At 61.0% G+C, this 42386-nt stretch carries 39 protein-coding genes and 1 pseudogene (1 of these 40 cut by a window edge); 19 read left to right on the top strand and 21 right to left on the bottom strand.

What is annotated here, in order from left to right; genetic code table 11:
* Window positions 1-63: 63 nt before the first annotated feature.
* The gene (locus B1722_RS18590; RefSeq protein ID WP_041064853.1) at window positions 64-945 is read right to left on the bottom strand and encodes a LysR family transcriptional regulator; all 882 of its coding nucleotides are present in this window, start codon (window positions 943-945) and stop codon (window positions 64-66) included.
* 109 nt (window positions 946-1054) lie between these two features.
* Between B1722_RS18590 and B1722_RS18585 the strand changes: the two genes are divergently transcribed.
* Both B1722_RS18585 and B1722_RS18580 read left to right on the top strand, forming a co-directional pair.
* Window positions 1055-2425 (top strand): MFS transporter, encoded by a 1371-nt coding sequence (locus B1722_RS18585; protein WP_041064856.1) that lies wholly within the window; start codon window positions 1055-1057, stop codon window positions 2423-2425.
* Window positions 2422-2820: a DUF4440 domain-containing protein gene (locus tag B1722_RS18580; RefSeq protein ID WP_041064859.1), complete on the top strand. Its 399-nt coding sequence runs from the start codon at window positions 2422-2424 to the stop codon at window positions 2818-2820. Before B1722_RS18585 ends, B1722_RS18580 begins: the two co-directional genes overlap by 4 nt.
* A gap of 147 nt (window positions 2821-2967) precedes the next feature.
* Here the strand turns inward: B1722_RS18580 and B1722_RS18575 are convergent, their stop codons facing one another.
* The 4 genes from B1722_RS18575 to B1722_RS18560 all read right to left on the bottom strand — a co-directional run bounded on the left by B1722_RS18575 (window position 2968) and on the right by B1722_RS18560 (window position 7895).
* Complete coding sequence (locus tag B1722_RS18575) at window positions 2968-3831, bottom strand: HlyD family secretion protein (protein ID WP_086793846.1); 864 nt, start codon at window positions 3829-3831, stop codon at window positions 2968-2970.
* 10 nt (window positions 3832-3841) lie between these two features.
* Window positions 3842-4042: a DUF1656 domain-containing protein gene (locus B1722_RS18570; RefSeq protein WP_003221811.1), complete on the bottom strand. Its 201-nt coding sequence runs from the start codon at window positions 4040-4042 to the stop codon at window positions 3842-3844.
* Complete coding sequence (locus tag B1722_RS18565; protein ID WP_086793844.1) at window positions 4032-6224, bottom strand: FUSC family protein; 2193 nt, start codon at window positions 6222-6224, stop codon at window positions 4032-4034. Before B1722_RS18565 ends, B1722_RS18570 begins: the two co-directional genes overlap by 11 nt.
* Window positions 6225-6395: 171 nt before the next feature.
* Complete coding sequence (locus B1722_RS18560; RefSeq protein WP_041064871.1) at window positions 6396-7895, bottom strand: efflux transporter outer membrane subunit; 1500 nt, start codon at window positions 7893-7895, stop codon at window positions 6396-6398.
* 281 nt (window positions 7896-8176) lie between these two features.
* On the opposite strand from B1722_RS18560, the gene B1722_RS18555 reads away from it, so the two are divergent.
* The 4 genes from B1722_RS18555 (at window position 8177) to B1722_RS18540 (ending at window position 12237) form a co-directional block, all read left to right on the top strand.
* Entirely contained in the window at window positions 8177-9145 is a 969-nt protein-coding gene (locus B1722_RS18555; protein WP_041064874.1) for a LysR family transcriptional regulator, read from the top strand.
* A gap of 406 nt (window positions 9146-9551) precedes the next feature.
* Window positions 9552-9926 (top strand): DUF6124 family protein, encoded by a 375-nt coding sequence (locus tag B1722_RS18550; RefSeq protein ID WP_041064877.1) that lies wholly within the window; start codon window positions 9552-9554, stop codon window positions 9924-9926.
* 678 nt (window positions 9927-10604) lie between these two features.
* Window positions 10605-11579: a D-glycerate dehydrogenase gene (locus B1722_RS18545; RefSeq protein WP_086793842.1), complete on the top strand. Its 975-nt coding sequence runs from the start codon at window positions 10605-10607 to the stop codon at window positions 11577-11579.
* Window positions 11580-11727: 148 nt separating this feature from the next.
* Entirely contained in the window at window positions 11728-12237 is a 510-nt protein-coding gene (locus B1722_RS18540) for a DUF2165 family protein (protein WP_086793840.1), read from the top strand.
* 26 nt (window positions 12238-12263) lie between these two features.
* On the opposite strand, the gene B1722_RS18535 is transcribed toward B1722_RS18540, so the two are convergent.
* Window positions 12264-13166 carry a DMT family transporter gene (locus B1722_RS18535; protein ID WP_086793838.1) on the bottom strand — a complete coding sequence of 301 codons (903 nt, stop codon included), beginning with the start codon at window positions 13164-13166 and terminating at the stop codon, window positions 12264-12266.
* A gap of 254 nt (window positions 13167-13420) precedes the next feature.
* Here B1722_RS18535 and B1722_RS18530 point away from each other — a divergent pair, with 254 nt between their 5' ends.
* Window positions 13421-14296 (top strand): AraC family transcriptional regulator, encoded by an 876-nt coding sequence (locus B1722_RS18530; protein WP_086793836.1) that lies wholly within the window; start codon window positions 13421-13423, stop codon window positions 14294-14296.
* Window positions 14297-14439: 143 nt separating this feature from the next.
* Here the strand turns inward: B1722_RS18530 and B1722_RS18525 are convergent, their stop codons facing one another.
* The 6 genes from B1722_RS18525 to B1722_RS18500 form a co-directional block, all read right to left on the bottom strand.
* Window positions 14440-16869 (bottom strand): TonB-dependent receptor, encoded by a 2430-nt coding sequence (locus B1722_RS18525; protein ID WP_041073985.1) that lies wholly within the window; start codon window positions 16867-16869, stop codon window positions 14440-14442.
* 212 nt (window positions 16870-17081) lie between these two features.
* The gene (locus B1722_RS18520; RefSeq protein WP_086793834.1) at window positions 17082-18071 is read right to left on the bottom strand and encodes a FecR family protein; all 990 of its coding nucleotides are present in this window, start codon (window positions 18069-18071) and stop codon (window positions 17082-17084) included.
* Window positions 18068-18634, bottom strand: coding sequence for an RNA polymerase sigma factor (locus B1722_RS18515; protein WP_086793832.1), 567 nt, complete (start codon window positions 18632-18634; stop codon window positions 18068-18070). The genes B1722_RS18520 and B1722_RS18515 overlap by 4 nt, the downstream gene beginning before the upstream one ends.
* 1 nt (window position 18635) lies before the next feature.
* Window positions 18636-18962, bottom strand: a complete 327-nt coding sequence (locus B1722_RS18510) for a DUF3325 domain-containing protein (protein ID WP_041073982.1) — start codon at window positions 18960-18962, stop codon at window positions 18636-18638.
* Window positions 18962-20548, bottom strand: a complete 1587-nt coding sequence (locus B1722_RS18505) for a PepSY domain-containing protein (protein ID WP_086793829.1) — start codon at window positions 20546-20548, stop codon at window positions 18962-18964. The genes B1722_RS18510 and B1722_RS18505 overlap by 1 nt, the downstream gene beginning before the upstream one ends.
* Window positions 20545-20850, bottom strand: a complete 306-nt coding sequence (locus B1722_RS18500; protein WP_086793827.1) for a DUF3649 domain-containing protein — start codon at window positions 20848-20850, stop codon at window positions 20545-20547. Before B1722_RS18500 ends, B1722_RS18505 begins: the two co-directional genes overlap by 4 nt.
* A gap of 179 nt (window positions 20851-21029) precedes the next feature.
* Between B1722_RS18500 and B1722_RS18495 the strand changes: the two genes are divergently transcribed.
* From B1722_RS18495 to fecA, 3 genes are all read left to right on the top strand, one after another.
* A complete protein-coding gene (locus B1722_RS18495) occupies window positions 21030-21518 on the top strand; it encodes a sigma-70 family RNA polymerase sigma factor (protein WP_086793825.1) in 489 nt (162 codons plus the stop codon).
* Window positions 21515-22447, top strand: coding sequence for a FecR domain-containing protein (locus tag B1722_RS18490; RefSeq protein WP_086793823.1), 933 nt, complete (start codon window positions 21515-21517; stop codon window positions 22445-22447). The genes B1722_RS18495 and B1722_RS18490 overlap by 4 nt, the downstream gene beginning before the upstream one ends.
* Window positions 22448-22655: 208 nt before the next feature.
* The gene (gene fecA, locus B1722_RS18485; protein ID WP_086793821.1) at window positions 22656-24989 is read left to right on the top strand and encodes a TonB-dependent Fe(3+) dicitrate receptor FecA; all 2334 of its coding nucleotides are present in this window, start codon (window positions 22656-22658) and stop codon (window positions 24987-24989) included.
* A 214-nt stretch (window positions 24990-25203) separates the two neighbouring features.
* On the opposite strand, the gene B1722_RS18480 is transcribed toward fecA, so the two are convergent.
* Together B1722_RS18480 and B1722_RS18475 are read right to left on the bottom strand one after the other, a co-directional pair.
* Complete coding sequence (locus tag B1722_RS18480) at window positions 25204-25608, bottom strand: HPF/RaiA family ribosome-associated protein (RefSeq protein WP_007968091.1); 405 nt, start codon at window positions 25606-25608, stop codon at window positions 25204-25206.
* 206 nt (window positions 25609-25814) lie between these two features.
* Window positions 25815-26756, bottom strand: a complete 942-nt coding sequence (locus B1722_RS18475; RefSeq protein WP_041073976.1) for a LysR substrate-binding domain-containing protein — start codon at window positions 26754-26756, stop codon at window positions 25815-25817.
* A 135-nt stretch (window positions 26757-26891) separates the two neighbouring features.
* Between B1722_RS18475 and B1722_RS18470 the strand changes: the two genes are divergently transcribed.
* From B1722_RS18470 to B1722_RS18460, 3 genes are all read left to right on the top strand, one after another.
* Window positions 26892-28268 (top strand): L-serine ammonia-lyase, encoded by a 1377-nt coding sequence (locus B1722_RS18470; RefSeq protein ID WP_086793819.1) that lies wholly within the window; start codon window positions 26892-26894, stop codon window positions 28266-28268.
* Window positions 28269-28354: 86 nt separating this feature from the next.
* Window positions 28355-29656: an HAAAP family serine/threonine permease gene (locus B1722_RS18465; protein ID WP_086793817.1), complete on the top strand. Its 1302-nt coding sequence runs from the start codon at window positions 28355-28357 to the stop codon at window positions 29654-29656.
* Window positions 29657-29951: 295 nt separating this feature from the next.
* The gene (locus tag B1722_RS18460; protein WP_041073973.1) at window positions 29952-30269 is read left to right on the top strand and encodes a DUF3509 domain-containing protein; all 318 of its coding nucleotides are present in this window, start codon (window positions 29952-29954) and stop codon (window positions 30267-30269) included.
* Here the strand turns inward: B1722_RS18460 and B1722_RS18455 are convergent.
* Window positions 30266-30766, bottom strand: coding sequence for a phosphate-starvation-inducible protein PsiE (locus B1722_RS18455; protein ID WP_003221775.1), 501 nt, complete (start codon window positions 30764-30766; stop codon window positions 30266-30268). The genes B1722_RS18460 and B1722_RS18455 overlap by 4 nt on opposite strands.
* 323 nt (window positions 30767-31089) lie before the next feature.
* Window positions 31090-31809, bottom strand: a complete 720-nt coding sequence (locus tag B1722_RS18450) for an autoinducer binding domain-containing protein (RefSeq protein ID WP_086793815.1) — start codon at window positions 31807-31809, stop codon at window positions 31090-31092.
* Window positions 31810-31964: 155 nt separating this feature from the next.
* Here B1722_RS18450 and B1722_RS18445 point away from each other — a divergent pair, with 155 nt between their 5' ends.
* From B1722_RS18445 to B1722_RS18425, 5 genes and pseudogenes are all read left to right on the top strand, one after another.
* Window positions 31965-32519, top strand: a complete 555-nt coding sequence (locus B1722_RS18445) for an acyl-homoserine-lactone synthase (RefSeq protein ID WP_086793813.1) — start codon at window positions 31965-31967, stop codon at window positions 32517-32519.
* A gap of 148 nt (window positions 32520-32667) precedes the next feature.
* On the top strand, window positions 32668-33903 hold the full coding sequence (locus B1722_RS18440) for an AfsA-related hotdog domain-containing protein (RefSeq protein ID WP_254616383.1): 1236 nt from the start codon (window positions 32668-32670) through the stop codon (window positions 33901-33903).
* A complete protein-coding gene (locus tag B1722_RS18435; protein WP_041073969.1) occupies window positions 33900-35048 on the top strand; it encodes an NADH:flavin oxidoreductase in 1149 nt (382 codons plus the stop codon). The genes B1722_RS18440 and B1722_RS18435 overlap by 4 nt, the downstream gene beginning before the upstream one ends.
* 13 nt (window positions 35049-35061) lie before the next feature.
* Complete coding sequence (locus tag B1722_RS18430; protein WP_041073968.1) at window positions 35062-35832, top strand: SDR family NAD(P)-dependent oxidoreductase; 771 nt, start codon at window positions 35062-35064, stop codon at window positions 35830-35832.
* Between the two features lie 188 nt (window positions 35833-36020).
* Window positions 36021-36275 (top strand): annotated as a pseudogene (locus B1722_RS18425) (YebG family protein); the annotation flags it as partial.
* Window positions 36276-36450: 175 nt separating this feature from the next.
* Here the strand turns inward: B1722_RS18425 and B1722_RS18420 are convergent.
* Window positions 36451-37470 (bottom strand): Glu/Leu/Phe/Val dehydrogenase dimerization domain-containing protein, encoded by a 1020-nt coding sequence (locus B1722_RS18420; protein WP_047291790.1) that lies wholly within the window; start codon window positions 37468-37470, stop codon window positions 36451-36453.
* A gap of 172 nt (window positions 37471-37642) precedes the next feature.
* Here B1722_RS18420 and B1722_RS18415 point away from each other — a divergent pair, with 172 nt between their 5' ends.
* Window positions 37643-38446, top strand: coding sequence for a SirB1 family protein (locus B1722_RS18415; protein ID WP_086793811.1), 804 nt, complete (start codon window positions 37643-37645; stop codon window positions 38444-38446).
* A 51-nt stretch (window positions 38447-38497) separates the two neighbouring features.
* On the opposite strand, the gene B1722_RS18410 is transcribed toward B1722_RS18415, so the two are convergent.
* The 4 genes from B1722_RS18410 to hmgA form a co-directional block, all read right to left on the bottom strand.
* Window positions 38498-39868, bottom strand: a complete 1371-nt coding sequence (locus B1722_RS18410) for an aromatic acid/H+ symport family MFS transporter (protein WP_086793809.1) — start codon at window positions 39866-39868, stop codon at window positions 38498-38500.
* A 146-nt stretch (window positions 39869-40014) separates the two neighbouring features.
* A complete protein-coding gene (gene maiA / locus B1722_RS18405) occupies window positions 40015-40650 on the bottom strand; it encodes a maleylacetoacetate isomerase (protein WP_041073963.1) in 636 nt (211 codons plus the stop codon).
* Between the two features lie 12 nt (window positions 40651-40662).
* Entirely contained in the window at window positions 40663-41967 is a 1305-nt protein-coding gene (gene fahA, locus B1722_RS18400) for a fumarylacetoacetase (protein WP_041073962.1), read from the bottom strand.
* A 3-nt stretch (window positions 41968-41970) separates the two neighbouring features.
* Window positions 41971-42386, bottom strand: the 3' portion of a protein-coding gene (hmgA, locus tag B1722_RS18395) for a homogentisate 1,2-dioxygenase (RefSeq protein ID WP_041073961.1). It continues 889 nt past the right edge of the window; the window shows 416 of its 1305 coding nt (coding positions 890-1305); its start codon lies beyond the right edge, outside the window; the stop codon is at window positions 41971-41973.

The raw sequence follows: 42386 nt of genomic DNA, 5'->3' as shown, positions 1-42386 counted from the left end.
CCACCCCTTCAAGTCTAAACATACAAGCGAGCCTGCTCGCGAAGGGGCCAGATCAGCCAACACTCAGCCCCAGCCCTTCATGAAATCAATGAACGCCCGCACCTTCAGCGGCAAATGCCGGGTATCCGGGTACAGCGCATACACCCCCTGCTGAGCAAAACGGTAATCGGCCAACAACCGCACCAATCGCCCCGCCTGCAGATCATCCTGAATCAGCCACTGCGGCAGAATCGCCACGCCTTGCCCGGTCAACGCAAACGCTCGCAGCGTCGCCGAGTTGTCAGCGACGATGGCGGTAGTCCCCGGTTTGGGCTGGTAAACATGCTCGGTACCCGCCGGGTCGGTGACGGTCATTTCCGGGACCCGGCCATGGCCCAGCGTCGGCATCGACTCCAGCGTCGCCAGCGTGGCGACCGGCGCGAAGCGCTGGACCAGTTGCGGCGCCGCCACTGCAAACACTTCGAACGTCGACAACTGCACCGCGCGCAGACTGGAGTCGTGCATCCGGCCCAGGCGAATCGCCAGGTCAAAGCGTTCGGAGATCAGATCGGCGTGGGTCGAGGACGTCGACAAATGAATGTTCAGTTGCGGCTGTTGCTGACGAAACACCTCCAGCGCCGGCACCACCTGAGCCAAGGCGAATTCCACGGTGGTGGTGATGCGCAACGTGCCCTTGAGTTGCGCATGCTCGGAGCGCGCCTCCTCGATCGCCAATCGTGCTTCGTCGAGGGTGCGCAGACAGCGGCGATAAAAGCGCTCGCCGGCATCGGTCAGGGCCAGTTGCCGGGTGTTGCGCGTGAGCAGCGTGACGCCCAATTCCTCTTCCAGGCGCTTGAGGTTGAAGCTCACCACGGCGCGGGTCTGGCCCAAGGTATCGGCGGCGGCCGTCAGTGACCCGGCCTCGACCACGGCTTTGAAGGTGTCAAAACGGTCCAGGCTGACCATCTCCGGCGCACTCCCTGTCAAAATAATTTTGACAAACTAGCAGGCAAACCCGCGTTTTCCTAACGTCCGAACCGCCCTACCCTGCACGCCTCATCACAGGGAAGCTGCCATGGCCTATCGCTCGAAAGTCGCGCTGGTGTATTTGTCCGGGTTCGCCCTCGACCTGCTGAACATGTTCGCCGCGAGCATTGCCTATCCGGACATCGCCCGGGAATTACAGGCATCGGTGACGCAATTGGCGTGGATCACCAACGCCTACATGCTCGGGCTGACGCTGATCATTCCGCTGAGCGTGTGGCTGGCGGCGCGGGTTGGCGAGCGCCGGCTGATTCTCGGTTCGCTGCTGCTGTTCGGCATCGCCTCGGGCCTGGTGGCCCAGGCCGGATCGATTGAAAGCCTGATCGGCTGGCGACTGCTGCAAGGGCTCGGCGGCGGATTGTTGCTGCCGATCGGGCAGGCCCTGGCGTATCGGCAATTCCCGGCGGCGCAGCGGGCACACCTCACTGGTGTGGTGTTGCTGGTCGCGCTGTTGGTGCCAGCCCTCTCGCCGGCGGCGGGCGGCCTGATCGTCGAGGCCTTGTCATGGCGCTGGATTTTCTACCTGAACATGCCGCTGGCGCTGCTCGTGTTCGCATTGGGTCTGTTGTGGTTGCAAGCGGATCAACCCACCACCGAGCGTCCGACGCTGGACGTACGCGGCCTGCTGCTGGCGGTGGCAACCCTGAGTCTGTTGTTGATGGCCGTGAGTCTGGCGAGCGCGCCCACGACCCGACATCTTGCGGGCGGCGTGCTGTTGATCGGCGCCATCACCTTATGGCTATACCTGCGTGATGGCTGGCACAAACCCGACGCGGTGCTCGACCTGCAACTACTCAAGAGTCCGTCGTTGCGCTTGGCAATGCTGATTTATCTGTTTGTGCCCGGGGTGTTTACCGGCACCAACATGATTGCCGTGTTGTACCTGCATGACCTCGGCTTCGGCGCCGCGCAAACCGGTGCGCTGATGCTGTCCTGGGCTGCTGCCTCGGGCGTGGCGATCATGCTCGGCAAACGCAGTTTCAACCGCATCGGCCCCAAACCGTTGCTGATCGCCGGAATGCTTTTGCAATGTCTGGGCATTGTCTTGTTGATGCGCATCGAGCAGCCCACCGCCGCGCCGTTGATCATCGCCTATGCCTTGATGGGACTGGGCGGCAGCCTGTGCAGCGTAACCGCGCAGACCCTGGCATTTGTCGGCATCGCGCCGGAAAAAATGGCCCACTCCAGCGCGCTGTGGAACATCAATCGCCAGCTCGGTTTCTGTCTTGGCGCCGCGCTGCTCAGTTCGCTGTTGGGCGCATTGGGCGGCGACGGTTTCCGCTACTGCTTTCTCGCCGCCGCTGTGCTGACGCTGTTGCCAATGGTCCCGGTGCTGCGTTTCGATGCGAGCAAAGTGCTCGCCCTTCTGAGCCCACCTTCCCTTCAGGAAAAATCCACATGATTGACTACAACGAATATTTTGATGAAGTGATCCAGGCCCACCTGGTCATCGAACGCTGGTTTGCCGTGGAGCAGGATTCGGCGGAACTGGCGCGTTTGCTGAGCCGGTTCTCCACGGATTTTTCCATGGTCACGCCGCTGGGCCGGGTGCTGGATCTCGAAGCCTTGCGCGGGCTGTTTCAGCCAGCAGGCGGGAAGAAGCCCGGGTTCCGGATCGAGCTCAGTGAGCTGCGCGGGATTGCCCTGCATGCGCATGGCGCGACGTTGAGTTATCGCGAGAAGCAGAGCGATGCGAGCGGGTTGCACACCGATCGCCGGTCTACGGTGGTGTTTGAAAAGAGCGAAGACGGGCGGGTGTTGTGGCGGCATTTGCAGGAGACGTCTTGCCAAGGCTGATGGAATCCCATTGTGGCGAGGGAGCTTGCTCCCGCTCGGCTGCGTAGCAGTCGCCAAACCTGCCTACGCGGTGTGCCTGACCTCACTGGCGAGCAGGTTTTGGGGCTACTTCGCAGCCCAGCGGGAGCAAGCTCCCTCGCCACAGGGTTACTCGACAGCGTCCTGCTTCACCACCACCGTACAAGTAATCCCCGCCGCCAGCAACACTCCCTCCGGCACGTCATCGATGTGAATGCGCACCGGTACCCGCTGCGCCAGGCGCACCCAGTTGAACGTCGGGTTCACGTCGGCGATCAGCTCGCGGCTTTCCGGGTTGTCGCGGTCGTAGATGCCGCGGGAAATGCTCTCCACGTGGCCCTTCAACACTTCGCCGCTCATCAGTTGCATGTCAGCCTTGTCGCCTACGCGCACGTGCGGCAGTTTGGTCTCTTCAAAGAAGCCGTAGACCCAGAACGAGTTCATGTCGACCACGGCCATTTTCGCTTCGCCAATGCGCGCGTAGTCGCCGCGATGCACGTTGAGGTTGGTCACGTAACCGTCCACCGCCGCGCGCACTTCGGTGCGTTTGAGGTTGAGTTCGGCGGCTTCCAGTTGCGCTTGCGCGTGTTGGTAATCGGCCAGCGCGGCGTCGGCGATGTTGCTGGCGTCGTCGCGGTTTTCCTTGGAGATCACCAGGTTGTCGAGGTCGGCGCGGCGATGCGCGTTGACCTTGCGCATCTCCCATGTCGACTTGCGCGAAGCGACCAGCGACTGCGCCTGCTTGACCGCGATGCGGTAGTGCTCCGGGTCGATCTGCATCAGCAGGTCGCCCTTCTTCACCAACTGGTTGTCGCGCACCGGCACATCGATGACTTCACCGGTGACGTCAGCCGCGACGTTGATGATGTCCGCCCGCACCCGGCCGTCGCGGGTCCACGGGGTGTTCATGTAGTGCTCCCACAGGGTCCGGCCAATCCACAGTGCCAGGGCCAGCACCAGCAGGGTCGCGAGCAGGCTGAAAAACTTTTTCATCAGAACGTTCTCAACGGTAGACAGTCAGCGCCATGGCGCCGAACAGACAGGTAAACAGACTCAGGCGCAGCAGCGCCGGGTGCCAGAAAAAGCGGTACAGGTCGAACCCCGAAAGGAACCGGTCCAGCGCCCAGGCCAGCGCCGCGGCGACAAAAAACATCAGGGTCATGGTCGGCATGTACACGCCGTGGAAAGCAATTTCACGAGGCATGGGCAAGTCCTTCGGGCTTGGCGACGGCGTAGGCAGCGAGTGGTGATTGCGGGTCGAGCAACGAGGTGCGGATGAAGTGCAGATAGCTCTTCACCCGACGCAGCGCGGACGTGTCGAAGTGCGGCGCGAACGGCTCGTCGGTCGCGGCGACCCGGCTGATCGCGTGATCGACCGCGACCAGTGCGCGCTCCAGATTGCTCGGGTTCGGTTGCAGAAACAGCCGCACCAGCGCCCGGCCCATCACGCGAATGGCCTGGCGCCACGGCTGCGATTCGGCATACGCCGGGTGCACCGGGAGGATTGCCTGTTCCTTGCGCAACTCGATGATCGCGTGGCCGACTTCAAGCACCACAAACATCCAGCGCAGCAGGTTTTTTTGTACCTTCGGCTGGCCGGCAGCGAGGCCGTATGCCTGATGCAACAGATCGCGGGTACGACTCTCGAAACTCGACGCCAGCCCCTTGAGTTTGCCGCTGATGGCGTAGACCACCTGACCGCGCAAATCCTGCTCCAGGCGCTTCCACAACCAGCGGCTGTTCGGCGGCAGAATGATTGCCCCCGCCGCCGCGCACACCAGCATGCCCATGACCATGGCGATGTAGTCGTTGATGAAGGTGTAGGGGTTGTAGACGGTCAGGTTGTCCGGCACCGAACCTGTGCTGAAGAAGATCAGCAGCCCCAGGCCGACCCCGGCATATTGCGGCCGCGACGTGAGGAACGAACCGAGCACGATCACCGGCGCGAGCATCACGCACAACAGCGGAAAACCGTCGATCCACGGAAAGATGAAAAACATCTCGACGAAGCCGATCAGCGCCCCGAGGAACGTCCCGCAGGCCATTTGAAAAGCCATGCGTTTCGGGTTCGGTGTGGCGGCGGACAAACCCACGGTGGCGGCGGCGATCAAGGTCATGGTCGCGCCGCTCGGCCACGCGGTGGCCACCCAATAGCTGCCCAGCACAATCAGGATGAACGAGGCGCGGATCCCCGAAGCCGCCGCGGCCCACCAGTTGGTTTGCGGGGTGAACGGCTCGTCCCAGCGCTCACGCTCGTGGCGGTGATCGGCCAGCGAGGCGTGGGTCTGTGCATAACTGTGCAAGTCATCGACGAAGCGATAGAGCAATTCGTAGGCGGTGTGGAAGTCCAGTTGCTCGGCTTCACTCGGAGCGGTTTCCTGGAAAATGCCGCGCAAGGTTCGCACGCGTGTCGACAGGCCTTCCTTGTAAGTCGCCAACGCCGTCGCCAGACGTGCCGCGTCGGGGCTGGTCAAGGCACGGCCACTGAAGCCGTCGAGCACTTCGGCCAGGTCCTGCAGGCCCGGTTTGATCGCGGCCACTACATGTTCTTCGCCGTTGCCGCGCAGGCGCTCGAGCAACTGATGCAGGGCGTTGAAGCGTGTGGTGATGCCCATGAACTCGCTGTTCAGACGACTGAGGCGACCGTTGCGCCGACGCATGTGCGGGTCTTCGAACACGGTCACGCTGCGCAGCCCTTCCAGGCCTACGGCTTCGGCGATGAAGCGCACGTTGCTCGCTTCGAACGACTCGGCCTTGCTGCGCCCGCGCAGGCCATCGGTGACGAACAGCGCGAACACACCGAAGCGCTGATACAGCGCGTTGCGCATGGCTGCGCTGGCGGTTTGCGGCAGGATCGCGGCGCTGATCACGGTCGAGCAGAGAATCCCCAACGAGATCTCCAGCACCCGCCACACGGCGGCCATGAACGCACCGTCCGGATGCGCCAGCGCCGGCAGCCCGACCATCGCCGCGGTGTAGCCCGCCAGGACAAAACCGTAGGCGCGAAAGTTACGGCAGCGCGCCGCCCCCGCCGAACAGATGCCAACCCAGATCGCCAGCGAGCCCAGGAACAATTCGGTGTTCTGCGCGAACAGCGCGATCAGCGTGACCATCATCGCCGACCCGGCCAGAGTGCCGAGAAAGCGATAGAAACTCTTGGCGAACACCTGCCCGCTCTGCGGCTGCATGACGATAAACACGGTGATCATCGCCGTGCGCGGCTGCGGCAGCTCCAGACGCATGGCCAGCCATAGCGTGAGGAACGCGGCGAGCAATACCTTGAAGATGTAGACCCAGGTCACGCCATCACTGCGCGCCCAGTCAAAGAAGCCACGGCGCCATTCCAGGGAGGAGAGCCAGCGTAGAGGTGCGGGCAAGGGAGTCATTTGGAATTGCTCGATAAATGAAGAAAAAGTCTGTGGATCACGCAATTTCTGTGGCGAGCGAGCTTGCTCCCGCTTGAGTGCGCAGCGCTCACAAGATTTTTGGGGCTGCTGCCCAGCCCAACGGGAGCAAGCTCCCTCGCCACAGGTTTGCGCATGCCGTCTGGATTGTGTTCACCGCAGCAGGGTCGGGGTTTTCGGGGCTGCTGTTTGCTCGGCAGTCGGCACGTCATTGCCCGCCCCGAGGCCGCCGCCCAGCGCCGTCACCAGCTCGGCATGCGCACTCAAGCGCGCCGCCTGCACCTGCTGCTGCACCTGCTGTTGCTTGAACAGCAAGGTCTGCGCATTGAGCACGTTGAGGTAATCCGTGAGGCCACGCTGATAAGCGATCATCGCGATGTCGTAGGTCTTCTGCGCAGTGGCCACGGATTCGGCGGCGAAGGCTTGCTGCTTGTCCATCGACTCGCGGCGAATCAACTGGTCGGAGATGTTCTTCAGCGCATTGACCAGCGTCTGGTTGTAATGCGCCACGGCGATGTCATACCCGGCGGACGCTTCGCCCAGCTCACTGCGCAAACGTCCACCGTCGAAGATCGGCAAGGAGATCGCCGGGCCGACGTTGTAGTTGAGCTTCTTGCCAGTCAAAAACTCCAGCGCCCCGCCGCCGGTGGCCATGTAGCCGAGGCTGCCAACCAGATCGACGTTGGGATAGAAACCGGCATGCGCAACATCAATACCGCGCGCCTGCGCCGCGACCTGCCAGCGACTGGCGACCACGTCCGGGCGTTGACCGAGCAACTCGGCGGGCAATGCCGACGGCAGTTTCAACGCAGCCCCCAGCGCCAACGTCGGCCGCTGCAACTGCGCCCCGTCGCCCGGACCTTTGCCCGCCAACGCGGCGATCTGGTTACGGCTCAGGGCAATTTCTTCGTCGAGCGCATCCAGTTGCCGATGGGTTTCAGGCAACGGTGTTTCGGCCTGACTGACTTCGAAGTGCGTGCCGATCCCGCCATCCAGACGCTTCTGCGCCAGATCCAGAATCTGCTGTTGCTGCTTGAGCGTCGCGGCGACGATATCGCGCTGGGCATAGTGCAGCGACAGCTCGATGTAGGCGCGCACGAGGTTGTTCTGCAATTCCAGCTGCGCCAGCCGTTCTTCGGCGGCGCTCATGTGCGCCAGATCCACCGCGCGTTCGCTGGCATTGCTTTCGCGGCCCCAGAGGTCGAGGGCGTAGCTGAAACCCAGCGCGGCGTTGTTGTCCCAGGTGGTGGTGTTGGCCAGCTCGCCCGGGCCGTAGAACTGGTCGGTCGGCCAGTTGTGGCGCTTGAGCGTCGACTCGCCATTGATCTGTAACGACTCGGCGGCCTCGGCGACACCGGCCAGCGCCTTGGCCTGACGCACCCGCGCCGCGGCCATGGCCATGCTCGGACTGCCCTGCACGGCGAGGTCGATCCAGTGATTGAGTTGCGGGTCACCGTAGGCTTGCCACCATTGTGCGGTGGGCCAATTGGCGTCTTTGGCGGCGTGGGCAATCGCATCGTCGGTGGCCAGGGTATTGGCCTCCAGTGCCTTGCCCTGCGGGGCAATTCCTCCGGTACCGATGCAGCCGCCAAGACCCAAAGTAAAAGCCAGAACACTGAGCGGCAAAAGCGCTCTGTTGATGCGACGCGGCACAGCTGCGAATTCCTGAAAGAGGATAAGGCGGGACGTGTTCCCTTCTGCAGGAGCTGGCGAAGGCTGCGATCTTTGATCCTGATTCCCTTAAAACAGAATCAAAAGATCGCAGCCTTCGGCAGCTCCTACAGGGAACGGCGCAATTCTAGGTGGGCGCCTTGGTGGCGATAAGCTGGGATTCCTGTGAATCTTTGTTACCGTTAACGAGATAATCCCTTGGTCGGGGGTCTCAGCCCCTGAAACTTCGTGTCACAATTTGCCATCTCCCTTGAGAGCACCCCATGGACACATTGCAAAACATGCGCGCCTTCAGTTGTGTGGCCGAAGCCGGCAGCTTCACCGCCGCCGCCGTGCAACTCGACACCACCACGGCCAACGTCTCGCGCGCGGTCTCCAACCTGGAAGCCCACCTGCAAACCCGCCTGCTCAATCGCACGACCCGGCGCATCGCCCTGACCGAGGCCGGCAAGCGCTACCTGCTGCGCTGCGAACAGATCCTGGCCTATGTCGAAGAAGCCGAAGCCGAGGCCAGCGAAGCCCACGCGCGCCCCGCCGGCCAACTGAAAGTGCACACCATGACCGGCATCGGTCAGCACTTCGTGATCGACGCCATCGCCCGCTACCGCAAGACCCACCCGGACGTAACCTTCGACCTGACCATGGCCAACCGCGTGCCGGACCTGCTCGACGAAGGCTATGACGTGTCCATCGTGCTGGCCAGCGAACTGCCGGACTCGGGCTTCGTCTCGCAACGCCTGGGCATCACCTACAGCATCGTCTGCGCTTCCCCGGCCTACGTGAAAGCCAACGGCTGCGCGCAAAAACCCAGCGACCTGCTGAACCACGCCTGCCTGCGCCTCGTCAGCCCGGTGATCCCCCTGGAAAAATGGGCCTTCAACGGTCCCGAAGGCCAGGAAATGGTCACCATCAACAGCTCGCCGTTCCTGGTGAACTCCGCCGACGCCATGAAAGCCGCGATCATCAGCGGCATGGGCGTCGGCGTCCTGCCGGTCTACGCCGCCATCGAAGGCCTGCGCAACGGCACGCTGGTGCGGATGATGCCCAACTACCGCTCGCAGGAACTCAACCTGTACGCGATCTACCCGTCGCGGCAATACCTGGACGCGAAGATCAAGACCTGGGTCGAGTATTTGCGCGGGTCACTGCCGGAGATATTGGCGGCGCACCAAGCGGAACTGGCGGCTTATGAGTTGAGTGGCAGCCTCGCAGGAGCCCGTGTCGCCAACTGATTTTCAACACGTCGCTAAACCTGTAGGGGCTGCCGCAGGCTGCGATCTTTGCCTTTGATGTTTAAAAATCAAAAGATCGCAGCCTACGGCAGCTCCTACAGAAGCGGTGATTTGACGGGAGTTTTCCGACAGGTTTTGACGGTTGTGGCTCGGAAGTGGGGTGGATAGGCTGGTTCGGTCGCTGACACATCAGCGACCGGGTCTGGAAAACCCGAAGGATCAAAGCACATGACATAATGCCGCGCTTTTTCAGCGCCGGTGTTTCAGTTATGGCGGCTGTACGTGGGAGACCCTCGGGTCTGCCGGGTTTGATCCTTTGCCGGTTTTTCCAGCCTGCGTACAGCTGCCACCCACTTCGCCTGGAAACGAAAAGTGGCAGTTCCATTTCGTTAAAAGGATCTTTGCCATGATTAAGCCTTCACCCAATCCGCCCCCAGCGGAAAGCACCTCCCCCTACGAATCCCTCGATTCAAAAAAGCTCCACGACGCCGCCGAGCGCGCCCTCGACCATTACCTGAAACCTTCCGCCGCTGCTGTGAGATTCCACAAACCCAGCAGCATGTTCCAGGTCGCCCCCGACATGGACAACGAAAGCCTGCTGGTCCACGCCTGCGAATCACTGGCCTCGGCAAGCATCATGACCAGCGATATCGCTGCGTATGTGGACAGCCCGCAGCGGCAGACGATACTGGCAATTCAGCAGATCATCATGCTGGCTGAGCTGGCGGTTAATCGGGTGCTGGATAATGTGGAAGTGAGCCAATCTGCAGCACACAGCTGAGCCATTGTGGGAGCGGGCGAGTCGGTTAGAGACTGGTCGGCTGTCAGGCCGCCATCGCTGGCAAGCCAGCTCCCACAAGGATTGACTGGATTCAGTTAGATCCAGGTCGGCTGTCAGGCCGCCTTCGCTGGCAAGCCAGCTCCCACAAGGACTGAGTGGATTCAGTTAGATCCAGGTCGGCTGCCAGGCCGCCTTCGCGAGCAAGCTCACTCCTACAGAAAAGCAAAGCAGTTCAGGCAGACCGCATGCTTTTCACCACTCAACAGGATGAGCGTTAGCTCGGCTGCAGCTCTTGATCTTGCCGTGCCGGCCCCATCGGCAGGCTGAGTGGAGGGGTTTATCCGGGGGTGGGAGCGCAGCGACCGTTTGGCGAAGCCAAAGGCATCGAGAGGAGGTGCAGCGAAGCAAACCGGAGGCGATGCCGCCGGATGAACCCCGCAACGAAGGAACCCGAGCCTAAGCGAGGGCCGTACGCCGGGGCCCAGCGTTTTGGTTACTTTTGGGCGTCTGCAAAAGTGACTCGCCGTAAGGGCGAACCCGCCAGCCGCAACACCCGAAGCAACGGATAAACACCCAAAACCCCAGGAGCATGGTCGGCCCAGAGGCCGCCAAGACAAGCCAAACCCCACAAAGAAATGTTAGCGTGCTTGGTAATAAAGACAGCCGAGCCCAAGCCCAATGAAAAAAACAGTCCTGGCCTTCAGCCGCATCACCCCGCCCATGATCGAACGCCTCCAGCAAGAGTTCGACGTCATCGTCCCCAACCCGAAGAACGGTGACATCAACGCCCAATTCAACGAAGCCCTGCCCCACGCCCACGGCCTGATCGGCGTCGGCCGCAAACTCGGCAAAGCCCAACTCGAAACCGCCACAAAACTCGAAGTGGTCTCCAGCGTCTCCGTCGGCTACGACAACTACGACCTCGACTACTTCAATGAACGCGGGATCATGCTCACCAACACCCCGGACGTGCTCACCGAAAGCACCGCCGACCTCGCCTTCGCCCTGATCATGAGCAGCGCCCGCCGCGTCGCCGAACTCGATGCCTGGACCAAGGCCGGGCAGTGGCAAGCCAGCGTCGGCGCGCCATTGTTCGGCTGCGACGTCCACGGCAAGACCCTGGGCATCGTCGGCATGGGCAACATCGGCGCCGCCGTCGCCCGCCGTGGCCACTTCGGCTTCAACATGCCGATTATCTACAGCGGCAACAGCCGCAAGCCCGAACTGGAACAACAACTCGGCGCACACTTTCGCAGCCTCGACCAGTTGCTCGCCGAAGCCGATTTCGTCTGCCTGGTGGTGCCGCTCAGCGACAAGACCCGCCACCTGATCAGCCATCGCGAACTGGGCCTGATGAAGCCGGGCGCGATCCTGGTCAACATCTCCCGTGGCCCGGTGGTCGACGAGCCGGCGCTGATCGAAGCGCTGCAGAACAATCGCATCCGTGGCGCCGGTCTGGACGTCTACGAAAAAGAACCGCTGGCCGAGTCCCCGCTGTTCCAGTTGAAAAATGCTGTGACATTGCCGCACATCGGCTCGGCCACCGGAGAAACCCGCGAAGCCATGGCCAATCGCGCGCTGGCCAACCTGCGCAGCGCCTTGATGGGCGAGCGTCCACAGGATCTGGTAAACCCGCAGGTCTGGCGCGGTTAAACAAAATCGGGCAAGTGCCAAAAGACACTTGCCCGACACCTTATGCACGCACACATACTTTGCAATTCAACCCGACACCAAAACAATAGACCCCGCTATAAACTCTCCCGACATATCGAACCCTCGACAAATGTTATGGAGAACACACTTGAACGCTCTGACCATGGATAAAATTATCCGCTACAGCAAAGTCATACTGATGAGTTACTTCAGTTTTTTTGGCTTGCTGATGATGTTCAGCAATTTCACCGACTACGGTTCAAACTACGAATATGTCGCGCACGTCCTGAGCATGGACACGACCGAACACAACGCCAACCTGCGCTACCGCGCCATCACCTCGCCAATGCTGCACCACCGTATCTATTGGCTGATCATTACCCTGGAAGTCACTTTCAGCGCATTTTGCATGTTGGGTGTCTATCAATTACTCAAGAACATCAACAGCTCCAGCGAGGAATTCCATGAAGCCAAGAAGTTTTCGATCATTGGTCTTTTAATCGCTGTTTTCATCTACTACTTATGTTTTCAAGTTGTCGGTGTCGAATGGTTCGACATGGACACTTCAAACATCTGGAACGCCAAGGATTGGGCCCGACATATTGTCGACTTTATCTTGCCGCTGCTGATTTACATCGTGATAAAAGTCGAGCGCTGAACATCAGCGCCCGCACAGTGACAGGCTCAAGCCAACTTGCTCTGACGGGGCAATGCCACGGCACGGGGTTTGCGAAACACCAAGACGTTCCCAAGCATGACCAACACCAGGCCGACCAGCGCCGGAGCAGTCCACTGGTAGCCTTCGGCAAACGCCGAAACGTTCAGCGCCACCACCGGGAACAGCACCGTGCAATAGGCCGCGCGCTCCGGGCCCATGCGCCCGACCAGCGTCAGGTAGGCAGTGAAGCCAATCACTGAACCCGGGATCACCAGATACAACAGCGCGCCGACGTAACGTGGCGACCAGTCCATGTCGAACGCAATACCTTTGACCAGGCACCACACCGACAACATCGCCGCCCCGTAGGCCATGCCCCAGGCATTGGTGGTCAACGGTTTCAGACCGGCCTTCTGCTGCAGACTCGACAGCATGTTGCCCGCCGAGAAACACAGCGTGCCGCACAGGGCCAACGCCAGACCGAGCAAGGTCTGCGGACTGGCTTGATGGCCGGACAGTTCCGGCCAGAACAACATCCCCAGACCGAACAAACCGAGCGCGCCCCCCATCAGCACATTGCGCGCAATGCGCTGGCCGAAGAACACCCGCGCATTGAGCGCGTTCCACAAGGTGGCGGTGGAAAACACCACCGCCACCAGACCGCTGGGAATCCACTGGCTGGCCGTCAGAAAGCACATGAAGTTGACGCAGAACAGACACAAGCCCTGCGCCACGCAGATCAAATGACCGCGGCGATTCATCGGTTGCAGACGCCGACTGAGCAGCAACAGCACGAACAGCACCAGCGCGGCGAGGCCGAAGCGATAGACGATCGACACCGGAATCGCCACCACCCCCAATTGCCATTTCAGGGCAATCCAGGTGGTGCCCCAGATCAGCACAGTCAGCAGATACAGCGAAAGGTTCATGACGAGACTCCTGAGGACACCGGACACTCTGTGGCGAGCGAGCTTTCTCGCGCTTGAGTGCATAGCACTCACTGATGGGGCCGCTGTGCAGCCCGGCGGGAGCAAGCTCCCTCGCCACAGGGTTGTGTTGTATGGAGATTCAGGATGCGGCAGCAACGATCGGGGCGCTTGCAGATTCTTGCGCTTTTGTCGCCCGACAGGCTGGCAGCGCGAAGGCTACGGAGTAGGATGCAAGGCGTTGGAGAGAACCGCACATGGCCGCTATTGATACCCTGCAAGTCTTTCAAGCCCTCAACCGCTCGCCGAACGCACGCCTTGTGCACAGCGCCGAGCTCGGTGACGGCTTGTCTGCGGCTTTGTGGACCAACCATCATGATGCCCAGGAATACGAAGCGCCGAGCCACCACACGCTGTCCTGCTACATCGCCGGTGGCACCGGCACCTTTCGGCGCGGGCAGCCGGGGCACAAGGGCGGGCCGGACAAGTTGTGCATCCTGCCCGCCGATCACCAATCCGGCTGGGTGATCAACGGTGACATTCGCCTCGCTCACCTGTATTTCAGTGCTGAGCAATTTGCGTTGGGCTGCGTCACCTTGCTCGATCGCGAGCCGCGAGAAATGCAGTTGCGCGAGCAGACTTTTCTCGAAGATCCGCAACAGGCACAGCGCTTTCGGCAATTGCTCACGCTGAACTGGGACGAGCCGGCCGAACGTTTGCTGACCAGCAGCCTCGCTCACGAATTGATCAGCCACACCCTGCTCAGCCAGGTCGGCGCGCGCCAGGGTTTGCGCCTCAAGGGCGGACTGGCGCCCCACCAGCGCCGGCAGCTGGTGGAGTTCATCGACAGCCAATTGGCCGAACCGATCAGCCTAGGGCAACTCGCCGGTCTGTGTGCGTTGTCGGAATACCACTTTGCGCGGATGTTTCGCGTGAGCTTCGGCTTGCCGCCGCATCAGTACGTGCTGGCGCGACGCATGAGCCGGGCGCGGGAGTTGTTGCGCGCAACGGCATTGCCGCTGGGGGAGATTGCGCTGGCGTGCGGGTTTGCCAGTGCCAGCCATTTCACCAACCGGTTTCGGCAGATATTGGGTGGGACGCCTGGGGAATATCGGCAGGCGTTTTTGCGTTAGAGGCGAATGTTTTCGCTGTCTGTCAGGGCCTTATCGCTGGCAAGCCAGCTCCCACAATGTCTCCGGCCGTTCAAAACATTTGTGCTCGACCGTGAACCTGTGGGAGCTGGCTTGCCAGCGATGAACGATGACGCGGTCCCCGATCAGAACTCCAGCGTGCTCGACAACGAAATCTGCCGCGAATCACCCATCGACACAAAGAACCGGCTCGCCGCCGAGGTGTAGTACGTGCGGTCGAACAGGTTCTTCACGTTGAGCTGGAACTTGACCTTCTGCCCTTCGAGTCGGGTGTCGTAAGTGGCGAACGCATCGGCCACGGTGTAGCTCGGCAGGTCGAAATCATTCACCGCGTTGCCCGCGCGCTCACCAACATACCGCGCCCCGGCACCGACCCGCAGTTGGTCGCCACCGATCACGCTGCCGAAGTCATACACCGCTGACAATGAGCCGCTGTTTTTCGCCACGTTCTGCAGGCGATTGCCTTTGTAGTCCGGGTCTTCGGTGACCTCGGCATCGGTGTAGGCATAGGCGCCGATCAGGCTCCAGCGATCGGTCAACTGCCCGGTCAGGTCCAGTTCCAGACCTCGGGAACGCACTTCGCCAGCCGCGCTGTAAATGGTGGTCGGGCCTTCAGAATTGGAGACCAGCACGTTGCGCTTCTTGATGTCGAACAGTGCGATGTTGCCGGTGATTCGTCCTGGTATATCCAGCCGCGCCCCCAGCTCCCACGACTTGGCTTCTTCCGGCGCAATACTGCCGTCGAGCACGGTGCTGCTGCCGCTGAGCGGGGCGATGGTCGAGTTGGGTTTGAACGATTCGGTGTAGCTGCCGTAGAACGACAACTCGTCGGTGTAGCGATACACCAGACCGGCGCGCGGCACGAACTTCTGCCCGTTGCTGTCGGTGTTGGCCTTGAACGGCACCCCCTTGCCGGCGTACTGGTCGTACTCCTGAAAGCGTCCACCGGCGACTAGAATCCATTGGTCATTGAGGTGGATGGAGTCCTGCAGAAACACCGAATCGCTGCGCAGCAGATCGGTCTGCGCGCTGTCCGCCGGGCTGACCGTGGTGCCTTCGACTTCACGGCCATACACCGGATTGACGTAGCTGAAGGTGCTCAGGCTTTTCTGGCGGATCAGGTCGGCGCGGTAAATCTTGCGGTACTCGTCGTCGACGCCGAACACCAGATCATGTTGCATGCCCAGCAGGTTGACCTTGCCCTCAAGGCTGGCGGTGGTGAAGCGGTCGGTGCTGATCGCGCCTCGCGTGCCATCCATGCTGCGGGTCAGCGTGCCTTTTTTGGTGTCGATGGCGGTCACGCGGACCTGGCTGGCGTCGTAGGTTTCGCGGTTCCAGCTGTAACCGAAGTGGGCTTTCCAGTCGTCGTTGAGTTCGTGGTCGGCCTCGAAATGGTAGAGGTCCGAGCGGCCTTCCATGTCGTTGAACGGCTCGTCCAGACGCTCGTTTCGCGAGATGTCCAGCGGGTGGTTGGTGCGCGGATCGATCACCGTACCCCGGTCGAACGGCGTGAGGAACTCGCGATGCTCGTAGCCGAACGACAGCTGGGTGCGCTCGCCAAACCAGGCCAGCGAAGGCGCGATCAGCGTCTCGCGATGGGTGCCGTAGTTGCGCCAGTAATCCTCGTCTTCATGGTCCAGCACCAGCCGGTAGGCCAGCCCGGATTCACCCAGTGCCCCGGTGCTGTCGAAGGTGCCACCGCTGCCGTTCTTGCCGTCGCCGTAGCTCGAACCGCGCAGGGTCAGGGCGTTGTACTGGGTCAGTTCGGGTTTCTTGCTGACCAGGTTGACCACCCCGCCCGGGTCCTGAATGCCGTAGAGCAACGAGGCCGGGCCCTTGAGCACTTCGACCCGATCGACCGTCGCGTTCATGCCACGGCCCTGCACGATCGGCATGCCGTCGCGCATGATCGAGCCATTGCGGTTGTCGCCGAAGCCGCGGGTCATCACCGAGTCCTGAGTGCTGCCCAAGGTGTTGCCCTGGGTGATGCCGCTGACGTTGGCCAACGCATCGTCGAGATTGCGCGGGGTCTGATCGCGAATGACCTGGGCCGGAATTACGTTGACGGTCTGCGGAATCTCCTGCAGCGAAGCCGAAGAGCGCATCACCGAACTGGTCTGCGGCGGCTGGTAGCTCATCGACTCGTCGCGGGTCGAGGTGATGGTGGTGGCGCCGAGGTTGAGCGCACCAGCGGTGGGCTGCGGTTCCAGCGCCAGGGTGTGGCTGTCGGTGCGGCGGAAGGTCATGCCCGAACCACTGAGCAGGCGTTGCAGCGCTTGTTCGGCGCTCATCTGGCCGCTGACGGCCGGGGCGTTGATGCCGTACGGCGCCTCATCGGTGTAGACCACGCTCTGCCCGGTGACGCGGCTGAAGTCGCTCAGAGCCTGGGGCAGTGGTTTGGCGCTCAGGGAGAAACTGAACTGTTTCTGTGTCGGGCTGCTGACGGTTTCAGCGGCCAGCGCCACACTCAGCGGCAACAGCGCCAATGCGGAAAAACTCAATGCCGAAACGCCCAACCACTGTTTGACCGAACCCGATTTTGCCCTGGACTTCATTGCTCAATGACCTGTGTAGAACCGCAACGGATGCGAATGACTCGCAGTTTCAGTCACTACACGGATGGGGCTGTGGTTTACCTCACCACAAATTTGAAAATATTTTTCGGGACGTGCGTTTTCGGTGCCGACGCCTTCGCGAGCAGGCTCGTTCCCACAGGGAATGCATTCCAAAGGTGGGAGCGAGCCTGCTCGCGAAAGGGCCGCCCCCCTCAGCGCAAAAGAATCAGATGCCCCAACACCTGACGCTGCTCAAACCCCATCACCCCTTGCAGCGAACTCAATACAGCCAGCGGATCCTTGCTTGGAAAACTGCCGCTGACCTTGCGCGCAGCCAACTCATCGTTGAGCACAACAATCCGCCCTGGGTAATAGCGCCGCAAATCCTGCACCACATCGGCCAGCGACGCCTTGTAGTACGTCAGCCAGCCCTGCCGCCAGGCCAGTTGTGCTTCGCTGTCCACGGCGTGCAGTTTTTCTGCGCGGCCTTGTCCGTAAGCCACTTGCTGGCCAGCCGTCAGAATCTGCTGTTGCGCATTGCGATCCGCCGTCACGCCAACGCGCCCGGACAACACCGTGACCTGCGCGCCCTGCGGTTGCAGACGCACTTCGAACTGCGTACCGAGGACCCGCGCGTGGCCTTTCTCGGCCTCGACCACAAAGGGATCACCGGTGTGCGTCACATTGAAAAAACCCGCGCCACGCCGCAACTGCACATGCCGCTCACCTCGACTGAAATCCACGGCAATAGCGCTGTCAGCGTCCAGCGTGACTTGCGAATTATCGGCCAGGGTCACCGTGCGGATTTCCCCCGGTGCCGAAACGTAATCGGCGCCCAGATCATCGATCCAGCGCTGCGGCTGCCAGCCCGTGCCGAGGCTGAGCATCAGCAACAGACACGCGGCCATTGCCAGCGCGCCTGACCAGCGCAACAGCGGCGAGCGACGTGGACGCTCCATTGCATTGAGGTAGCCCTGCAACGCAAACGCGTCCTCATCGGCCAGGGTGCGCGCCGGACTTTCGCTCAACTCCCACACGACTTGCGCCTGGGCGTAGGCCTCGGCGTGGGCCGGGTCGGCGCGCAGCCACTGGCTGAAGGTCAGTTGATCGCCGGTGCTCGGGCGGTCGTGCAGCAGACTCAGCCAAGCGAGTGCGGCCTGTTCCTGAGCGGGCGTGGGGATGACGCGGTCGGTGGCTTTCACGGTGCTTTCCCTGGCAGGCGTGGCGCGGGTTCGCGCAGGCTGGCCTTGCAGGCCTCGAGGGCGCGCATCATATGTTTTTCCACGGCACTTTGAGACAGGCCCATCGCCTTGGCGATGTCTGCGTACTTGCGACCGTGAATGCGATTGAGCAAAAAAATCTGCCGGGTGCGCTCGGGCAAGGCGCGCAACGCTGCCTCGACATGGCGCAGATCATTGCCCGCTTCGAGCGCGGCCTGCGGTTCGCTGCCGTGGCTGTCCGGCGCATCCGGTTGCCAGCCCTCGTTGATCCGCCCCCGTGTGCCTTCGCTGCGCAAGTGATCGATGGCGATGTTGCCGGCGCAACGCAACAGGTAGGTGCTGAGTTCTTCGACCTGCACCAGCGGCCTGCGCCAGAACCGCAGGAACAGATCCTGCACCAGATCCGCCGCCGTGGCCCGGCAACCAACGCGTCGGTTGACCAGCGCTTCCATTTGCGAGCGCTGCGATAGGAACACCTGGAGAAAATGCGCACGCGCGCCGTGCGGCTCGTCGTCGCGGGATTCCGGAGGATGACCGATCAGCATCTCAGCACCGCGCCCAAGCAGCGACCGGACTGGCCAGCAGGCTCAACCCGGCCAGTGCGAGTGCCAGACGTGGGCGATACGGCAGCAACAACACCAACGCCAAGGCGCTGAGCATGAGGACCGCAAACCAGTCGACCAGACCGAAACTCCAGCCGTTCGCCCCGACAGCTGCCCAAAGCGACAGCCCGAGCAACAGCCACCCGGCGAGTTTCAGAACCCGTGCACGTCGGGCCGAGGGTTTGTTGCCGAGCAGCTCATCGTGGTGCCGTGGCACCGACAGACACAACGCGCTGAACCCGGCATAGCACAGCAACAACGCCAGCAACATCAGCTCACCTCCTGCTCAAGCGTGATCGGCCGCGGCTTTTCGCGGGGAGTTTTTTTCACGCTGACGGCGCTGCCGGCACGCTGCATTTTCCAGGCGGCCCAACCGAGGAACAGGCCTGCGCCCAGGCACGTCAGATCGAAACCCGCCAGCGTCCAGTCGCCTTGCGCCAGCGTTACGCCGAGACTCCATGGCGTGGCCAGATTGATCAGTGGCACCGCGATAAACAGCACGCCAGCCAGCCCCAGCTGTTCGACCCAGGCCGTTCGCCCCTTGCGCAGCAGCGCATGCACCACGCTCAAGGCCCAGGCGATAAAAAACCCATTCACTTCTTGATCGGCGCGCCCGGGCAGATCCGCCGGCAACAGGCGATTGGCCAAAAAGAACACCGCCACCGCCGCTGTCAGCCCGGCCATGCTGGCGATGTTCAGCACCTCCACCACGCGCAATTCGAACGGCATCACGCCGCTTTTGGCATGTTTGAGCTGGCGCTTGCCGAGCCAGATCACCAGCCCGGTGCCGATCATCGCGGTACTCGCCAGACCGCAGATGAAGTACAGCCAACGCAGGATCGGACCGGCGAAATGACCGATGTGCAAACCGTAGAAACCACTGGCGATCGTCATCGGCAGTGGCTTGTCGGGCGTGGCGCCGAGCATCTGCCCGGTGACGCCGTTGAAGGTCAGGTTGCTGGCGTACTCATAGGCGATCCGGTCGGAACTCGCGCGCGACATCTGCACCGTGGCATTGGCGTCGCCGGGGTTGATGACGCTGACCCGCGCCGTATGCCCCCCCGCCCACTGCTCGCTTGCCCGTACCAAAAAGGGTGCCAGCGGTGGCAGCAAACTCGCTTGAGCGGCACGTTGCGGGGTTGGCGTTTCGGGAAACAACTCTTGGTAAAACGCCTCGCGATCAGTGCCGTAGGACGCCAGAATGCTGGCCGGCATGACCATCGCCATGAAAATCACCAGGCTGCTGTAAGTGATCATCAGATGAAACGGCAGTACCAGCACGCCGACCGCGTTATGCCCGTCGAGCCATGAACGCTGGCCTTTGCGCGGGCGAAAGGTGAAGAAGTCCTTGAAGATTTTCTTGTGGGTGATGATGCCGGTGATCAGCGCAATGAACATTACCATCGCGGCCGTCGTCGCCAGCCAGCGGCCCCACGGATAAGGCATTTGCAGCTGGAAATGGAAGCGGTAGAAGAACTCGCCGCCCCGGCTGTCCCGGGCGTGTATTTCTGCACCGGTCTGCGCATCGAGTGTTTTTTGCGTGAAGCTTCCACGCTTGCCGGCTTCGGCCGGTGTGTCTTGCCAACGCACAGTCAACGCAGGATCACGGGCATTCGGCAAATCAATCAACCAACGCGAAGCAGCCGGCGCGTGCTGCTGCAGATAGCCTTGCGCCAGGCTCAAGCTGTTCGCTGAATCGATGGCGTGCACGGGAATTTCCGGCTGCATCCAGTGGCTGATTTCAGCCTTGAAATAGGCCAGCGTTCCGGTCAGGAAAATCGCAAACAGCAGCCAGCCGAACACCAGCCCCGTCCACGTGTGCAGCCAGGCCATCGACTGACGAAAGCCCTCTTTCATGCGTAACCCAAGCCCCGCGCGGCACCCGACACCGTCGCCAGAATCACGCTGGGCACCAGCAAACCGACCCACGCCGACCACGCCGTGCGACAGGCGAAACACCAGAGCACCGCGACCAGATAAACCAGAAAGGAAATGGTCATGCCGGTCACCACCGCTTCTGCACGACTTAACGGTAGCCACAGCGTCAGGGCGACACTGGCCAGCGCCGCAACCAGATAGCCGCCGAACACCGCCGCCAGCACCCGCGAGGTGATGGCCAGACGATAGGACATGGGAAATGAGGCGAGTTTGCCTTTCATGTTTCGACCCTGAAACGAAAAAACGTCCAGCCGATAAAGCCGAACCAACAGGCGAGCAATATTAATGATAAATATTCTCATACGCAAAAGCATCTGATTGCCGGGCAGCGCTGCACACCCCTACAATGCGAACAGTTCTTGTTCTCTAACGCATCGATCATGCGCCCGGAGTAATACCCTTGTCGTCCGCCCATCCCGTCGAATCGCTCTACCACGACCACCACAGCTGGCTCACCGGCTGGTTGCGGCGCAGACTCGGCTGCCCGGACAGCGCCGCGGATCTGGCCCAGGACACCTTCATTCGCGTGCTCAGCGCCCGCGAACCTGCAGCGATCATCGAACCGCGCGCCTTTCTCACCACCCTCGCCAAACGCGTGCTGTTCAATCATTACCGTCGCCAGGACCTGGAACGCGCCTATCTCGAGACCCTGGCGCAGATGCCGGAAATGGTTGCGCCATCGGAAGAAGACAAAGCGATCATCCTGCAAACCCTGATCGAGCTGGACCAGTTGCTTGATGGCTTGCCGCGCTTGGTCAAACGCGCCTTTTTGCTGGCGCAGGTCGATGGCCTGACTTATCCGCAAATCGCCGCCGAGCTGGGCATCTCCGTAGCTACGGTCAAGCGTCATTTGCAAAAAGCCGCCCTGCGCTGCTATTTCGCTTTATGAACCGCGCTCCGGATTTCTCTGCGCAAGTGGCCGAACAGGCCGTGCACTGGCTGATGGAAATGCAGCAAGTGTCCCTCACCCCGCGCCAGCAACAAGCCTGGCAGCAATGGCTCGACGCTCACAGCGAACACCGTCGCGCGTGGGAGCACATGCAGCGGGTCAACCAGCGCTTGCGCGGTGTATCTTCGCCATTGGCCCATGCCGCGTTGGCCGGGCCGAAGTCTTCCAGCCGTCGTCAGGCGCTCAAATTGCTGCTGCTTCTCGGTGCCGGTTCCGCCGTCACCTGGGGCATGCGCGAGCACAATCCGCTGCCGACGCTGCTCGCCGATTACCGCAGCCCGTTGGGTCAGCGTCGCAAGGTGGCGCTGGGCACGGGCAGCCAGTTGCAGCTCAATACCGCCAGTGCAGCGGACGTGGACAGCACGCAACGACTGATTCGTCTGCTGGAGGGCGAGATCCTCCTGAGCACCACGCAAGCGTTCGAAGTGCGTACGGCACAAGGCACTCTGCACACCCGGGCGGCACGCCTCAACGTGCGGCAGTTCGCCGATCGCACGCAGGTGGCAGTGTTTGAGGGTCAAGTGGAGTTGAATGCCCAAGGGCGTGCGCCGATGTTATTGCCCATCGCCCGTCAGCTGAGCTTCAGCGCCACCTCGATCAGCGAAGCCAGGCCACTGGATGCCAACAGTGGCGCCTGGGCCGACGGCATGCTGATCGCCGCGCACATGCGCCTGGGCGACTTCCTTGAAGAGCTCGCACGCTACCGGCGCGGCCAGTTGCATTGCGATGCAAAAGTGGCCGATCTGCTGATCTCCGGGACTTATCCACTGGACGACAGCGAGCGGATTCTGGATCTGCTGCAAGTCAGTCTGCCGGTGAACGTGCGGCGGTTTACCCGCTATTGGGTGAGCGTCGAAGCGCGGGTTTAAAACAAAACTGTGGCGAGGGAGCTTGCTCCCGCTGGCCTGCGCAGCAGGGCCTCAATACAGGGGCCGCTTCGCGCCCCAACGGGAGCAAGCTCCCTCGCCACAAAAATCAGTCATTCAAAAAATATTCGTAAACCATGAGCCGTTTTTCAGATCTGGCGTGACAGAGAAGGAAAGCCCCCTTGATTCAACCTTCTCAGGATCAACCTTCATGCACCCCACCCGCCTCACGCCACTGGCCCGCAGCCTGCGCAATCTCGTACTGGGCGCCAGCCTGAGCTTCAGCGCTCTGCCAGCCATGGCCGCCGAAACCAAGGTTTACCACATCGCCCCGGCGTCGCTGGAAAACGCCCTCAACCAGTTTGGTCGTGAGGCCGGCGTGCTGATTTCCTTCGGCTCGCAAGTCACCAGCGGTGTGCAAAGCCGTGGCCTGGAGGGCAGCTACACCGCCGAGCAAGGTCTCGATGCGCTGCTTGAAGGCACCGGCCTGCAAGCCCGCGCCGAAGGTAACAACGCGTTCAGCCTGCAACCGGTCGGCGACACCGCGCTGGAGCTGGACGCCTCGAAAGTCGTCGGTGACTGGCTCGGTGACGCGGCGCAGGTCAACGTGTTCGAGCATCCGGGCGCCCGCGACGTGATCCGCCGTGAAGACTTCGAACGTCAAGGCGCGACCCAGGCGCGCGATGTACTCAACCGCATCCCCGGGGTCAACGCGCCGGAAAACAACGGCACCGGCAGCCACGACATGGCGCTGAACTTTGGCATTCGCGGTCTTAACCCGCGCCTGGCTGCACGTTCGACAGTGCTGATGGACGGCATTCCCGTGCCGTTCGCCCCTTATGGCCAGCCACAGTTGTCGTTTGCGCCGATCAGCATGGGCAACATGGACGCGGTGGATGTGGTGCGTGGCGGCGGCGCGGTACGGTACGGCCCGCAAAACGTCGGCGGTGTGGTCAACTTCGTCACCCGTGCCATCCCCGATGAGCCGACGGTCAAGGGTGGGTTCCAGACAGAAACCAGTCCGTCGTCGAGCCATGACGGCTTCAAGACCAGCGCCAACCTGCTGGCCGGCGCCACCAATGCCAACGGTCTGGGCGGCGCGTTGCTGTACTCCGGCACTCGCGGTGGCGACTGGCGTGAACACAGCGACAGCGAGATCGACGACCTGATTCTCAAGAGCAAATACCAGCTCGATGAGGCCAACAGCTTCAACGCCATGGCCCAGTATTACGAAGGCAAGGCCGACATGCCCGGCGGCCTGAGCGTCGCCGATTACGATGCCGATCCGTACCAGTCGACGCGCCTGAAAGACCAGTTCTGGGGTCGCCGGACGATGTTCAACTTTGGCTATCGCTATCAGGAAGATCGCCGCGAATTCACCGCCAACACGTTCTTCACCAAGACTTTGCGCAGCGGCTATCTGGATCAGGGCAGCTTCCTTTCGCTGTCGCCACGCGAGTATTGGGTGCGCGGTTTCGAAACCCGTTTCGCCCAAGGCTTCGACCTCGGCCCGACCAGCCACGAAGTCGGCGTCGGTTATCGCTACATCAACGAGGCCGGCCACGAGTTGCGCTATCGCACGCCGATCAGCAGCAACCAATACCCGACCACCAACAGCCGCAACGACCGCGACACCCGAGGTGGCACTGAAGCCAATGCGTTCTTCGTCGACGATCGCATCGACATCGGCAAATGGACCATCACCCCGGGCGTACGCTACGAGATGATCGAGTCGCAGCAGACCAACAACCTGACCAACGTCAAATATCAAGGCGACTACAACACCGCGCTGCCGGCACTGAACGTGCTGTATCACCTGACCGACAGCTGGAATCTGTACGCCAACACCGAAGGCTCGTTCGGCAGCGTGCAGTACAGCCAGATGCCTAACCGCGTGAGCAACGGCGAAGTGAAACCGGAGAAGGCTCGCACCTGGGAACTCGGTACCCGTTACGACAACGGTGCATTGCGCGCGGAGATCGGTGCATTTCTGATCAACTTCGACAACCAGTACGAAAGCAACCAGACCAATGATTCAGTGATCGCCCGTGGCGAGACCCGTCATCAGGGCATCGAGACCAGCGTCAATTACGCACTGGATGACTTGGACCCGGCACTGGCCGGTTTCGATGTATACGCCACTTATGCCTATGTCGACGCGACCATCCGCGAAGACGGGCCGAACAAGGGCAACCGCGTGCCGTTCTCCTCGAAACACAAAGGCACGATTGGCGTCGGTTACACCGAAGGGCCGTGGAAGCTCAACTTTGACAGCAGCTTCCAGAGCGACCAGTTCGCCGACAACGCCAACACCTCCAAGGAAAGTGCTGACGGCAGCACCGGCAAAATCCCCGGCTACATGCTGTTCAGCAGCCGCGCCGGTTACGACTTCGGCCCGCAACTGGCGGATCTGAACGTGGCAGTGGGGGTGAAGAACATCTTTAACACGGAGTACTTCACCCGCTCGTTTGACGACAACAACAACAAGGGCAAGTACGTCGGTGAGCCGCGCACGGTGTATGTACAAACGTCTGTAGCTTTCTAAAAAAACTGTGGCGAAGGAGCTTGCTCCCGCTCGGCTGCGAAGCAGCCGTAAATCCTGCTAATGCAGTCTGGCTGTTGAACGCCTTTGCAGGTTTTGGGGCCGCTTCGCAGCCCAGCGGGAGCAAGCTCCCTCGCCACACTGCTCAGCAACACAAACAAAAACGGGCCTGCTTGCGCAGGCCCGTTCTCATGGGGTGGCTTGAAAAATCAGCGCATCAACTGTTGATCGCTGCCTGTTCGTTCTCGAGAAACTCTTCTTCCAGCAGTGCGTCATTCGCCTTGCTGAATGGCACGATGGCAGCGCGCGGTTTACCCCGCAGTTTGCCAAACAGGTGCTCCAGCGCATGTTCCAGTTTTTCGGCTGCACCGTCGATCGCCTGTTCCAGCGAATCGGCTTTATGGGTGACGGAAATCGGTTGATGGCCTTTTGGCCGCGCTTCCAGTTGGCAGCGCAAGTCATGGGGACCTGGTTTGTCGCCGTTCTCGTCGCTCAGGTGGACTTCGACACGGGTCAGGTCTTCTTCATAACGGTCGAGCGTGCTCTCAATGGTTGTACGTACCCACTCCTCCAGTCGTTTACTGCTTTGAATATGGTTATCGCTGTTGACTTGGATTTGCATAGTTCATCCCTTATTTCAGCTAGCTCGCGAGAGGCCTTGAATTGAATTTCCTGACCTCTTGGTTACAACAATCGGCCCGACTGACGAACATTTCAACCCCTGAAAAAAGATAAATATTCATTCGCAAAAAAAGCCGGACAACCGAGCAAGTCACTGGTAAGGTCGGGAGTTGGGTCGCCTCGCAACCCTGCAAAATCTGCTCACAATTACCCGTCATTCAGCGGGTGCAAACTGCGGAAAATCCCCGCCTCCTCCACCAGCCAGTCATGCACCGCGCGCACGCCCGGATGGCTCAACGCCCCCGGCGCATAGAGCAATACATAGCGCTTGTGGTTAGGCACCGACAGCCCGAACGGCACGATCAACGTCCCGCGCTCCAACTCATCGTTGAGCAACGTGCGCCGTGCAATCGCCACGCCCATACCGGCGATCGCCGCTTCGATGGTCAGGTGATTGCGATTGAACGTGTGCCCACGCCGTACGTCGGCGCCTTCAAAGCCAATCGCATTCAGATAGAACTCCCACTCCGCGTATTCATAACTGCCGCGCCAGGCGGTGATGTCGTGCAACAACGGGAAATGCACCAGATCCGCCGGCCCATGCAGCGGCGGGCGCCCGCGCAGCAAACTCGGCGCGCACACCGGGAAAATCTGCTCGTCGAGCAAGGTTGTGGATAACAGTCCCGGATAACTGCCGTCGTTCAGGTCAATCGCCAGATCGAAATCGCCCTCGTGCAACGGCACGCTGCTGTCCTCGGCCACCAGCCGTAACTGGATGTCCGGATAGCGCTGTTGCAGGCGCGGCAAACGCGGGGTCAGCCATTTGCTCAGGAACGACGGAATCGAACGCACCCGCAAAATTCCGCTGATCATCCCCGCATCCAGACGACGCAATTCAGCATCAATGCTGCCGTAGGCCTCATTGACGGTGATGGCCAGCCGCTGGCCTTCCGCACTCAACTCGACCCCCCGCGCCCGGCGATGGAACAGGCGAAAACCAAGACGCTCTTCCAACTGACGAATCTGCTGGCTGACCGCCCCCGGAGTGATGTGCAGCTCTTCCGCACAACGGGTGAACGACAGGTGCCGCGCGGCACAGGAAAACACCTGCAGCCAGACGTAGGTCTGGGCATGCAATTGACGACTCATCGTTTAGTCCTGCTAAAGGCTTTCTTAGGAAGTTTCGTTGGTCACGTAGGACCGAGGTGGGCAGTATCGCCGACATTGCGCTTGTCCTACAAAAAATGGCAGCGATTCCTACTCCATTGCTTGTAAGGGTTTAGCATGGCTATCAGTGTTTTCGATCTATTCAAAGTCGGCATCGGTCCGTCCAGTTCCCACACCGTCGGCCCGATGCGCGCCGCCGCGACCTTCGCTCAGGCGTTGATCGAGCAACGCCTGCTCAACGATGTGCGTCGGGTGGAAATCCGTTTGTACGGCTCGCTGTCGGCCACCGGCGTCGGCCACGCCACCGACCGCGCCACGGTCATGGGCCTGATGGGCGAATGGCCGGATAGCATTGATCCGGCAACGATCGACCCACGCATCCAGCAACTGCGCGAAAGTGGCCTGTTGCTGCTGGCCGGGCACAGAGAAATTTCCTTCAACTGGCAGCACGATCTCCTGCTGCTGGACGAAAGCCTGCCCTACCACCCCAACGCCATGTCGCTGACGGCCTTCGGCGAAAGCGCCGAGCTGTTCACGCAGACGTACTACTCGATTGGCGGCGGATTCATCGTCGAAGCGGCGCAAGCCGAATCCGGTGTGGCGCCGGCCGGTGACGTGGTGCTGCCGTACGATTTTTCCAGCGCCGCCGAACTGCTCAGCCTGTGCAAGCAGCACAACTTGCGCGTGTCGGAACTGATGATGGCCAACGAACGGGCCTGGCGCAGCGACGCTGAAATCCGTAACGGTTTGCTGCACATCTGGTCAGTGATGCGCGAGTGCGTCGAACAGGGTCTGCGCCACGAAGGCATCCTGCCCGGTGGTCTGAACGTACCGCGCCGCGCGGCGAAATTGCACCGTAGCCTGCAGGAAATCGGCAAGCCGAACGTGATCAGTTCGACGCTGTCGGCGATGGAGTGGGTCAACCTGTTCGCCCTCGCCGTTAACGAAGAGAACGCTGCCGGCGGGCGCATGGTGACCGCGCCGACCAATGGCGCGGCCGGGATCATTCCGGCCGTTCTGCACTACTACATGAAATTCAATCCGGACGCGTCTGACGATGACGTGGTCGCGTTCTTCATGGGCGCCGCCGCTGTCGGCATTCTGTGTAAGAAAAATGCCTCGATCTCCGGCGCTGAAGTCGGCTGTCAGGGCGAGGTCGGTTCGGCCTGCGCGATGGCCGCGGCGGGCCTCGCTGAAGTGCTCGGCGCAACCCCGGAGCAACTGGAAAACGCCGCCGAAATCGGCCTGGAACACAACCTCGGCCTGACCTGCGACCCGGTCGGCGGCCTGGTACAGGTGCCGTGCATCGAGCGCAATGCCATCGCCGCCGTGAAGGCGATCAATGCCACACAAATGGCCCTGCGCGGCGACGGCAAACACTTCATTTCCCTCGACCGGGTGATCCGCACCATGCGCGACACCGGCGCCGACATGCACGACAAATACAAAGAGACTTCACGGGGCGGCCTGGCCGTGAGCTGGGTGGAGTGCTGACGCGCATTCCCTGACCGCCCCGGCAGGCCGCAACTTGCGGCCTGCCAACCGTGAGCCCGAGCAAAAATAATAACGAGGCAAAAACGATGACCGATGTACGTACACCTGCTGCCGAAAATCCCGCTGTAGATCGCACACGCAACACCGAAACTGCTCACAAGGGCTGGAGCAAATCCGACACCACCTGGATGCTCGGTCTGTACGGCACCGCGATTGGTGCCGGCACATTGTTCCTGCCGATCAATGCCGGCGTTGGCGGTTTCTGGCCGTTGCTGATTCTGGCGCTGCTGGCCTTCCCGATGACCTTCTTCGCTCACCGAGGCCTGACCCGCTTCGTGCTGTCCGGGCGTTCCGGCGACATCACCGAAGTCGTCGAAGAACACTTCGGTATCGGCGCCGGCAAGCTGATTACCCTGCTGTATTTCTTTGCGATTTTTCCGATCCTGCTGGTGTACAGCGTGGCGCTGACCAACACCCTGAGCAGTTTTCTCGAACACCAGTTGCACATCGCCCCGCCACCACGGGCAATCCTGTCGCTGGTGCTGATCCTCGGCCTGATGGCGATCGTGCGCTGCGGGCAGAACGTGATCGTCAAAGCCATGAGCGTGCTGGTCTATCCGTTCGTCGCCGCGCTGCTGTTGCTCGGCCTGAGCCTGATCCCCAACTGGAACGGCGCGTTCTTCGCCAGCGCCAAGGAAGCGATGCCGCTGTCGACGTTCCTCAAGACCCTGTGGCTGGCGATCCCGGTGATGGTGTTCTCGTTCAACCACTCGCCGATCATCTCCGCCTTCGCGGTTGACCAGAAGCAGCGCTACGGCGCCGAGGCCGAACGCAAGAGCAGCGGCATCCTCGCCATGGCCCACGGCATGATGGTGGTGACGGTGATGTTCTTCTGTTTCAGTTGCGTGCTGGCGCTGTCGCCAGCGGATCTTGCAGCAGCGAAGGCGCAGAACATATCGATCCTGTCGTACCTGGCCAACCACTTCCAGACCCCGGTCATCGCCTACGCCGCGCCGCTGATTGCGTTGGTGGCGATCACCAAATCCTTCCTCGGCCACTACATCGGCGCCAGCGAAGGCTTTCAGGGCATGATCGTCAAGAGTTTGCGGGGCCGTGGCAAAGTGATCTCGGCGAGCTGGCTGAACCGTGCGACCGCGCTGTTCATGATCCTCAGCTGCTGGGCCGTGGCCACCTTCAACCCGAGCATTCTGGGCATGATCGAAACCCTCGGCGGGCCGGTGATTGCCTGCCTGTTGTTCCTGATGCCGATGTACGCCATCCGCCGAGTGCCAGCCTTGCGCCAGTACTCGGGACAGGCCTCCAACGTGTTCGTGGTGCTGATCGGCCTGATTGCACTGTCGGCGATCATCTACTCGGTTCTGCCCTGAAACGGGCCATAAATGACGAAGGCGAGCCATGGGCTCGCCTTTTTTACGCCGTATCCATTGTCCAACAATTTTCCCGGCACAGCCCTTGCAATTCCTATGTAGGAGCTGCCGCAGGCTGCGATCTTTTGATCTTTGTGACCGAAATCAAAACACTGAAGATCAAAAGATCGCAGCCTGCGGCAGCTTCTACATAAAGCAACAACACAGGCCACGGAATGGCCGATGGTCCGGTATGGCGAACCAACCCGATCACGGCCGGTCAACAACTGCACGTTCAATCAGGCGGTGACGCATCATGGACAACCCTTTTCAGATCATTACCGATGCCTTCGCGCCGGACTATCAGATCAACCTGAGCATTCAGGGGCTGGACGGCAGCATCATGCTGACCCTGTCCAACAGCGGCCGGATCGTCGCCAAACGGATGATCAGCGCCGAACAGCGCAACGACCCGGCACGGCTTAAGCGGCTGGTGCAAAGCATTCAATTCGGCATTGCCATCGAACAGGGCCACAGTGCCATGGCGATCCTCGAAGCGATGACCAGCGGCGACGGGCTGCCCCCGCCACCGCAGCAGAACAACGGCCAGCCTCGGCCGTCGATGGGACTTTAAAGCTCGCCCTTCTCGATCTCGGGGTGTTCACCGGAACCGGCGCCGAGTTTGCGTTGCGGTTTTTCGATCTTCACCGACGGGAATTGCGACGAGGCGTAGCGCACCACCAGAATCGAGAACGCCAGCAGCAGAATGCCGCCGCACAGGTAGATGATGCCCATGTCCGGCGGGTTGTGGTGCGAGACGTTGGAGATCAGCAGGCGGGTCAGCGCAGTGATCGCCACGTAGATCAGGAAGCGCACTGGCATGTGGTTGGTCTTGAAGTAAATCCCGACCATTGCGCCCAGTTCCAGATAGATGAACAGCAACAGAATGTCATCGATCTTGATGTGTCCTTCTTCGAGCATGCCGAGAAATTCCATCACCGCGGCCCACGCGGTCACCGCACCGATGGCGAACAGCGCCAGGTAGTGGAAGGTTTCGACAAACAGGTTGCCCAGAGACTCGGCCAGTTGATGCACGTTTTGCCGCAATTTCTCGGCCCAGTTGATTTTCACGATGATGTTCCTTAGCCCGATGCGAGCGGATGATGCCGGTTGGACGTGACGGTTTTCCGTATGCGCTGTGCGCCATGCAGAAACGAGGCCACGCATCATGGCGAGACGGCATGAAACCTGCGCCGTGGCGTTTGGTCGCACCGTTGAACAGACACCGTCGACAGGAATGATTGTGACGATCCAACTAAAGTTTCTTGATAAGTTCGTTACGCTGAAAAGGCATTAGCTTATAAATGAAATATTATTAACCGGGTCATTCTGTGAACTCGCGCACACTCCCCCGGTAATTCACCAGTTAGTTATCGAATAAATGACTCGTGTAATTATTTCCAGAGCAAGCCCATCAGCGAAGCTTTAACGGCCGCGGCGATTTTGTTTTGGCAACCGAGTTTCTTCAGGCAATGGTTTATATGGAAGTTTACGGTCCTTTTGCTGATGCCGAGGATCACCGAAACATCGTCCGATGACTTTCCGTCAGCGGTCCATTGCAGAATTTCCTTTTCCCTTTGCGACAGTTCTATCGGTACCGGGATTACCGAATCGGCGCCGCGCATTTGCAGGCGCGTCAGGCCCAGATGGGTGATCTGGGCCAGCCATGAAAGCTCTGCCTGCTTGGTTTCGAGTTCCAGTGCGGTGATCGCTTCGCTGCCCCGGGCAAACGTCACCAGCCCTTGAGTTTCGCTGTTCAGCAGCGTCTGCCCCCAACCTTCGCAGATTCCATGAGCATGCGCTTCCTGCCAGAATTCGGGCGCCTGAGCCTTGAGTTCCGCGTCCCACAACACCGGTTTCACGCTGCGCATTGCGCGCATCACGTAAGGGTCGATGTCCAGGTAACGATTGGCGGAATAGGCAGCTTGCCAGGCCGGCGAATAGTTATTGGCGAGAAACAGGCAAGGTTTGGTGATGGGGAAAAGCCTACGTGAACCATAGGCCACATAATCAAACTCCAACTGCCTGGCAACGGTCTTGATATTGTCGAACAACAACTCGACATCCGTTGCAGACATGGCGTTTTCCAACAGTTCAGCCTGCCAATATGACATAGAGATTCCTTTCCCACAGTTATTGCTGTCGGCCTCTTGCCAACATGCCTAGCATATTTCCAAATGTTTCCGCTAGCTGTCAAGGGTGACAGGTAGTCTGCGAGCGCAGTGTGCACTTTAATCGCCACCCAACCAATCACTAAACGGAATCTGTGATGGATTACTTGTCAGGACGTTATGACCAGTTGACGACAGTAAAGCGTCAACGCTTGGCTCAATATCGCTATCAGGTCTTTGTCGAACGCCTCGGCTGGCAATTATCAACACCGGACGATTTCGAGTTTGATCAGTTCGACCACAGCGGCACCCATTACATCGTTGCGCAAGAAGAAGACGGCAACATCAAAGGTTGCGCACGCCTGTTGCCGACCACCCAGCCGTATTTGCTGAGTGAGGTGTTCACCGCGTTGCTCGGTGACCAGCCTGCACCGTGCGGCGATGACATCTGGGAGCTGTCGCGCTTCACCTCACTGGACCTCGATGCCGAGGGCGGCAAAAACGAACAAGTGATGTCCGACGAAAATACCGTCGGCCTGTTCATGGCCACGCTCGAGTACGCCCGAGCCTGCGGCGTTTCACATCTGGTGTCGGTGTCCCCGATTGCCATCGGCCGCCTGCTCAAACGCGGCGGCATTGACTACAAATGGCTGGCGCCGCCACAGGTCCTGGACAACCGAACCCTCGGCGCCTGCTACATCACGGTGCAGTAAAACTGCCCGACACGCGATAACAAAAAACACATCAACTGAAGCTGCCGACACGCGTCGAGCAGCACCTTTCGGTGTGGGTCGATTTCACGCCATGGATAGCAACTGCCTTACAACCAACGTTCAACACTGAGGGATGATCATGATCGACATGCACAGGAAAGTTGCCAAAGACATCGTCCACAAGGGCCACGACGACGATGTGCTGATTTACGACGCTCACCACTTGCTGCCGGCCTGGTTGCCTGCCGCCATCGTGCAACGGGCGAACCTTGATCCGATGGATCTGGAGGTTATCAATCAGGCCTATCGGCTGGACAGCGAGCGTCTGGTGCTGCGTTCACTGCCAACCATCATCGACCTGCAGGCGCTCGAACAGGCGGGCCTGTCGGACTGTCTGCCGGAGCTGCTGACGAATTACGAAAAGACCACCGACCACCTGATCCTCAGCGGCGTCTGGGTGCTGGAAAGCACCGAAGCCAAACTGGCTCGACTGCCCGGTTGCGACAACGGCCTGAGCCTCGATCAGCGCCGGCAGGTGCATGATGTCCTGAAAAACCTGGACGGCTGCCCGCAGCAGGGTCTGCTGTATTTCACCCTGTTCAACGACACCGCCAATTACTTTTTCTACCGCAAGCACCACGAGCACGTGCCGGGCCTGATGCTGATCGAAGCGGCACGCCAAGCGATGTATGCACAGTTCTACGAGCACAGCGGTTACGCCCGCGGCGAGGTGTCGATTTCCATCGTTGATCTGCTGTCGAGTTTTCCCCGGTACACCGAGTCTTCGTTTCAGGTGGATGTGCTGGTCGGCGACTACGAGGGCATGGCGCAGCCACGGGCGCGCAAGGTCGACAAGCGTGCGCGATTCTTCCAGCGCGGCGAACTGGTGGCCGACATTCGCCTGCATGGCGAAGTGATCAAGATGCCGGTGTTCAAGCGCATGCGGAATATCAACATCGACCCGGCCTGCTGGTTCCGCCCGCTCAAGGGCATACGCCATGAAGTGCTGGTGCGCCTGGATTCCGGGCGTCACCTCTCCGCCCGTCTGGAGCTGCTGTCGATGGCCGGGCTGCAAGTGCAATGCGACAGCCCGCTTGACGCCCCCGAGCGCGGACACGTCTACCTGTACCTGGAAAACGAAGGGATGATCAGCCTGCCGCTGCAATCGCTGCACGCCAGCGACGCGACAAAGGCCGGCACGCTCAAACTGCACCTGGCAGAGCTGGATTCGCCGTTGCGCTTCAAGTGGCGCGAGGTGCTCAAACAATTCGCTTACTTCTCCCACGAAGAAACCGCCCCGGCCCCGGCGCCCGCTCTCGGACAACCGGTGTGGATGACCTTCGATCAGACCACCGCAATGCCCGAACACAGGAAGGAAGCATGATGACGCGCTATCCCCACGTGCTGGAGCCGCTGCGGCTGGCCGGCGGGCTGGAGTTGCGCAATCGGCTGTTCTTCGCGTCGATGGGCGTGGACCTGGCTGACCACAGCGGGTGCGTGACGCCAGCCATGATCGAGTTTTATCAGGGCATCATGGAGGGCGGCTGCTCCATGGCGTTTCTGTGCAACGCCACGGTCTCGCCGCAGTCGCGTCTACAGAGCACCGGGCTCGGCCTGTTCGAAGCGCATCACGGCGAATCGCTCAGGGCGATGTTCGCCATGGCCGAGCAGGTCAACACGCCAGTGGGTGTGCAACTGCAGCATTACGGCGGCCAGGGCACCACCACGCACACCGGGGTTGCCGTGCTGACCCCAAGCGGCGTGCCCTGCCCGCGCGTGTCGAAACTTGATCCGGATTATCGCGTGCGGATCATGGACGAAACCGACATCGCCCTGGTGATCGAGCAGTTCGCCCACTCCGCCTGGCTGGCTTGGACCAACGGCGCACGCCTGGTGCAGTTGCAGGCGTCCAACGGCTACCTGCTGAGCAGCTTTCTTTCACCGCACACCAACAAGCGCACCGACCGCTATGGCGGCAGCGAAGAGAACCGCGCGCGGCTGTTGCTTGACGTGGTCAGGGCCATTCGCGAGCGTACCCAGGGCCAATTGATCGTCACCATTCGTCTGGGCATCGACGATCGTCTGGGCGCTGAAGGGCTGCAATATCCGGACATCAAGGAAACCGTTCAAGCGCTCTGTCAGGCCGGCGTTGCCGCGCTGGAATGTTCGATGTGCATGGGCGCGACTTTCGGCCAGTTGATCGTGCACTCCGAGACCATGGACGCATACCTGCAAGCCGGCGTGCGGGCGATCAAGTCGGTGTCGACAGTGCCGGTGGGTTACGCCGGTTTCATCGACGGTCTGGACAAGGCCGAGCAGTTACTGGCCGACGGCGTATGCGATTGGGTGGGCATGTCGCGGGCGCTGTTTGCCGACAACGACCTGATCAATAAAACCCTGCAGGGCCGCTCCGCCGACATCCACAAATGTCGATGGGACAGCCAGTGCTTCAGCGACAAGAGCAATCCGCGACTGGATCGGGTGTATTGCTGCGTGAACCCGAAATATTTACGCCCCGCGTTGGCATAAGGAGATGCGACATATGTACGATTTTCTGGGAAAAGTATGCCTGGTCACCGGCGGCACCAGCGGCATTGGCGAGACCGTCAGCGAACGCCTGATCAAGGCCGGCGCCGATGTGATCGTGTTCGGCCGAGACGAAGAAAAAGGCGCAGCGCTGGCCGATCGGCTGGGTGAACACTGCCGCTTCATCGCCTGCGATGTCGGTGACCCGGCGCAGGTCGAGCAGGCGTTCGCGAGCATTCGTTCGGCCTACGGCCGCCTCGACTGCGCGTTCAACAATGCCGGCGTGACCGCCAAGTACGCAGCGCTCGCGCAGTCGTGCCCGGATGACTGGATGAAGGTGATGAACATCAACGTCAACGGCACTTACCACTGCATGCGTCATGAACTGCAACTGATGCTCGACCGCGGCACCGGGGCCATCGTCAATACCTCGTCCTGCGCCGGCGTGGTACCGATTGGCGGCCAGGTGGCCTATGTCGCCAGCAAGCAGGCGATCAATGGCATGACCCAGGTGGCGTCGATCGAGAATGCGCGGCTGGAAGACGGCGGCTGCATTCGCGTCAATGCCGTCGCCCCCGGGCCGATCCTTGGCGGCATGAACAGCGAGGCACGCCTGAAAGCCGCACCGGAAAATACCCAGCGCAAAATCAACGTGACGTCGATGAAGCGCTTCGGCACGGCGGACGAAGTGGCCAACGCGGTGCTCTGGCTGCTCAGCGATCAGTCTGCTTACGTCACGGGTGTGATCATGCCCATCGATGGGGGTTACGCCAGCGGCAAGTTCTGAAATCAAATAAACCAACGACCCGCCGTGTGCGGGTCGTTTTGTTTGAGGGGCGTAAATCAGGAAAATCGCCGAATCCGGTCTACATTGAAAAGCCACTACCCAAAGCGCAGGGATTCGCTTATCCTTTCGCTGTATATAAATACAGTAGTCGCTAAGACAACTAAATGTGAAGGCATGTGAGGTGGTGAATGGCCGTCGAAGTGGTATACCGCAGCAGCCGAGATCTGGAGCGCTTGTTCATGGATAAAGCCGAAGCTGACCGTCATGACAAAATGCTCGAACTGGCCGAGATGCTGTCCGAAGTGTTGCAAAAAGCCGTGCCGTCGCTGAACGAGCAACAGGTTGAAGAAGTCGGGATCTACATGGCGAAGAACCGCGATGTGTTCGCCAAGGCGTTCAAGAGCCAGCCTGATGCGCTGTCGGAGCTGATCAATGCACCGGCAGACGTCGTTGAAAAAGCCGAAACGGCCGAGCCGGAAGAGGCTCCCGTGAAGCCGGTCAAAGCGGCGAAAGCTGCCAAATAACAACGTTTGAATCGAAAAGATCGCAGCCTGCGGCAGCTCCTAAAGGAAACATATTCCACTGTAGGAGCTGCCGCAGGCTGCGATCTTTTGCTTTTCAGCGATACAGGACTTTCTCCGCCAACTCATCCGCCACCCGCGCCGGCGAGCGTTTCTCGGCCTGCGCATGGGCAAACACTTCGGTCAGTCGCGAGGAAATCTTCGACAGATGCGCAGTGATCGTCCCCAGCTCTTCACCGCGATGCTTGAGCGAAACATAAATCAACCCGCCCGCGTTGATCACGTAATCCGGCGCATACAGAATCCCCCGACGCTCCAGTTGATCGGCCACGTCCAGATGCGTCAGTTGATTGTTCGCCGAACCCGCCACCGCCGAGCAACGCAGTTGCGTCACTGTGTGACTGTTGAGTACCCCGCCGAGGCCACACGGCGCAAGGATGTCGCACGGTGTGCTGAGCAACGCATCGTTGGCGATCGGATGCGCGTTGAGTTGCTCCATCGCCAGTTGCACCTTGCCGTGATCGATGTCGCTGACCAGCAATTCGGCGCCCGCCGCATGCAGTTGTTCCGCCAGTGCATAACCCACATTCCCCAGCCCCTGAATCGCTATGCGCAATCCTTCGAGATTGTCGCTGCCCAGCCGCGCCATGGCGGTGGCGCGAATTCCGGTGAACACCCCCATCGCCGCGTGCGGTGCCGGGTCACCGGCCGAGGTGGTGCTGGTGACATGCCGGGTCTGCTGGGCGATGCAATCCATGTCCGCCACCGACGTGCCGCTGTCGATGGCGGTGATGTAGCGACCGTCGAGCTGCTCGATGCAGCGCCCGAAAGCCTCGAACAGCGCACCGCGGTTTTCCACATGCGCCGGGCGTACGATCACTGCCACCCCGCCGCCCTGGGCCAGTCCGGCCAGCGCCGCTTTGTAGCTCATGCCCTGCGCGAGGCGAATGGCGTCCTCGACTGCGGATTCGTCGTTGGGATAGGCAAGATAACGGCAACCGCCCAGGGCAGGCCCGAGGCGACTGTTATGAATGGCAATGACCGCCTTCAACCCGGTGACCGGGTCAACGCTGAGGTGCAGCGATTCCAGGCGAGTGCTTTGCATGAGAGCGAACATCGGCAGGCTCCCGAATCACTTCTGGTAGTCGCCAGTATAGGCTTGCGCCCAAAAATTGCTGAAGCGCACCGGAATAAGCGTCGGCGCCGACGGCGACTTTGCGGCATAACCCGGCCGGTACTGGACGAATGGCACGGACGGGGCTAAAACGAGGCATGCCCCGGAGATTTCGATGAGTCCGCGCCAACGTTTTTTCGAGTGTCTGCACCGTTCACCGCCCGCACTGTTCGAAGCGGCGCTGTGGATGGCTGCCGAGCACGAAAAAGGCCTGGATGTCGAAGCACTGCAACAGGACTTCAAGGAGCTGCAACAGCGCGTCAGCTACGGCTTGCCGATGCTGCCAGTCAGCGAACTGGCGCAACCGTTGCTGCGGCGGATGAATGATCTGGGCTTTTCTCAGGACGATTTTCTGCCGCTGCGCCCACAGGTCGCGTTGTTGCACAAAGTGTTGCAGACCCGTCGCGGCCAGCCACTGAGCCTGTCCCTGATTGCTCTGGAACTGGCCCGTGGTCTGGAGATTCCGCTGGTCGGGGTGAACTTCCCCGGGCATTTCCTGCTGCGGGTGCCCGGCGCTGATCACTTGCTGGATCCCTGCGGCGGTCGGCGGCTTTACCCGAATGATTGTCGCGAGTTGTTGCAGCGTCAGTACGGCGCACACATGAAACTCAACGCCGAGCATCTATTGGTCGCCACCCCGATCCAAATGCTGCAGCGCCTGTCACGCAACCTGCGCCAGTTGCATCTGGCGCACGAGGATTACATCGCTGCGTTGATCGATGCCGAACGCGTGCTGGAACTGGGCGGTGCCAGCGCTGCCGATTATCTGGCCCGCGCCAGCCTGTATCAGCGCCTCGACTGCCCTAACGCCGAACGCTTCGATCTGGAACATGCGTTGCTGCTCAGTGACGATCCGATCCAGCGACTGCGCCTGACCGAACGGCTCGGGCACCTGCCTCCGAATTCCGTGGTCCACTAATCCCTGTGTGGGAGCGAGCCTGCTCGCGAAGCAGGCGCCTCGGTTTATCCTTTAGACCGCGTTATCGTTCTTCGCGAGCAAGCTCGCCCCTACATTGGATTGCGGGATATCTGAGGGCGAACGCACCTGGATGATCAGCATTGCCGCAATAACCGCCGGAATCGCGCAGAAGAAAAATATCTGCGCCACCGGAATGTGCATCGCCAGCAGCAGGCTGCCAAACAGCGGCCCGAGGATCGAACCGAAGCGCCCTACGCCCAGCGCCCAGCCAGTGCCCGTGGCGCGCACCTGCGCCGGATAGAAGTTACTGGCGAAGGCGTTCAACGTCAGTTGCCCACCAATGATGCAAAACCCGGCAGCAAACACGCAGGCCACCAGATAGCGCGGATTGTCGTGATTCAGGCCCAGCAGAACCGTGCACACAGCCGCCCCAGCCAACACCGCGCAGAGCAGCCGCACCTTGCGCTTGAGCCGGTCGGCGAACCACGCCATGCACACCGCGCCCAAGGTGCCGGCGAACAGGAACATCGAGGTCACCAGATTAGCTTCATTGAGTTGCAGACCGCTTTCCAGCAACAGCGTCGGCAGCCAGCTGATCATGAAATACAGCAGAATCAGGCTGACAAAAAACGTCGCCCAGATCAGCAGGGTCGGTCGTGCATAACCGTTGCGGAACAGCTCGACCACGGTCAGTTTGCTGCCCTGCTCGCGCTCGTTCTGCTCGACCGAGGCAGCCGGTGGCTGCCAGTCCGGCAGCATTCGCGCGGTGACTTGGCGCAAGCGCGCATAAGGCGGTGCGTCACGCAGCAGACGCGGCAGCGATTCCGGGAGCATCCACCACAGGAACGGGAACAACAGCAACGGCGTGACACCACCGGCGAGGAACACCGCTTGCCAGCCAAAGCGATCAATGAAGCCCGCCGCAACGAAACCACCCGCCGCACCGCCAAACGAAAACCCACAAGCGGCCAGCGTGACCATCAAGGTGCGCAAGCGCGGCGGCGAATACTCCGACATCAGGGCCATGGCACTGGGCATCGCTCCGCCCATGCCGATGCCGCAGATAAAGCGCGCGATCATCAGGGTATTCAGGGAATCGGCGAACACCATCAGCACCGTGAGGGTGGCGTAGATCAGCACGCACGCCAGCAGAATCCGCCGCACGCCGAAGCGATCAGCCAGCGGCGTCACCGCGAGCGAACCAAGGGTCAGGCCCAACAGGTTGGCACTGAAAACCGGCCCGAAGGCGGCTTTCTCCAGGCCCCAGTCCTGCGCCAGGGCCGGCACCACGTAACCGAGCACCTGGGCGTCATAGCCGTCGGTGACCAGCAACAAGGCGAGCAGGATCAAGAGCAACCACTGATAGCGGGACACAGGACGGGCGTCGAGTGCCGCCCGGAAGCTGGCAATCTGGTTGTGCATCGCAAGGTACCTGTTTTGTTTTTATGATTTTTTAGGGGCAACACGAACCTCCTGTGGGAGCGAGCCTGCTCGCGAAAGCGGTGTGCCAGCTAAAAGAATGTCTGCTGATACGACCTCTTCGCGAGCAGGCTCGCTCCCACAGGGTCTTACGGTGTATCGGGCTGGTTGGCCGGATGCGCCTTGATGAACGCCGGATGCTCAGCCGCCAACGCGGCTACGCGACAAATCCGTGGATAAGCCTGCAGCGAAACACCGAAGCGCTCCGCCGCGTACAACTGTGGAATCAGATAAACGTCCGCCACACACGGCCACTCGCCGAAACAGAAACCGCTGTCGCCGATCAACTGCTCGACGGTCGCCAGCCCTTGACTGATCCAGTGCGCAATCCATTCCACCACCTGCGGCTCTTCGTGGCCCAGCTGGCGCAGACGATTGAGCACGCTGACGTTGTGCAGCGGATGCACGTCGCAGCCAATCACCGCCGCGACGCCACGCACATGGGCGCGGGCGGCGAGGTCTTCCGGCAGCAGCGGCTGCTGTGGATAACGCTCTTCCAGGTACTCGATGATCGCCGGCGACTGAATCAGCAACTCGCCGTCATCAGTACGCAAAGCCGGCACCCGGCCCTGCGGATTGATCGCCAGATACGCCGCCTGCCGATGCTCGCCCCCGGACGGCGCAATCAGATTGACCGGTAGCGCGTTGTAGTCGAGCCCCTTCAGCGCCAGAGCGATACGCACCCGGTACGACGAGGTGGAACGGTAATAGGTGTAGAGATCCATGAGCCGCTCCTGTCAGCGCGCCGCCAGCACTGTGCCGCGGCATTCGCCGAAGCCGATCGAGGCAAAACCCTCTCGGGCGCAACGCGCGCGCAGGATGATTTCGTCACCGTCTTCGAGGAATTTGCGCACTTCGCCGGACGCCAGTTCGATCGGCTTTTTACCGCCCTCGGTGATTTCCAGCAGGCTGCCGAACTGACCGTTTTCCGGACCGGACAAAGTGCCCGAACCGAACAGGTCACCGGCCTGCAACTGGCAACCGTTGACGCTGTGGTGCGCGACCATTTGTGCGACGGTCCAGTACATGTAGCGCGTGTTGCTCAGGGTCAGGCGATGGGCCGGCAGATTCTGCTCGCGCATGGCTTCGGTGAGCAGCAGCACTTCCAGTTCGATGTCAAAGGCACCGGCCTCCTGATCGCGCTTGTCGAACAGGTAAGGCAGCGGCTGCGGATCACCTTCAGGGCGCGCAGGTTGTGCCATACGGAACGGCTCCAGCGCTTCGGCCGTCACCACCCATGGTGAGACGCTGGTGATAAAACTCTTGGACAGGAACGGGCCCAGCGGCTGGTATTCCCAGGCCTGGATATCGCGGGCCGACCAGTCGTTGAGCAGGCAGAAACCGGCGATGTGCTCGGCGGCGTCACCAATCGCAATCGGCTCGCCCATGTCGTTGCCCTGACCGATCCAGATGCCCAGCTCCAGCTCGTAGTCCAGTCGGGCGCAAGGGCCGAAGGTCGGCTCGCTGGCACCGGCCGGCAGGGTCTGGCCTTTCGGGCGGCGCACGTCGGTGCCGGAGGCGCGCACGGTGGAGGCGCGACCGTGATAACCGATCGGCACATGCTTGTAGTTCGGCAACAACGGGTTGTCCGGGCGGAACAGTTTGCCGACGTTTTGCGCGTGTTCGATGCCGACGTAGAAGTCGGTGTAATCGCTGATGCGTGCCGGCAGGTGCATTTGGCAATCGGCAGCCAAGGGCAGCAGTTTTGCGCCTTGGGCTTCGATGGCGCCGCGATGGCTGCTGCCCTCGCTGAACAGTTCCAGCAAGCGCGTACGCAAGGCGACACGGGCTTCGCGACCGAGGTCGAAGAAGGCGTTCAACAGGCCGCCGTGCATGGCCTCGACCGCACTGCGCGCGGCGCCGTCAAACAGACCGGCTTCAAGCGCCACTTGCAGATCGAAAATGTGTTCGCCAATCGCCACGCCCGCGCGCGGCGCCGAGCCGTTGATGCTGAATACGCCCAGCGGCAGGTTCTGCAACGGGAAATCCGCGTGGCCGTTGGCCGAAGCGACCCAGCTGCGGGTGATGGAATTCTGCGTCATGGGTTATCTCCGGGTCGGGTCGAACGTGGCGGGCAGCGTGGCCCAGCAGGCGTCGTAATTGGATTGCAGTTGCGGGCAGTCGAGGGCGAAGCGGCTTGGACGCAGCACCTGACTGGTCTCGAACATGAAGGCCATGGTGTTGTCGATCTTCGTCGGCTTGAGCTCGGCGTTGATTGCTTTGGTGCAGGTTTCGCCGTCCGGGCCGTGGGCGCTCATGCAGCTGTGCAGGGATGCACCGCCGGGCACGAAGCCTTCAGCCTTGGCGTCGTATTCGCCGTGGATCAGGCCCATGAATTCGTTCATCAGGTTGCGATGGAACCACGGTGGACGGAAGGTGTTCTCGGCGACCATCCAGCGTGGCGGGAAGATCACGAAGTCGAGGTTGGCCATGCCATGCACGCTGGTCGGCGAGGTCAGCA

The organism is Pseudomonas sp. SCPG-7, from assembly GCF_002156405.1.
Lineage (GTDB): Bacteria > Pseudomonadota > Gammaproteobacteria > Pseudomonadales > Pseudomonadaceae > Aquipseudomonas > Aquipseudomonas parakoreensis.
The sequence above is the reverse complement of the archived record's forward strand: the minus strand, read 5'-3'. Positions and strand labels throughout refer to the sequence as shown.

Excerpts from the sequence above, each read along its gene's own strand:
- B1722_RS18590 (WP_041064853.1), bottom strand. The coding sequence starts at position 945 with ATGGTCAGCCTGGACCGTTTTGACACCTTCAAAGCCGTGGTCGAGGCC.
- B1722_RS18585 (WP_041064856.1), top strand. The coding sequence starts at position 1,055 with ATGGCCTATCGCTCGAAAGTCGCGCTGGTGTATTTGTCCGGGTTCGCC.
- B1722_RS18580 (WP_041064859.1), top strand. The coding sequence starts at position 2,422 with ATGATTGACTACAACGAATATTTTGATGAAGTGATCCAGGCCCACCTG.
- B1722_RS18575 (WP_086793846.1), bottom strand. The coding sequence starts at position 3,831 with ATGAAAAAGTTTTTCAGCCTGCTCGCGACCCTGCTGGTGCTGGCCCTG.
- B1722_RS18570 (WP_003221811.1), bottom strand. The coding sequence starts at position 4,042 with ATGCCTCGTGAAATTGCTTTCCACGGCGTGTACATGCCGACCATGACC.
- B1722_RS18565 (WP_086793844.1), bottom strand. The coding sequence starts at position 6,224 with ATGACTCCCTTGCCCGCACCTCTACGCTGGCTCTCCTCCCTGGAATGG.
- B1722_RS18555 (WP_041064874.1), top strand. The coding sequence starts at position 8,177 with ATGGACACATTGCAAAACATGCGCGCCTTCAGTTGTGTGGCCGAAGCC.
- B1722_RS18550 (WP_041064877.1), top strand. The coding sequence starts at position 9,552 with ATGATTAAGCCTTCACCCAATCCGCCCCCAGCGGAAAGCACCTCCCCC.
- B1722_RS18545 (WP_086793842.1), top strand. The coding sequence starts at position 10,605 with ATGAAAAAAACAGTCCTGGCCTTCAGCCGCATCACCCCGCCCATGATC.
- B1722_RS18535 (WP_086793838.1), bottom strand. The coding sequence starts at position 13,166 with ATGAACCTTTCGCTGTATCTGCTGACTGTGCTGATCTGGGGCACCACC.
- B1722_RS18530 (WP_086793836.1), top strand. The coding sequence starts at position 13,421 with ATGGCCGCTATTGATACCCTGCAAGTCTTTCAAGCCCTCAACCGCTCG.
- B1722_RS18525 (WP_041073985.1), bottom strand. The coding sequence starts at position 16,869 with ATGAAGTCCAGGGCAAAATCGGGTTCGGTCAAACAGTGGTTGGGCGTT.
- B1722_RS18515 (WP_086793832.1), bottom strand. The coding sequence starts at position 18,634 with ATGCTGATCGGTCATCCTCCGGAATCCCGCGACGACGAGCCGCACGGC.
- B1722_RS18510 (WP_041073982.1), bottom strand. The coding sequence starts at position 18,962 with ATGTTGCTGGCGTTGTTGCTGTGCTATGCCGGGTTCAGCGCGTTGTGT.
- B1722_RS18505 (WP_086793829.1), bottom strand. The coding sequence starts at position 20,548 with ATGAAAGAGGGCTTTCGTCAGTCGATGGCCTGGCTGCACACGTGGACG.
- B1722_RS18500 (WP_086793827.1), bottom strand. The coding sequence starts at position 20,850 with ATGAAAGGCAAACTCGCCTCATTTCCCATGTCCTATCGTCTGGCCATC.
- B1722_RS18490 (WP_086793823.1), top strand. The coding sequence starts at position 21,515 with ATGAACCGCGCTCCGGATTTCTCTGCGCAAGTGGCCGAACAGGCCGTG.
- fecA (WP_086793821.1), top strand. The coding sequence starts at position 22,656 with ATGCACCCCACCCGCCTCACGCCACTGGCCCGCAGCCTGCGCAATCTC.
- B1722_RS18480 (WP_007968091.1), bottom strand. The coding sequence starts at position 25,608 with ATGCAAATCCAAGTCAACAGCGATAACCATATTCAAAGCAGTAAACGA.
- B1722_RS18475 (WP_041073976.1), bottom strand. The coding sequence starts at position 26,756 with ATGAGTCGTCAATTGCATGCCCAGACCTACGTCTGGCTGCAGGTGTTT.
- B1722_RS18470 (WP_086793819.1), top strand. The coding sequence starts at position 26,892 with ATGGCTATCAGTGTTTTCGATCTATTCAAAGTCGGCATCGGTCCGTCC.
- B1722_RS18465 (WP_086793817.1), top strand. The coding sequence starts at position 28,355 with ATGACCGATGTACGTACACCTGCTGCCGAAAATCCCGCTGTAGATCGC.
- B1722_RS18460 (WP_041073973.1), top strand. The coding sequence starts at position 29,952 with ATGGACAACCCTTTTCAGATCATTACCGATGCCTTCGCGCCGGACTAT.
- B1722_RS18450 (WP_086793815.1), bottom strand. The coding sequence starts at position 31,809 with ATGTCATATTGGCAGGCTGAACTGTTGGAAAACGCCATGTCTGCAACG.
- B1722_RS18445 (WP_086793813.1), top strand. The coding sequence starts at position 31,965 with ATGGATTACTTGTCAGGACGTTATGACCAGTTGACGACAGTAAAGCGT.
- B1722_RS18440 (WP_254616383.1), top strand. The coding sequence starts at position 32,668 with ATGCACAGGAAAGTTGCCAAAGACATCGTCCACAAGGGCCACGACGAC.
- B1722_RS18435 (WP_041073969.1), top strand. The coding sequence starts at position 33,900 with ATGATGACGCGCTATCCCCACGTGCTGGAGCCGCTGCGGCTGGCCGGC.
- B1722_RS18430 (WP_041073968.1), top strand. The coding sequence starts at position 35,062 with ATGTACGATTTTCTGGGAAAAGTATGCCTGGTCACCGGCGGCACCAGC.
- B1722_RS18420 (WP_047291790.1), bottom strand. The coding sequence starts at position 37,470 with ATGTTCGCTCTCATGCAAAGCACTCGCCTGGAATCGCTGCACCTCAGC.
- B1722_RS18415 (WP_086793811.1), top strand. The coding sequence starts at position 37,643 with ATGAGTCCGCGCCAACGTTTTTTCGAGTGTCTGCACCGTTCACCGCCC.
- B1722_RS18410 (WP_086793809.1), bottom strand. The coding sequence starts at position 39,868 with ATGCACAACCAGATTGCCAGCTTCCGGGCGGCACTCGACGCCCGTCCT.
- maiA (WP_041073963.1), bottom strand. The coding sequence starts at position 40,650 with ATGGATCTCTACACCTATTACCGTTCCACCTCGTCGTACCGGGTGCGT.
- fahA (WP_041073962.1), bottom strand. The coding sequence starts at position 41,967 with ATGACGCAGAATTCCATCACCCGCAGCTGGGTCGCTTCGGCCAACGGC.